Consider the following 57671-nt stretch of genomic DNA (forward strand, 5'->3'; position numbering starts at 1 on the left):
AGCGCGTGGCGCGCGGCGGTCGCTCTCGTGCCACCGGGGTCGGAAAGCGGCCTCGCTGCGGCTCTCGGCGTCGAACTGGGTCGCGGCGACCACGACCTGCAACTGAGCCTCGGTCGCGCTCTCGCGGCGCTCGACGAGGCCGCGGTGCCGGTCCTGCGCGCGGCGACGAGCAGTCCCGATCCGCGCGTCCGCGCCCACGCGGAGGCCACCGAACGGATCCGCGTCGACCCCGACAGCGCGTTCGTCCTCTCGGTGGAGTCGGCGAAACGCGTCGCCGCACTCGGCGCGGACGCGGTCCGGGAGTGAGCCGGTGCTGATCGGTGAGGTCTCGCGGCGGTCCGGTGTCAGCACCCGCATGCTGCGGCACTACGACCGCCTGGGGCTGGTGACGCCGACGGGCCGCACCTCGGGCGGCTACCGCGAGTACACCGAGGACGACCTCCGGAGACTCTTTCACGTGGAGAGTCTCCGGAGTCTCGGCCTGTCGCTGAACGAGGTCGGACGAGCGCTGGGGGAACCGGATTTCGCGCCGGCGGAGCTGGTGCAGGAGCTGATCGCGCACACGCGCGAACGGATCGCCGCCGAGACCGAGCTCCTCGCCCGCCTGGAGGGCGTCGACTCGGCCTCCCCCACGGGTTGGGACGACGTCCTGCGCCTCGTCGCCTTGCTGCGCGCGTTCGAATCCGATTCCGGCTCGCGGCGCCAGCAGGCGATCCTGTCCCAGGACGAGGACACGACGCTGCCGGTCGCAGCGCTGGTCCGGGCGGCACTGTCGGAGGAGGATCCGTTCGTCGCCGGCGCTCTGCGTTGGTCGCTCGCCCGATCGGTGGGTGCGGTCGACGCTGCGCTGCCGGCACTTGCGGAGGGCCTGCGTTCCGACGAGGTGCCGGTGCGGCGACGGGTGATCGCGACGCTCGCGGAACTCCGTGTGCCCGAATCGACGACGCTCCTGGAGGAGGCTCTCGGCGACGCCGATGCCAAGGCGCGCGCCACGGCGGCTCTGACGCTCGGGGCGCGCGGGGTGGACGCCGCGGTACCCGTGCTCGTGGAGATGATCGTGGAGGGCCGGTCGGACGTCGAGGCCGCCGAGGTTCTGGGCGTGCTCGCGGACCGGGCGCTGTCGTCCGTCGAGATCGTGCGGTCGCTGCAGCTCGCACTCGGCGGCGCGGGCGATGCCGGTGTCCGGCTGCGTCTCACGCAGGCACTCGCGGAGATCCCCGGACCGGCCGCCGACGACGCTCTCGCGGCGCTGAGCGACGACCCGGATCGCACGGTCGCGGCGACCGCGAGGGTCGTCCTCACCACCCGCCGGGCTCCCTGAAGAACGAAACCCCGAGAACGACACCCCGAGAACGACACGGGCGCCGCACCCGAAGGTGCGGCGCCCGTGTGCGTCGAGAGTGTCGGCTCAGTGCTTCTCGGGTCCTATGTGGTACTCGAACACGAGACCGGCGGCTGCAGCCAGGATGAGTGCGACCGCGAGGACGATCATCCAGGGCTGGTAGAAGGCCAGCGCGATGGCGGCGAAAGCTGCCGCACCGGCGAGCAGGATCGGCCAGTAGCTACCCGCACTGAAGAAACCGAGGTCGCCCGCACCGTCGCTGATCTCCGCGTCCTCGTAGTCCTCGGGACGGGTGTCGAGGCGACGAGCAACGAAGCGGAAGTACGTTCCGACGATCAGGGTCAGACCGGCGGAGAGGACGATGGCCGTGAGGCCGGCCCATTCGATGCCCTTGTCCGACAGCCCGGTGAACACGCCGTACACGATGGCGACGAGCACGAAGAACACCGTCACGACCTCGAAGAGCTTGGCTTCGATCTTCATATCAGCACTTGTCCTTGTCGGGTGGGGTGGCCGTCACTCGCCTGCGGCGACGGTCGCCGACCGGTCCGTGCGGTCGGTCTTGAACGGAGTCGTCGAGGTCGCGATCGGGCTCTGGCCGATGGCTTCGAGCGCACGAGCGTTCGACAGGCCTTCGCCGCCGTCCTCGACCGGCTTGCGAAGCTCGATGTAGCGGGCGAAGTCCTCCGGGCTGACGGCGCGGACCTCGAAGTTCATCATCGCGTGGTAGGTGCCGCACATCTCGGCGCAGCGGCCGACGAACGCGCCCTCACGCTCGATCTCGGAGATCTGGAAGACCGGATCGGAGTTGTTCTCGATCGGGTTCGGGTTCACGTCACGCTTGAACAGGAACTCCGGCACCCAGAAGGAATGGATGACGTCGGAGGACGCCAGCTGGAACTCGATGCGCTTGCCGGTGGGAAGAACGAGCACCGGAATCTCTTCGCTGGTGCCGATCGTCTCGATCTTGTCGTAGTGGAGGTAGGACAGGTCCTCCGTGGGCTTACCGTGGATGGGGCCCGGAGCCTCACCATGTCCGCCCTCGTCGTTCGAGTGCTCGCCGTCGGTGCCCGGCTCGTACGGCTGCAGTACGACCGCGTCCTGGGCGACCTCGTCGGTGCCGTCGTACCGCGCGGTGCCGTCCTGCAGATCGATGGTCCGGTAACCGAACTTCCAGTTCCACTGGAATGCCGTCACGTCGACGACGACGTTCGGGTTGTCCTCCTTCTCCAGGACGTAGTTCTGCACCACGACCGTGAAGTAGAAGAGAACACAGACGGCGACGAACGGCGCCGCGGTGTAAGCCAGCTCGAGCGGCACGTTGTACGCCGTCTGACGCGGGAACTCCGGATCGTCCTTCCGACGCCGGTAGGCGATGATCACCCAGAAGGTGAGTCCCCACACGAGAATTCCCATGACGAGGGCGGCGACAACCGACCACGTCCACAGTTCACGCATACGCTCGGCCTGAGGAGTGATGCCCTCCGGCCAGCCGAAACGAAGGATTTCTTCGCTCGAGCACCCGGTCAGCACCAAGGCTGCAATGCCGAGTGATGCTGCGAGCCCGAACCGCCGAAGGATCCGACCTTGCGCCACGTTCACGCCTTCCTGATCGCCGCAATTCCACTAGGGCACACCCGGAGGGCCGGCCCAATTACTACGCAGCGTAGACCAAACCCGGGCGCTATCCATCGCCGGGGCACGAAGAAAGTGTCGGACTGGGCGTTTCGACCGGAAGACCCGGCTCGTGACGTCGGTTTTCTCCTGTCGGACGAGTGATCATCGGTGGCGCCCGGGCGCGGCTGCCCGGTGTCGACCGTCTGCGGCATACTTCGGTAGAACGAACGCCGGACCCCGAGTGGTAGTTCCCGGTGTCATGCGCGGTGCGGTGTCCCGCGCTGGGCACCCACCGGGGTTCTTCGCGACACCCCCGACCGGAATGAGGTAACCCACGCGTGTGCGGATTGCTCGGGTTTCTGACCACTGACGGCACCAGCGACGACGCCGTCGCGAAGGTGGACTCCGCGATGCACTGCCTGCGCCATCGCGGCCCCGACGAGCACGGCACCTGGCACGACGCCGACCTCGTCTTCGGATTCAACCGGTTGTCGATCATCGACATCGCGCACTCGCATCAGCCGCTGCGCTGGGGCCCGCCGGAGCAGCCCGACCGCTACGCGCTGACCTTCAACGGTGAGATCTACAACTATCTCGAACTGCGCAAGGAACTCACCGAGACCTTCGGCACCTCCTTCGCGACCGAGGGCGACAGCGAGGCGATCGTCGCGGCCTACCACCACTGGGGCGTGCGCGCCGTCCAGCGCCTGCGGGGCATGTTCGCCTTCGCGATCTGGGACACGCACACCCGCGAGCTGTTCGTCGCCCGCGACCAGTTCGGCATCAAGCCGCTGTTCCTCGCGACCGGTACCGGCGGTACGGCCTTCGGCAGCGAGAAGAAGAGCCTGCTCGAGCTCGCCGACGTGATCGGCATCGACACCGAGCTCGATCCCCGTGCGATCGAGCACTACACGGTGCTGCAGTACGTTCCCGAGCCCGAGACGCTGCACCGGCGGATCCGCCGCCTCGAATCGGGCTGCTACGCGCGCATCACGCCCGGCGCCGAGCCCGAGATCACGCGCTACTTCCACCCCACCTTCCCGGTCCGGCCGTTCGCGGCCGGCCGCGAGCAGGATCGCTATCGCGAGATCGCCGAGGCCCTCGAGGACTCGGTGGCCAAGCACATGCGAGCCGACGTGACCGTCGGGTCGTTCCTCTCCGGTGGCATCGACTCCACGGCCATCGCCGCGCTGGCGATGCGCCACAACCCGAAGCTCATCACCTTCACCGCCGGTTTCGAGCGGGAGGGCTACTCCGAGGTCGACGTCGCCGCGGAGTCGGCCGCCGCGATCGGTGCCCGGCACGTGGTGCGGGTGGTCTCCCCCAGCGAGTTCGCCGCGGCCATCCCGGAGATCATCTGGTATCTCGACGATCCGGTGGCCGATCCGGCGCTCGTGCCGCTGTGGTTCATCGCCCGCGAGGCGCGCAAGCACGTCAAGGTCGTGCTGTCCGGTGAGGGTGCCGACGAGCTGTTCGGCGGTTACACGATCTACCGCGAGCCACTGTCGCTGCGTCCGTTCGAGTTCCTGCCGCCGGCGCTGCGGCGGGCCGCCGGAAAGCTGTCGGAGCGGATCCCGGAGGGCACGCGCGGCAAGAGCCTGCTGCACCGTGGCTCGATGACGCTCGAGGAGCGCTACTACGGCAACGCCCGCAGCTTCAACGACGCGCAGCTGCGCTCGGTGCTGCGCGACTTCCGTCCGGAGTGGACGCATCAGGACGTCACCGCGCCGATCTACGCGCAGTCGGCGGGCTGGGATCCGGTGGCGCGGATGCAACATCTCGACCTGTTCACGTGGCTGCGCGGCGACATCCTCGTCAAGGCCGACAAGATGACGATGGCGAACTCGCTCGAGCTGCGCGTGCCGTTCCTGGACTCCGAGGTGTTCCGGGTGGCGTCGCAGGTTCCGCTGGAGCAGAAGATCACCAAACAGACGACCAAGTACGCGCTGCGGCAGGCGTTGGAGGGCATCGTCCCGCCGCACGTGCTGCACCGCGCGAAGCTGGGCTTCCCGGTGCCGTTGCGGCACTGGCTGGCCGGCACGGAGCTGTTCGACTGGGCGCACGAGGTGATCGCCGAGTCGCAGACCGACCACCTGCTCGACAAGGCCGCGGTGGCGAAGATGCTCGACGAGCACCGCACCGGCCCGATCGATCACAGCCGCCGCTTGTGGACGGTGCTGTGCTTCATGATCTGGCACGGCATCTTCGTGGAGAAGCGCATCGTGCCGCAGATCCAGGAGCCGGCCTACCCGGTCGAGATCTGACGGTCACGACGAGACACGGCCGCGAGCTCCCCTACCGGGTGCTCGCGGCCGTTCGTCGTTCCGGGGCCGGCGATCAGGCGCCGAGGACCGCGCCGATCTCGTCGGCTGCCGCGGTGCCGTAGGCGTCGGCGAGACGCTTGAGGGCATCGGTGCGGTCGAAGGTCCATTCCTGGGTGCCGGTGGTCTCGAGGACGTGCACCGCGACCAGCGAGCCCAGCTGCGCGGCCCGTTCGATGCTCAGACCGGAGCGGTGGCCGAGCAGGAAGCCGGCGCGGAAGGCGTCGCCCACACCGGTGGGGTCGACCTTGGCGCGCTCGGGAACCACACCGACCTGCACCTGGTTGCCGTCGCGGTCGACGATCTTCGCGCCGTCGCCGCCGAGGGTGGTGATGCGCATGCCGACCTTCGCCTGCACCTCGTCCTCGCTGAGACCGGTCTTCTGCAGCAGCAGACCCCACTCGTACTCGTTGGTGAACAGGTATTCGGCGCCGTCGATGAGCTGCTCGGTCTGCTGTCCGTCCAGGCGGGCGAGCTGCTGGGACGGATCGGCGACGAACGGGACGCCGAGCCGGCGGCACTCCTCGGTGTGCCGGATCATCGCGTCGGGGTCGTTGGCGCCCACGAGCACGAGGTCGACGCCGTGCTTGTTCACCACGTCGCCGATGGAGATCTCGCGGGCCTCGGACATCGCACCGGGGTAGAACGAGGCGATCTGCGCCATGTCCAGGTCGGTGGTGCACACGAAGCGGGCGGTGTGGGCGGTCTGGGAGATCCGCACCGACGAGCAGTCGACGCCGTGGTCCTCGAGCCACGTGCGGTACTCGGTGAAGTCGGCACCGACGGCGCCGACGAGTACCGGCGTTCCGCCCAGGACACCCATCGCGAAGGCGATGTTGCCGCCCACTCCGCCGCGCCGGACGACGAGGTCGTCGACGAGGAAGCTCAAGGAGATGTGCGCGAGCTGGTCGGCGAGCAGCTGCTCGGCGAACCGGCCGGGGAAGCGCATGAGGTGGTCGGTGGCGATGGAGCCGGTCACGGCGATGGTCACGTGGCTGAGCCTTTCCGCGGATGTCGATGGTGTGGCTGCTCACACGGAGAGCCGTAGCGGTCCCACGGTACTACCGCGGAAACGACGGAACCCCGGCGCCGTGAAGCGCCGGGGTTCCGAAGTGCGTCCTCAGCTCAGTTGAACGAGTCGCCGCAGGCGCACGACCCCGTGGCATTCGGGTTGTCGATGGTGAAGCCCTGCTTCTCGATGGTGTCGACGAAGTCGATCGACGCACCCTCGACGTACGGCGCGCTCATCCGGTCGACGGCGAGCGTCACACCGGCGAATTCCTTCGTGAGGTCTCCGTCCAGCGTGCGGTCGTCGAAGAACAGCTGGTACCGCAGACCGGCACAGCCTCCGGGCTGCACGGCGATACGCAGTGCGAGGTCGTCACGGCCCTCCTGATCGAGCAGTGCCTTCGCCTTCGCAGCGGCGGCCTCGGTCAGGATGACGCCGTGAGTATCGGTCTCTTGCTGCACAGTCATGGGCGCTCCCTGTCGTTCGTGTCGAAACCCGATGGTTCAACGGTACCGCGCCGGAATCTATTCCTCGTGGACGAGTTGCGCCGAGCGTGGTATGGCGTGCGGAATTTCCCGCTTCTCTCCACTATCCCATAGCCTGGTGGTGTGAAGTTGCTACGCCGCGGTGGTTCCGACGACTCCGCCGATCACCAGGTTCCTGCGACCGAGGACTCCCCGGCCGCGACTCCCGACGATTCCGCGTCCGCGAAGACGACGACCGGTAAGGGGCGTCCGACGCCGAAGCGGCGCGACGCCGAGAACCGTCGTCGCGGTCCCGTCGCTCCTGCTCCCCTGACTGCGAAGGAAGCACGCGAGCGCCGCAAGGCCGCGCGCAAGTCGCAGAGCAAGGAGGAACGCAAGGCGGCCGCCGCGCAGCGTCGCGCCGACGCGTCCGAGCGCCGCAACCGGATGCTCGCGGGTGAGGAGAAGTACCTGCTCCCCCGCGACCGCGGCCCGGTGCGCGCCTATGTGCGCGACATCGTCGACAGCCGGCGCAATCTCGTCGGTCTGTTCATGCCGCTCGCGCTCGTGCTCATCATGTCGATGTTCCTCGGACCGGTGGTGCAGCAGTACGTCACGCTCGCGATGTTCGTGATGATGTTCCTGATGATCATCGAGGGCATCTACCTCGGGCGCATGGTCAACAAGAAGGCGCGTGAGCGCTTCCCGGATTCGACGGACGGCGGCTTCGGGCTCGGCTGGTACGCCTTCGTGCGCGCCTCCCAGATCAAGAAGCTGCGTGCCCCGCTCCCCCGGGTCGGCCCGGGCGACGCCGTCTGACCTTCCAGCGACCTCAGTTGTGAGGCGCACCGCACACGACCGGCGGTAGCCGCCGGATCTCGGCCGCGGCCTGCATGTCCTGCGACATGCGGTGCCGCGGCCGAGTCGTCCGTGCGGGGCGTTCCCAGTGGAACCGCCAGGGTGCGCGCCGGACCCAGGCCGGCGCGGGAGCGGTCCGCCGGCGGAGCACCTCGAGACCGACGACCAGGGTGGACAGAACCACGACGGTGACTGTGAGTTCGATCATGCTTCGATCCTCCGACCGAACTCGTTCGCCCGACAGTGGCAGCAATGACGCACAACGTCGGATTTCTGCCAGACCGGGCGATTGATAGCGTTCTCGCGTGAAGATCCGTCCGAGAGGTGACCTGTGACCAGCGGTTCCGATTCCCCCGCCGACGTCGAGTTCCCGCGCGTCGACCTACCCGATCTCGAAGCACGCGTCGCCGCCGAGGAACGCCAGCGAGATCTGACGAAACCCGCCGGCTCACTCGGACGGCTCGAGGAACTCGGGTGCTGGGTCGCCGCCTGCCAGGGCGAGGTCCCGCCCCATCCCTTCCGCCGACCGCGGGTCGTGGTCTTCGCAGGTGACCACGGCGTCGCACGCAACGGGGTCTCGGCCTATCCGCCGGAGGTCACCGCGCAGATGGTCGCGAACCTGTCCGCAGGGGGCGCCGCCGTGAACGTGCTCGCCGCCGCCGCAGGCGCAGGAGTGCGGGTCGTCGACATGGCAGTCGAGAGCGACACCTCCCCCGAGGTGTCCGAGTTCAAGATCCGTCGCTCGAGCGGCAGCATCGACCGCGAGGACGCACTGACACACGACGAGACGGTCCGCGCGATCGAGGCCGGCCGTGCGTTCGCCGACCGCGAGGTCGACGAAGGTGCCGATCTGCTCGTCGCGGGCGATATGGGAATCGGGAACACCACTCCTGCAACCGTTCTCATCGCCACCCTTACCGCCACCGAACCCGTGGCCGCGGTCGGCCGCGGCACCGGCGTCGACGACGCGGGGTGGATGCGCAAGGTCACCGCGATCCGCGACGCCATGTGGCGGGCGCGGCCCCACGTACGCAATCCCGTCGCCCTGCTGCGCACCGCCGGTGGCGCGGACTTCGCCGCGATGGCGGGATTCCTCGCGCAGGCCGCGGTCCGCCGGACGCCGGTGATCCTCGACGGAGTCGTCGTCACCGCCGCCGCGATGGTCGCCGAGGAACTCGCACCCGGCGCGGCACGCTGGTGGGTGTCCGGTCACCGGTCGGCCGAACCCGCCCACGCCATCGCGCTGCGTCATCTCCGACTCGAACCGATCGTCGACCTCGGCATGCGCCTCGGCGAAGGATCGGGAGCCGTGACGGCGCTGCCGGTACTGCAGGGTGCGGTCGCGATCCTCGCGCAGATGGCCACCTTCTCCGAGGCGGGCGTGAGCACCCGCGACGAGAGCGCTCCGGCGACCGCGGACTGATGATCCGCGCCTGGATCGGCGGGGTCGCGCTGGCCCTGTCGTGGTTGACGGTCCTGCCCGCGCGAGGCCCGTCGGAGATCGACCGGACGGTCGCCGGACGTGCGATCTCCGCGGCGCCGATCGCCGGTGCCGTACTCGCCGCCGCGACCACGGCCGTCTGCCTGGTCGGTTCCGCCGTCGGGACGCCACCACTGGTGACGGGCCTGGTGTGTGTCGGGGTGCTGGCGGTCGGCACCCGGGGAATGCACGTCGACGGGCTGAGCGACACCGCCGACGGTCTCGGTTGCTACGGCCCGCCCGAGCGGGCGCGCGAGGTGATGCACAGCGGCGGCGCGGGTCCCTTCGGTGTCGCGGCGCTCGTCGTCGTCCTCGGTCTGCAGGCCGCCTCGTTCGGCGCGCTCGCCGACACCGACGCGTGGTGGGCGGTCGCGTTCGCAGTCTTCTCGGGACGTGTGGCCGTGGTCCTCGCGTGCCGGCGCGGTGTCCCGGCCGCGCCCGGCAGCGGCTTCGGCTCGCTCGTGGCAGGCACACAGGGCGTCGTGCCGATCGCGGTGTGGACGGTGGCCGCGGTGGCACTGTCGCTCGTGTGCCTGCCCGGTCCGCTCTGGGCGGGACCGCTCGTCGTCACGGTGGTACTGGTCGTCGCGGTGCTCTTCGCCCGGCACTGCGTCGCGCGCTTCGGCGGCATGAACGGCGACGTGCTCGGCGCAGTCACCGAGGGCACGGTCGCCGCCGTCGCGGTGGCAGCGTCGGGGCTCCTCTAGATCGCACTGCGTCCGGAAACGACGAAGGGGTGCTGCCGGAATCGGCAGCACCCCTTCGTCGTCGTTCGTGGCTACGTCACTTGCGCAGCGTCGTCATCCACCCGTGGGTGTCGGCGAAGGTACCGCGCTGGATGCCGGTCAGGGTGTCGCGCAGGGCCATCGTGATGGGGCCGGGCTCGCCGTCGGCGATGGTGAACTCGCCGTCCTTGTCCTTGACGCTGCCGACCGGCGTGATGACCGCGGCGGTACCGCACGCGAACACCTCGGTGATCTCACCGCTGCCGGCCTTCTCACGCCACTCGTCGGTGCTGATGCGCCGCTCCTCGACCGAGAGACCGGAGTCCTTGGCGAGGGTGAGCAGCGAGTCGCGGGTGATGCCGGGCAGCAGCGAGCCGGACAGCTCCGGGGTGACCAGACGCGCGTCGGCACCCGACCCGTACACGAAGTACAGGTTCATGCCGCCCATCTCCTCGACGTACTTGCGCTCGATGGCGTCGAGCCAGACCACCTGGTCGCAGCCTTGCTCGGCGGCATGCGCCTGCGCGACGAGCGAAGCCGCGTAGTTGCCGGCGAACTTCGCGGCACCGGTGCCGCCCGGGGAGGCGCGCACGTACTCGCGGGAGAGCCACACGTTGACGGGCTTCACGCCGCGCGGGAAGTAGGCACCCGCCGGGGACGCGATGACGAGGAACTTGTACTCCTTCGCGGGCCGCACGCCGAGAGCCGGCTCGGTCGCGAACGCGAACGGACGCAGGTAGAGAGAATCCTCACCGCCGGCGGCGGGAACCCACTCGTTGTCGACCTCGACCAACTCGGTGATCGCCTTCACGAACAGCTCCGGCGGCAGGTACGGCATCGCGAGCCGCTCCGCGGACCGGTTCATGCGCGCGGCATTGGCGTTCACGCGGAACGACGCGATGCTGCCGTCGGCCTGGCGGTAGGCCTTGAGACCCTCGAAGATCGCCTGCCCGTAGTGCAGGACCATCGCGGCCGGGTCGAGCGGGATCGGCGCGTACGGCTCGACTTTCGCGTCGTGCCAGCCGATTCCGTCGGTGTAGGTGATCGACACCATGTGATCGGTGAAGTGCTGCCCGAATCCGGGATTCGACAGAATCTCCTGTCGCCGCTCCGCAGAGCTCGGTGAAGGATGCTGGACGCGGGCGAATTCGAGGACACCTGTCATGGAGGACAATGGTACAACCGCCCGCAAAACCATTATCTGGTGTGGTCCTCGACGAACGGCGGAGCCACCACTTCGGCACGCAGCGATCGTCCGCGCACATCCACGGTCACTTCGTCGCCCGGTTCGAGTCCGGCGGAGGTGTCGAGCAGCGCGAGGGCGATACCGATCTTGAGGGTCGGAGAGAAGGTGCCCGAGGTGGTCCGCCCGACCTCGTCGCCGTCGCGACGCACGGTCAGATCCTGACGCAGGACGCCGCGGTCGAGTGCCCGCAGGCCCCACAGTTTCCGCGCCGGGCCCGTCTCCTTCTCGCGGAGCAGGGCGTCGCGACCCCAGAACTGCGGCTTCTTCCAGCCCACGGCCCAGCCGACCCGCGCCTCGAGCGGGGAGATGTCGACCGAGAGCTCGTGCCCGTGCAGCGCGTAGCCCATCTCGGTGCGCAGGGTGTCGCGGGCGCCGAGACCGGCGGCCTGACCACCCTGGGCGCGGACGGCGTCGAGCAGGGCACGGAAGACGCGTTCGGCGTCGTCCCAGCGCGGCAGCACCTCGTAGCCGCGTTCACCGGTGTACCCGCTACGGCACACGCGCACCGGAGCACCCTCGTACTCGGCGTCGGCGAAGCCCATGTAGGCGATGTCGGTGGGCAGGCCGAGCGCCTCGAGGACCTCGACGGACTTCGGCCCCTGGACGGCGAACACCGCGTGGTCGCGATGCTGGTTCGTCACTGTGACGTCCGCCGGCGCCGCGGCGGACAGCGCCTCGACGACCGCCGCGGTGTTGGCCGCGTTCGGAACGAGGAAGAGTTCGTCGTCGGAGACGTGGTAGACGATCAGGTCGTCGACGACACCGCCGTTCTCGGTGCAGCACAGCGTGTACTGCGCCTTGCCGGGACCGATGCGGGTGAGGTCGTTGCTGAGCGTGGTGTCGAGGAACTCGGCCGCACCCGGTCCGGCGACGAGCGCCTTGCCCAGGTGGCTGACGTCGAACAGTCCCACGTTCTCGCGCACGGCCGTGTGCTCGGCGACCGTCCCGGCGTAGGAGACCGGCATCTCCCAGCCGCCGAACGGAGCGAAGGTCGCACCGAGTTCGACGTGCACGGTGTGGATGGGGCCCTGCTTCAGTTCCTCGTCGCTCATGGCGTACGACGCTATCCCACCGCCACCGTGTCCGACAGCGACGCCGGGCGTCGTTGTCATTAGGGTCGATGGCATCGAGGCGATTCCCCTCGCACCGAACGACGCCGCAAGAGAACGACTCGCTCGTTCCCGACCAAGCTCCAAGGAGATGCCCTGTGAGTGCACCCACTCCCGATCTTCCCGAACTCGTTCTCGCCGGTTCGGTTTCCAAACGAGCCGATGTCCTGGTGATCGGCGTGACCTCGTCCGACGGCACCCCGGAGATCCTCGCGGGCGACGCCCCGATCGACGAGGCGGTACTCGGCGAACTGCTCGACTCCCTGGTCGCCGTGGGCGCGAAGGGCCGCGGCGAGGAACTCACCCGCGTGCCGGCCCCTGCCTCCCTGCCCGTGGCGAGCGTGCTCGCCGTCGGTCTCGGCGACGCCGACAAGATCGACGCCGAGCAGGTCCGCCGCTCCGCCGGGACCGCGGCACGCGCACTGACGGGTGTGGAGACGGTCGCGACCACACTGTCCGCCGTCGACCTCGGGGCCGCGGCGGAGGGCTTCGCGCTCGGCGCCTACACCTACACCGAGTTCCGGTCGGAGAAGTCCGCCCCCAAGGAGGACGCACGGCCGGTCGCGCGGGTGGAGCTGCTCGTGCCGTCGACCCGCGACCGCGCGGCGAAAGCGGCGCTCACCCGCTCCGTCGCGATCGCCGAGGCCGTCGCGACGGCCCGCGAGTTCGTGAACACCCCGCCGAGCCACCTGTTCCCGGCCGAGTTCGCCGAGCGCGCGAAGGCACTCGGTGAGGCCGCCGGCCTGAAGGTCGAGATCCTCGACGAGAAGGCGCTCGAGAAGAAGGGCTTCGGCGGCATCGTCGGCGTCGGCAAGGGCTCGTCGCGTCCCCCGCGCCTCGTCCGTCTGTCCTACTCGTCGAAGAAGCGCAAGGCCCCGAAGGTCGCGCTCGTGGGCAAGGGCATCACCTTCGACACCGGCGGCATCTCCATCAAGCCCGCCGCCGGCATGGAGGCGATGACCTCCGACATGGCCGGCGCCGCCGCGGTCGTCGCGACCGTCGTGCTCGCCGCGAAGCTCGGTGTCGCCGCCGACGTCACCGCGACCGTGCCGATGGCCGAGAACATGCCGTCGTCGACCGCGCAGCGTCCGGGCGACGTGCTGACCCAGTACGGCGGCACCACCGTCGAGGTCATCAACACCGACGCCGAGGGTCGCCTGATCCTCGCCGACGCCATCGTGCGTGCGTGCGAGGACGATCCCGACTACCTCATCGACACCGCGACCCTCACCGGCGCGCAGATGGTCGCCCTCGGCACCCGGACGCCGGGCGTCATGGGTCACGACGAGTTCCGCGACCGCGTGGCCGCGCTGTCCCAGGAGGTCGGCGAGAACGGCTGGGCGATGCCCTTCCCGAAGGAACTGCGCGGTGATCTCGAGTCCCGCGTCGCCGACCTCGCGAACGTCTCCCCGCACCGGTGGGGCGGCATGCTCACGGCCGGCATCTTCCTGAAGGAGTTCGTCGCCGAGGGTGTGCAGTGGGCGCACATCGACGTCGCCGGCCCGGCCTTCAACACCGGCGGACCGTTCGGTTACGTCGGCAAGGGCGGCACCGGCGTGCCCGTGCGCACGATGCTCGCCGTGATCGAGGACGTCGCCGCCAACGGATGATCTCCCGCACCGGTCCTCTCGCCTACGGGCCCGCCCGGGCAAGGGAGAGGACCGGTGTGATCGGCAACAGCGGAACCCACGGTGTGAGGTGATCCGCCCCTCCCCGAACATCACCGAAAGATAGGTGCAAGGATGGGAGGGGCCATGCCCCGCCGGTATCGGCCCGACCGAACACGTGAACCAGCAGGCACGGGGTTCCCGCCCCGCGCACAATGGTCAACGACCACACAATGGTCGGCGACCACGAGTCGGTACAACTCAACACACACGAACACAACCGTCGAGGAGTCAACAGACATGGCCTTCTCCGTCCAGATGCCAGCGCTTGGTGAGAGCGTCACCGAGGGAACTGTCACGCGATGGCTCAAGCAGGAAGGAGACACGGTCGAAGTCGACGAGCCCCTGCTCGAAGTCTCCACGGACAAGGTCGACACCGAGATCCCGTCGCCTGCAGCCGGCGTGCTGGTCAAGATCGTCGCCCAGGAGGACGACACGGTCGAGATCGGTGGCGAACTGGCCGTGATCGGTGACGCCGGTGAGGAAGCCGGCGGAGATTCCGCACCCGCCGCCGAAGAGGCGCCGGCCGAGGAGGCTCCCGCGGAGGAGCCCGCAGCGGAGTCCGCTCCCGCGCAGCCCGCATCCTCGGGTGGCAGCGGCGAAGGCACCCCGGTCACCATGCCGGCACTGGGCGAGTCGGTCACCGAAGGCACCGTCACCCGGTGGCTCAAGGCCGTCGGCGACGAGGTCGCCGTGGACGAGCCGCTCCTCGAGGTCTCCACCGACAAGGTCGACACCGAGATCCCCTCCCCGGTCGCCGGCATCCTCACCGAGATCTCCGCGCAGGAGGACGAGACCGTCGAGGTCGGCGGACAGCTCGCCGTCATCGGCGGTGGCGCCCCCGCCGAGCAGTCCGCGCCCGCCGAAGAGGCGCCGGCAACCGAGCCCACCACCGAGCCGTCCGAGGAGGCCGCTCCGGCGCCGTCCGAGCCCGCACAGCCCGCATCCTCGGGTGGTGGCGGCGAGGGCACCCCGGTCACCATGCCGGCACTGGGCGAGTCGGTCACCGAAGGCACCGTCACCCGGTGGCTCAAGGCCGTCGGTGACGAGGTCGCCGTGGACGAGCCGCTCCTCGAGGTCTCCACCGACAAGGTCGACACCGAGATCCCGTCCCCCGTCGCCGGCATCCTCACCGAGATCTCCGCGCAGGAGGACGAGACCGTCGAGGTCGGCGGACAGCTCGCCGTCATCGGCAGCGAGGCCCCGGCCCAGCAGTCCGCTCCGGCCGAGGAGACGCCCGCGCCGAAGCAGGAGGCTCCGAAGCAGGAAGCTCCCAAGCAGGAGGCTCCGGCGCAGAAGCCCGCCGCCCAGCAGCAGGCCCCGAAGGTGGAGCAGGCCACCCCGGCTCCCGCACCGAAGCCGGTCGGGACCGCGGCGACGACGCCGAAGCCCGCGCCTCAGGAGGAGTCCACCCCGAGCGGTGCGACCCCGTACGTCACCCCGCTCGTGCGCAAGCTCGCCTCGCAGCACGGCGTCGACCTGTCGACGGTCAAGGGCACCGGTGTCGGTGGCCGCATCCGCAAGCAGGACGTCCTCGCCGCCGCCGAGGGCGGCAAGGCCGCCGGTGGCGAGCAGCAGAAGCCTGCCGCTGCGGCCGGTCCGGCTCCGGGTGTCCGTCCCGAGCTCGCCAAGCTGCGCGGAACGACCCAGAAGGTCAACCGCATCCGCCAGATCACGGCGAAGAAGACCCTCGAGTCGCTGCAGACCACCGCGCAGCTCACCCAGACCTTCGAGGTCGACGTCACCAAGATCGCCCAGTTGCGGGCCCAGGCGAAGAAGACGTTCTCCGAGCGCGAGGGCGTCAACCTCACCTTCCTGCCGTTCTTCGCCAAGGCCGTCGTCGAGGCGCTGCGCGCGCACCCGAACGTCAACGCCTCCTTCGACGACGGCAAGAAGGAGATCACCTACCACGCGGCCGAGCACCTCGGCATCGCGGTGGACACCGAGCAGGGGCTGCTCTCCCCGGTGATCCACAACGCCGGCGACCTGTCGCTGGCCGAGCTCGCCCGCGCGATCGCCGACATCGCCGAGCGTGCCCGCAAGGGTGGTCTCAAGCCCGATGAGCTGGCCGGTGGCACCTTCACCATCACCAATATCGGTAGCCAGGGCGCATTGTTCGACACCCCGATCCTCGTGCCGCCGCAGGCCGCGATGCTCGGAACCGGCGCGATCGTCAAGCGTCCGGTCGTGGTGATCGACGAGACCGGCAACGAGTCCATCGGCGTCCGCTCGATGTGCTACCTGCCGCTGACCTACGATCACCGCCTGATCGACGGTGCCGACGCGGGCCGCTTCCTCAAGACGATCAAGCATCGTCTCGAGGAGGGCGCGTTCGAGGCCGATCTGGGACTGTAGGTTCCGGATCCGGACTGTCCGTCCGGACGACCTCCGACGGGGGCATCACCGCTGCGGTGATGCCCCCGTCGGCGTCCGCGCCACAGCGGGTGCCCTCCCCCTGCGGTGCGGCGTAGAGTTCAGGAACATGAGTGATCCCTCGTCTTCCGCCCGTTCCGATTCGGCTCCCGTCGCCGTCGCACGTCTCGGAACCATCGGTTATCTCGAGGCCTGGGAGAGGCAGCGCGAACTCGCGAACGAGCGCGCCGACGGCATCGGCGCCGACACCCTGCTGTTGCTCGAACACCCGCCCGTCTACACGGCCGGGCGCCGCACCGAGGACGGCGACCGCCCCACCGACGGCACGCCCGTCATCGATGTCGACCGCGGCGGCAAGATCACCTGGCACGGCCCCGGACAGCTCGTCGGCTACCCCATCGTCAAGCTCGCCGAGCCGATCGACGTGGTCGGCTACGTGCGTCGCATCGAGCAGGGTCTGATCCGCGTCTGTACCGACATGGGCCTGACCTGCGGCCGCGTCGAGGGACGCTCCGGCGTCTGGCTCCCCGCCGAGTTGCGCGACGGGCACTGGCTCCCCGAACGCAAGATCGCCGCGATCGGCATCCGGGTGCAGCGTGGTGTCGCCATGCACGGCTTCGCACTCAACTGCAATTCGGCTCTCGACGCGTTCGACTCGATCGTCCCGTGCGGCATCCGCGACGCCGGAGTCGCGTCGCTCACCGGCGAACTCGGCCGGGAGGTCACCGTCGACGACGTGATCCCCGCCGTCACCGAGGCCGTCATCGCTGCTCTCGACGGCCGAATCCCCGTGACCGAGTGCGACATCGAGCGCGTGACCTTCGAGCAGGCGGTCGGGACGTCCGGAATTCCCACCACCACCCCGGAATTCACGACGCACCGGTTCTGAGGGGCGGTCGCACCCGCCGGGTCCGGGCGGGACCGGCGGCGTACGATCGAGTGCGTGACTGTGGCCCCAGAAGGACGCAAGCTGCTGCGGATCGAGACCCGAAACGCGCAGACGCCGATCGAACGCAAACCCAACTGGATCAAGACCCGGGCGAAGATGGGCCCGGAGTACACCGACCTCAAGGGCCTGGTGCGACGCGAAGGTCTGCACACGGTCTGTGAGGAAGCCGGTTGTCCCAACATCTACGAGTGCTGGGAAGACCGCGAGGCGACATTCCTCATCGGTGGCGAGCAGTGCACCCGTCGCTGCGACTTCTGCCAGATCGACACCGGTAAGCCCGCCGCGCTCGACCGCGACGAGCCGCGCCGTGTCGCCGAGTCGGTCCGCTCGATGGGACTGCGCTACTCCACGATCACCGGCGTCGCCCGCGACGATCTGCCCGACGGCGGCGCATGGCTGTACGCCGAGACAGTGAAGCAGATCCACGCGCTCAATCCGGGCACCGGCGTCGAGAACCTCATCCCCGACTTCAACGGCAAGCCCGACCTGCTGCAGGAAGTCTTCGAGTCGCGTCCCGAGGTGCTCGCCCACAACGTCGAGACCGTGCCGCGGATCTTCAAGCGCATCCGTCCGGCCTTCCGCTACGAGCGGTCGCTCGACGTCATCCGGCAGGCCCGCGATTTCGGACTGGTCACCAAGTCCAACCTCATCCTCGGCATGGGCGAGACCCCCGAGGAGGTCACCGAAGCGCTGCACGACCTGCACGACGCCGGCTGCGACATCATCACGATCACCCAGTACCTGCGGCCCTCCCCGCTCCACCATCCGGTCGAGCGCTGGGTCAAGCCGCAGGAGTTCGTCGATCACTCCGAGACCGCCCGCGAGATCGGGTTCGCCGGTGTGATGGCCGGGCCGCTGGTGCGTTCGTCGTACCGCGCCGGTCGCCTGTACGCGCAGGCGATGGCCCACCACGGACGCGAACTTCCCGCCGACCAGGCGCATCTCGCCGAGGAGGGCACGGCGTCCCAGGAAGCCGGCGCCGTTCTCGCGCGCTTCGGCAACTGACCTCGCGCCGCGCGTCGCGGCAGGTCCTCGGGCGGCCCCGGTGGTGGTAAACGTGCCATCACCGGGGCCGTATCCTTGAGTACATGGCGAAGGGCAGCAAGACCGACAAGGAAGCGAAGGCCGCGGCGAAGGCCGCACGCAAGCAGGCGTCGAAGGAGCGTCGAACCCAGCTGTGGCAGGCGTTCCAGATCCAGCGCAAGGAGGACAAGGCACTCCTGCCGTGGATGATCGGTGCCCTCGTCGGTTCGATCGTGGTGTTCTTCCTCGTCGGCCTGATCTTCGACATCCAGTGGTTCCTGCTGCCGGTCGGCATCCTCGTCGGCGTCCTGTTGGCCTTCATCATCTTCGGGCGCCGCGTGCAGAAGAGCGTGTACTCGAAGGCCGACGGCCAGGCCGGTGCGGCCGCGTGGGCGCTCGACAACCTGCAGGGCGCATGGCGCGTGAGCCAGGCGGTCGCGGGCACCACCCAGCTCGACGCCGTGCACCGCGTCATCGGACGCCCCGGCATCATCCTCGTCGGTGAGGGCAACCCCGGTCGCGTGAAGGGCCTGATGGCCCAGGAGAAGAAGCGGGTCGCGCGTCTCGTCGGCGACACCCCGATCTACGAGTTCGTCGTCGGCAACGAGGAGGGCCAGATCCAGCTCTCCCAGCTGCAGAAGCGTCTGAACAAGCTGCCCCGCAACATCGACACCAAGCGGATGGACACCATCGAGGGTCGTCTGTCGGCGCTGAGCACGAAGAAGTCCGGGCCGGCCATGCCCAAGGGCCCGCTTCCCGCCGGCGCGAAGATGCGCAGCGTGCAGCGCACCATGCGTCGCCGCTGATCTGCCGAACTACACCGAAGGCCGCCTCTCGTCCCGGGGACGAAGGCGGCCTTCGGTGTGTGCGGAGAGTTTCCGGAGGTCAGCGCGAACGCACGACCGCGGTGCCCGTGGCGCGATCCTGGAGACCGCGACCGTCGATGTCGGTGACGAGCGCCGGCGCGATGAACACCAGCAGCACCTGACGTGCGAGCGCGCGCACGATGCCGACCCGCACGGGGGCGTCCACCCGCACGACCTGCAGCCCGGCGACGAACTGGCCGGGGGTGAACGAGAACAGGCTCACGCATCCCACGCCTACCACGAACCAGATGATGAGGGTGTACGACGACAGCAACGGACTCTCGAGCGGGTTGCCGCCGACGAGGCCGGCGGCGATCGCCATGGACATGAACCAGTCGACCGCGAGGGCGAGGACCCGGCGGACGGTGGGCACCATGGAGCCGGGGCCGTGTTCGGGGAGGCCGAGCAGCTGCCCGGGATAGTCCTGCTCCTGCTGGAGACCTTTGGGAAGCGCCGCAGCAGGCCCGGAAAGCCAACTGCCCGTCATGCGTGCCATGGCACCAGGATAAGCTCTCATGGGCGGACCGGCGTCGACCCGTGTTGGCAGTGGTGACTTATACCACCTTTTCGACCTCACAGCAGGACGAAAGCATGTGTAACACCCGCGAAACATAGGCTTGATGGACGGGCAACACCAGATCCATAACGTCTGATCCGACGCAGGCGCCCAGCACCCATGGCGCGCACCGACTGAAGGAGCACAAGCGTGGCGTTCACCACGGCCGAAGAGGTCATCAAGTACATCGCGGAAGAGAACGTCGAGTACGTCGATATCCGCTTCACGGACCTGCCCGGCATCGAACAGCACTTCTCGATCCCGGCGAAGGCGTTCAACGAGGACGTCTTCGAGGACGGCCTGGCATTCGACGGATCCTCCGTGCGGGGTTTCCAGTCCATCCACGAGTCGGACATGCTCCTGCTCCCCGATGTGACGACCGCCCGCATCGACCCCTTCCGTGCCGCCAAGACCCTGAACGTCAGCTTCTTCGTCCACGATCCGTTCACCCGCGAGTCCTACAGCCGCGACCCCCGCAACGTCGCGCGTAAGGCCGAGGAGTACCTGGTCAGCACCGGCATCGCCGACACCGCCTTCTTCGGTGCCGAGGCCGAGTTCTACATCTTCGACTCCGTCTCCTACGACTCGAAGATGAACGGCGCGTTCTACGAGCTCGACTCGATCTCCGGCTCGTGGAACACCGGCGCCGAGTACAACGCCGACGGCACCCCGAACCGTGGTTACAAGGTCCGCCCGAAGGGTGGCTACTTCCCCGTCGCTCCGTACGACCACTACGTCGACCTGCGCGACGAGATCTCCACCAACCTGCAGCTCGCCGGCTTCGAGCTCGAGCGCGGCCACCACGAGGTGGGCACCGGCGGCCAGGCCGAGATCAACTACAAGTTCAACACGCTGCTCTCCGCAGCCGACGACCTGCAGCTGTTCAAGTACATCGTCAAGAACACGGCGTGGAAGGCCGGCAAGACCGCCACCTTCATGCCGAAGCCGCTCTTCGGCGACAACGGCTCGGGCATGCACGTGCACCAGTCGCTGTGGAAGGACGGCAAGCCGCTGTTCCACGACGAGTCCGGCTACGCGGGTCTGTCCGACCTCGCCCGCTGGTACATCGGCGGCATCCTGCACCACGCGCCGTCGCTGCTCGCCTTCACGAACCCGACGATCAACTCGTACCACCGCCTGGTGCCGGGTTACGAGGCTCCGATCAACCTCGTGTACAGCCAGCGCAACCGTTCGGCCGCCGTGCGTATCCCGATCACGGGCAACAACCCGAAGGCCAAGCGCCTCGAGTTCCGCGCTCCCGACTCCTCGGGTAACCCCTACCTGAACTTCGCGGCGCAGATGATGGCCGGCCTCGACGGCATCAAGAACAAGATCGAGCCGCTCGCTCCGGTCGACAAGGACCTCTACGAGCTCCCGCCGGAGGAGGCCAAGAACATCCCGCAGGCTCCCACCAGCCTGTCGGCCGTGATCGACAACCTCGAGCGCGACCACGAGTACCTCACCGAGGGCGGCGTCTTCACCACCGACCTCATCGAGACCTGGATCTCGCTCAAGCGCGAGCAGGAGATCGCTCCGGTCAACCTGCGCCCGCACCCCTACGAGTTCCAGCTGTACTTCGACTGCTGAGTCGAGTCCGGTAAGCACTCTTCGAGAGGCCGTTCGTCCCTTCCGGGACGGGCGGCCTCTCGCCTTGTCTGCGCCCCTTCCGCTCCGGCATCCTCGCGCGCCGAAACGGGGTTCGCCCCTGCTGCAGCAGCAGCAAGCCCCGGTTCGGCGCGCGAGAATCGTTTGTTCGTCATCGAATCCGGCGAAATCGCGACCGATTCCAGAAAAGTGGTCCATAGTGGGCACGTGCCCTCGACGCGGGATTTCTCCGAGCGGTTACGCGCAGCCGGTCTTCGCGTGACCCGACAGCGTCTGGCGGTGCTCGATGCGGCGCACGAGCACCCGCACGCCGATGCCGATCGCATCTTCGAAGCGGTCGGCGCCGTCGTTCCCGGCATCGGCCGGCACACCGTGTACGACATCCTCCACGCTCTCTCGGCACACGGTCTGCTCCGACGAATCCAGCCCGCAGGTTTCCACGCGCGGTACGAGGTGCGTGTCGGCGACAGCCATCACCACCTCGTCTGCCGGTCCTGCGCCGCGATCTCGGATGTCGACCACACCATCGGCGACTCGCGTTGCCTGTCTCCGGTGGACGACGCAGGTTTCGACGTCGACGAGGCGGACGTCGTCTTCTGGGGCCTGTGCCGCGACTGTTCGACAGACGATCCACGACAACAGCCCTGAATCGGTCCGATCGACCCTGATCCGGAAGGAAACCGCAGTGTCCGAAAGCGAAAACCCGGCAGTCCCCTCCCCCGAGCCGTCACCGCACCGGCCGAGGACCAATCAGGACTGGTGGCCGGACCAGCTGGATCTGACGGTCCTGCACCAGCATTCACCGCTGTCCAATCCGTTGGAACCCGACTTCGACTACTCGAAGGAAGTCGAATCCCTCGACGTCGAGGCGCTCCGTCAGGATCTGATCGACCTGATGACGGATTCCCAGGACTGGTGGCCGGCCGACTTCGGCCACTACGGGGGTCTGTTCATCCGCATGAGCTGGCATTCGGCCGGCACCTACCGCATCGCCGACGGTCGCGGCGGCGGCGGCAAGGGTGCGCAGCGGTTCGCGCCGCTCAACAGCTGGCCCGACAACGTCAGCCTCGACAAGGCACGTCGCCTCCTGTGGCCGATCAAGAAGAAGTACGGCCGCAAGCTCTCGTGGGCCGACCTGCTGGTCTTCGCCGGCAACTGCGCCTACGAGTCGATGGGTTTCAAGACCTTCGGCTTCGCGTTCGGCCGCGAGGACATCTGGGAGCCCGACGAGGTCTTCTGGGGTCCGGAGGACACCTGGCTCGGCGACGAGCGCTACGCCGGTGAGCGTGAACTCCAGGGCCCGCTGGGCGCCGTCCAGATGGGTCTGATCTACGTCAATCCCGAAGGCCCGAACGGTAACCCGGAGATCCTCGCGTCCGGACGCGACATCCGGGAGACGTTCGGCCGGATGGCGATGAACGACGTCGAGACGGCCGCGCTCATCGTCGGCGGTCACACCGTCGGCAAGACGCACGGCGCCGCCCCGGCCGACAATCTCGGTCCCGAACCCGAGGGTGCCCCGCTCGAACAGCAGGGTCTCGGCTGGAAGAACTCGCACGGCACCGGTGCCGGTGGCGACACGATCACCAGCGGTCTCGAGGTCACCTGGACGCCGACTCCGACGAAGTGGGACAACAGCTTCCTCGAGACGCTGTACGCCTACGAATGGGAGAAGACCAAGAGCCCCGCCGGTGCGTGGCAGTGGACGCCGAAGGGTGGCGCCGGCGCGGACACTGTGCCCGACGCCCACGACCCGACGAAGAAGCACGCGCCGGGCATGCTCACCAGCGACCTCGCGCTGCGGTACGACCCCATCTACGGGGAGATCACCCGCCGCTGGCTCGATCATCCCGAGGAACTCGAGCAGGAGTTCGCCAAGGCGTGGTTCAAGCTGCTGCACCGCGACATGGGCCCGATCTCGCGGTACCGCGGACCGTGGATCCCGGAACCGCAGATCTGGCAGGACCCGGTGCCGGACGTCGACCACGAGCTGATCGACGACAGCGACATCGCGTCGCTCAAGGCGAAGGTCCTCGACTCGGCAGCGACGATCCCGCAGCTCGTCGCCACCGCGTGGGCGTCGGCCGCGAGCTTCCGCGGCACCGACAAGCGCGGCGGCGCGAACGGTGCACGGGTGCGGCTCGAACCGCAGAAGGACTGGGAGGCCAACGAACCCGAGCAGCTCGCACAGGTGCTGCAGATCCTCGAGGGCATCCAGCAGGACTTCAACGGCTCCGCCGGCGGCGGCAAGAAGGTCTCCCTGGCGGATCTGATCGTGCTCGCCGGTAACGCCGCGGTGGAGAAGGCCGCCGAGGATGCGGGACACGACATCACGGTTCCATTCTTCCCGGGCCGCACCGATGCGAGCCAGGAGTGGACCGACGTCGAGTCGTTCGAGGTGCTCGAGCCGAAGCACGACGGTTTCCGCAACTACCTGCGCGGTGAAGAGAAGCTTCCGCCCGAGAAGCTGTTCCTCGAGCGCGCCAACCTGCTGACGCTGACCGCTCCCGAGACGACGGTGCTCGTCGGCGGTCTGCGTGCGCTCGGCGCGAATCACGGCGGCAGCAAGCACGGGGTCTTCACCGACCGCCCGCAGACCCTGACGAACGACTTCTTCGTCAATCTGCTCGACATGGGGACCGAGTGGAAGGTCTCGCAGAACAGCGAGGGCGTCTACGAAGGACGCGCTCGGGGATCGGACCAGGTCAAATACACCGCGACCGCCGTCGACCTGGTCTTCGGGCACAACTCGCAGCTGCGGGCGCTCGCCGAGGTCTACGCGACCGACGATGCCGGCCCGAAGTTCGTCCGCGATTTCGTCGCGGCCTGGACGAAGGTGATGAACCTGGATCGTTTCGATCTGAAGAAGTGACCGCGCCGGCGGTCCACGACCGCGCCTGACGCACCGTCCCGGAGCCACCCGTCGTGTTCGGCGGGTGGCTCCGTCGTGTGCAGGGGGTCGTGCGCAGGTCCGCCGAGCCGAAACCGACTGGACAGCCGTACTGCACACGGGTGTACCGTGAGGACACAGCTTTGGTGATGTTCGTCACACCCGCTCGCGGGGGAGTGGATGCGACGTGGTCCGTATCCGAACGACACGTCTCCTCGGGAGGCCACCATGCGTAGATCCCTCGTTTCGGCAGCATGCGCCGCTGTCATGCTGTCCCCCGTCCCTCTGTCCGTCGCACTCGCAGGCACCGCAGCGGCCCAGACCGACATCTCCGTCGTCGGCATGTCGCAGGAGCAGGCACAGCAGGTGCTCTCCGACGCGGGAGTCCCCTACATCATCCTCAACCGGTCCGGCAGCACCATGCAGAACTGCAGGGTGACCGAGCAACGCGACCGCGGCTACGACGTCGAGGTCGAGTACGACTGGGACCACGAGAACAAGGAGTGGGACAAGACCGAGGTCGAGGTCTGGCGAGGACTCGCACTCGTCGTCTTCTGCGACTGATGGTCCGTCAGTCCCAGAACACCCGCTCGACGACCGCCCGCGCCCGACGCGTGACGCGTAGGTAGTGGTCGAGGAACTCCGACGCGTCCTCACCACGCCACCCCGTCACGCGGGCAACGGCTTCGAGCAGCCGTCCCGGCCCCGGGAGCTGGTCGGTCGGTTTGCCGCGGACGAGCACGAGACAGTTCCGCGCATCCGTCGCGGTGATCCATGCCGTGCGCAGGAGTTCGACGTCGGTCGCGCTGAGCAGTTCCGCCGCGCCGATGCCGTCGAGCGCCTCGAGCGTCGAGGTCGTGCGGAGCGCCGGGAGCCGGTAGGCGTGCTGGAGTTGCAGCAGCTGCACGGTCCATTCGATGTCGGCGAGGCCGCCCCGTCCGAGTTTGGTGTGGGTGGCCGGGTCGGCCCCGCGCGGCAGCCGCTCGGAGTCCACGCGTGCCTTGATGCGCCGGATCTCGCGGACGGCCTCCTGCGAGACCCCGCCCTCCGGATAGCGCACCTCGTCGATCATGTGCAGGAAGCGGGTGCCGAGTTCGCGGTCGCCCGCGACGGCGTGTGCACGCAGCAGCGCCTGCACCTCCCACACCTCGGCCCACTGCGTGTAGTACGCCCGGTAGGACGCGAACGTCCGGACGATCGGGCCGCTGCGACCTTCCGGACGCAGATCCAGATCGACCTCGAGCGGTGGGTCGGTGCTCGGTGCGCCGAGCAGTCGCCGTACCTGCTCGGCGATGCTCGTGGCCCACTTGACCGCCTCGGTCTCGTCGGCGTCCGGCAGCGGGTCGCACACGAACAGCACGTCCGCGTCGGATCCGTAGCCGAGTTCGCCGCCTCCCAGCCGGCCCATCCCGATCACTGCGATACGCGCCGGCGCCGGTCTGCGGGACTGTTCCGAGCCCCGGATCACCGCGTCGAGCGCGGCTTCGAGGACACCCGCCCATACCGTGGACAGCGCCCGGCACACCTGCGGCACGTCGAGCATGCCGAGGATGTCGGCGCTCGCGACGCGCGCGAGTTCGGCGCGGCGCAGCGAACGCGCGGCGGCGATGGCGCGAGCGGGGTCGGAGTAGCGCGAGGACGATGCGACGAGGGCGCGCGCCACCTCGGGTGGGTTCGCCTCGAGCAGTCGCGGCCCGGTCGACGCGTCGGCGTACAGGCGGATGACCTCGGGAGACTTCACCAGCAGGTCGGCGACGTAGGCCGACGAGCCGAGCACCGTCATGAGACGTTCGGCGACGGCCGGCTCGTCGCGCAGCACCCGCAGGAACCAGACGGTGTCGTAGAGCGCGTCGGACAGTCGCCGGTAGGCCAGCAGACCGGCGTCGGGATCGGTTGTCTCACCGAGATATTCGAGCAACTGCGGGAGCAGCAGCGCCTGGATGCGCGCTTTGCGGGAGGCTCCCCCGGACAACGCCGCCAGATGTTCCATCGCGTGCTGCGGGCCGTTGTAGCCCAGCGCGGCGAGCTGGCGGACGGCCGCGTCGGGCGACAGCCGCAATGCTTCCTTGTCGAGCTTGCTCACCGAGTCCAGCAGCGGCCGGTAGAACAGGCGCGCGTGCAGTTTCCGGATCCGGGACGAGTTGCGCTTGATCTCCGATTCGAGGACGCCGAGCGCGTCCTTGCGTCCGTCCGGCCGCATGTGCGCGGCGCGCGCGAGCCACCGCAACGCCTCGCGGTCCTCCGGCGGCGGCAGGGTGTGGGTCCGCTTGAGCCGCTGAAGCTGCAGCCGGTGTTCGAGCAGGCGGAGGAACTCGTAGGACGCCCGCATGTTCGCGGCGTCGTCGCGCCCGACATACCCGCCGTCGGCGAGCGCACACAGCGCTTCGACGGTGTTGGGCACGCGCAGCGCTTCGTCGACGCGACCGTGCACGAGTTGCAGCAACTGCACGGCGAACTCGACGTCGCGGAGGCTGCCGCGTCCGAGCTTGAGTTCGCGTTCGCGCAACTCGGGGGGCACCATCTCCTCGACCCGGCGGCGCATCGCCTGCACGTCGGGCACGAAGTCCTCGCGTTCGGAGGCGGTCCACACCATCGGACTCAGGGCGTCGATGTACCGGCGGCCGAGGTCGAGGTTCCCGGTCATCGGCCGCGCCTTGAGCAGCGCCTGGAACTCCCAGGTCTTCGCCCACCGGTTGTAGTAGGCGACGTGGGATTCGAGGGTGCGGACGAGCTCACCGCGCTTGCCCTCCGGCCGCAGCGCGGCATCGACCTCGAAGAAGGCCGACGTCCCGATACGCATCATCTCCCCGGCGATCCGGCTCGCACGGGCATCGGCGGGTTCGGCGACGAAGACGACGTCGACGTCGCTGACGTAGTTCAGCTCGCGCGCACCGCACTTGCCCATCGCGATGACGGCGAGGTCGATCGGGCACGGACCCTCCGGGATCACCGTGGACACGGCCACCGCGAGGGCAGCGGTGAGCGCCGCGTCGGCGAGGTCGGCGAGCAGCGCCCCCACCTCGAGATAGGGCAGCACCGGTTCGTTCTCGACGACCGCCGCGAGGTCTGCGGCGGCGATCAACATGAGCTGGTCGCGGTAGGTGGTGCGCAACGCCGCGACGGCGTGCGGACCGACGAGCCCGGCCCGGTGGATCAGCCGGCCGGGACGCCCGTCGGGTTCGGGTTCGGCGTCGACGCTGTCGAGCATCCGCGCCGTGAAGGTGTGCTTGTCGGGCAGTGCCGTACCGCCCGCGAGCATCTTCCAGCGATCGGGATTGGCGACGACGTGGTCGCCGAGCGCCGACGACGCCCCGAACAACCCGAACAACCGGCCGCGCAGACGCGTGTCGGAGCGCAGCGCCGAGTCGAGCTCGGCCCAGTCGTCACCGAGCGCGTCGGCCAGGCGCGTGAGGGTGCGCAGGGCCAGGTCGGCGTTGGGGGCACGGGACAGCGCCCACAGCAGTTCGACGCTGTCGGCGTCGTTCCATCCGAGTCGAGCGAGCTCGGCGGGGGCGGTCGGCTCGACGAGGCCGAGCCGACCGGGGCCGGGAACTACCGAACGCGCGCTGGGCGGTCTCACCACGCTTCCATCGTCGCTTACAACCCCAGGTACTGCTCGAGTTCGAAGGGAGTGACCTGGCTGCGGTAGTTCTCCCACTCCCGCCACTTGTTGCGCAGGAAGTAGTCGAAGACGTGCTCACCGAGGGTTTCGGCGACCAGCTCGGACTTCTCCATCTCGCGCAGCGCGATGTCGAGATCGGTGGGCAGTTCGCGGTAGCCCATGGCGCGACGCTCGGCGGAGGTCAGCGACCACACGTCGTCCTCGGCCTCGGGAGCGAGCTCGTAGCCCTTCTCGATGCCGCGCAGACCGGCCGCGAGAAGCACCGCGAAGGTCAGGTAGGGGTTGCACGCCGAGTCCGGGGTACGGATCTCCACACGACGCGACGACGCCTTGTTCGGCGTGTACATCGGGACGCGGACGAGCGCGGACCGGTTCGACGGGCCCCAGCACGCGGCCGTGGGGGCTTCTCCCCCGTGCACGAGACGCTTGTACGAGTTGACCCACTGGTTGGTGACGGCACTGATCTCGTTGGAGTGCTCGAGGACACCGGCGATGAACGCCTTGCCGGTCGCCGAGAGCTGCAGCGGGTCGTCGGGGTCGTGGAAGGCGTTGGTCTCGCCCTCGAACAGCGACATGTGGGTGTGCATCGCGGAACCGGCGTGGTCGCGGAAGGGCTTGGGCATGAACGTCGCCCGCACGCCCTCCTGCATCGCGATCTCCTTGACCACGTAGCGGAAGGTCATGACGTTGTCGGCCATGGACAGCGCGTCGGCGTAGCGCAGGTCGATCTCCTGCTGGCCGGGTGCGGTCTCGTGGTGGCTGAACTCCACCGAGATGCCCATGGACTCGAGAGCGTCGATCGCGTGGCGCCGGAAGTGCGGGGCCGAGCGGTGCACGGACTGGTCGAAGTAGCCGCCGATGTCGGCCGGGACGGGGGCGCCGCCCTCGGGGCCGTCCTCGACGAGGAAGAACTCGATCTCGGGGTGCACGTAGCAGCTGAAGCCGAGATCGGAGGCCTTGTTGAGCTGGCGGCGCAGCACGTGGCGGGGGTCGGCCCAGCTGGGGGTGCCGCCGGGCATGGTGATGTCGCAGAACATCCGGGCCGAGTACTGGTGACCCCGGTCGTCGACCCAGGGCAGCACCTGGAAGGTGGTGGCGTCGGGACGCGCGACCATGTCGGCTTCGGAGATCCGGGAGAAGCCTTCGATGGCCGAGCCGTCGAATCCGATGCCCTCCTCGAAGGCGCCTTCGAGTTCGGCCGGCGCGATCGCCACCGACTTGAGGGTGCCGACGACGTCGGTGAACCACAGGCGCACGAACCGAATGTCGCGCTCTTCGAGGGTGCGGAGCACGAACTCCTTCTGGCGATCCATACTCGCGAGACTAGGCACAATCCGTTAATTCCGTGTTACATCAGGTGACACTTGCGGATGGCGTGTCGCTCACGCCCGTCGACGCTCAGCAGTGAGGATCACTTTCCGGCACCGTCGAATCCACAAGATAGCTGGTCACGGCGGTGTCGACGCACGCGTTGCCGTCCAGGGCGACGGTGTGCTGAGTTCCCTCGAAGGTCACCAGGACACCGCCGAGCCTGGCGGCGAGTTCGACTCCTGCGCCGTAGGGCGTCGCCGGATCGCCGGTTGTCGAGACCACGAGCACGGGCGGCAGATCGCGGACGTCGGGGGTGTGCGGCTCCCCCGTCGCCGGAACGGGCCAGAAGGCACACACGTCCAGGGCCGCGGATCCGGTGCCGCGGCCGTCGTCGAGGAAGGGGGCAGCCGCGCGGAACCGCATGTCGAGTTCGCCGGCCAGGGCCCGGTCGGTCACCGGCGGGTCGTCGACGCACCGGACGGCGTTGAAGGCGTCGGTGATGTTGCTGTAGGTGCCGTCCTCGGCGCGGCCCTCGTAGAGGTCGGCGAGTCGCAGCAGGGTGTCGCCCGTGCCGGTGGTCGCGAGCGACTCCAGCCCGCCGCGCAGCGAACCCCACAGGGTCGGCGAGTACAGGCCCTGCTGCACACCGGTGATGGCGTCGCGGTGGCTCAGTCCGCGCGGGTCGGTGGTGGGTGCCGGAGCGTCGAGCAGCGGGTCGACGAGGCTGCGAAACCGCTCGGCGGCCCGGGCCGGATCGGTGCCGAGCGGGCACCCGGCGTACTGCGCGCAGTACGCCGCGAATTCGTCGAAGGCCTTCTGGAAGCCCTCGGCCTGCAACACGATCTCCTCGACCGGGTCCTGTTCCGGATCGATCGCGCCGTCGAGCACCATCGCCCGCACCCGGCCCGGGAATGCCTCGGCGTAGAGGGTGCCGAGGCGGGTTCCGTAGGAGTAGCCGAGATAGGTCAGCGCGTCGTCCCCGAGGACGCCCCGGAGGACGTCCATGTCCTGCACGACCTCCCGGGTGCCCAGGTGCGCGAGCAGATCGGTGCCGTTGCGTTCGGCGCACAACTCCGCGTACTCGCGATTGCGCTTCTCCGTCGCGGCGATGCCCTCGGGGCTCGTGTCCCCGTCGTCCACAGCGCGGTCGGCGTCGAACTCGGCGTCGGTGAGACAGCGGACCGCCGGTTCGGACGAGCCGACACCGCGGGGGTCGAAGCCGACCACGTCGAAGCGGTCGGCGAGGACGGTGCCGTCGGCCGCGAGCGCGGTGGACAGTCCCGAGGCGCCCGGGCCGCCGGGGTTGACGAGCAGGGAACCGATCCGGTCGCCACCGGCGGGCAGTCGCGACACCGCGAGGGTGATCACCTCACCGTTCGGGTCCTCGTAGTCGAGGGGAACCTCGATGCGTGCGCACTCGACACCCTGACGCACCATCATCGGCCCGTCGGCGCCGTACGAGCTGCACGACTCCCAGTCGACGTCCTGCTCGTAGAACCGCTCGAGTCCCGGAACCACTCCGACCGCCGACGGTTGCCGCTCCTCCTGCGCGGTGTCACCGCACGCGGTCGCCGCGGCAGCGGCCACGAACGCCAGGACGGACAGACGACGGATGCGCGCGCGAGCAGGGTGGGGCACGATCCGATCGTGCCACGCTCCGGCCTGCCTGCAGCGGCACGACCTGCACTCCCTCCCGAACGGTCGTGCGGTGTGACGAATCGCACCGCTGCGCGGTCTTCGTGCGCCCGGACCCGAGTGGCAGACTGAGACAGTCATCACCCGACCCGGGGACCCCGAGGGCCTCGAGGAAGAAAGGGACAGTGATGTCCGACAACGTGACGTCCGTATACGGTGGCGCGACCTCCGCCGCAGCCCCTGCCGACACCCCCAAGCGCAAGACGCGAGTCCATCACCTGCAGGCGATGAAGGCCGAAGGCCGCCGCTGGGCAGAGTTGACGGCCTACGACTACTCCTCCGCCCGCATCTTCGAGGAGGCCGGTATCCCCGTCCTGCTCGTGGGCGATTCCGCAGCCAACGTCGTCTACGGCTACGACACCACGGTGCCCGTGACCGTCGACGAACTCCTCCCCCTCGTCCGCGGTGTCGTGCGCGGTGCCCCGCACGCGCTCGTCGTCGCCGACCTGCCGTTCGGCTCGTACGAGGCCTCGCCCGAACAGGCCCTCGCCACGGCTGTGCGGTTCATGAAGGAGGGCGGCGCCCACGCGGTGAAGCTCGAGGGCGGCGAGCGGATGGCTCCGCAGATCGCCGCGATCACCGCCGCCGGCATCCCCGTGCAGGCACACATCGGCTTCACCCCGCAGTCCGTGAACACGCTCGGCGGCTTCCGGGTGCAGGGCCGCGGCGACGGCGCCGAGCAGCTCGTCGCCGACGCGATCGCCGTCCAGGAGGCGGGTGCGTTCTCCGTCGTGATGGAGATGGTGCCGGCCGAGCTGGCCGGGCAGGTCACCCGCAAGCTGAGCATCCCCACGGTCGGCATCGGCGCGGGCAACGAGTGCGACGCGCAGGTGCTCGTCTGGCAGGACATGGCCGGCTACACCAGCGGCAAGACCGCGAAGTTCGTCAAGAAGTTCGGGCAGGTCGGCGACGAACTGCGCCGCGCCGCAACACAGTACGCAGCAGAGGTCGGGCAGGGCACCTTCCCGGGGTCCGAGCACTCCTTCTGACGATCGCTCGTTTGCCGAGGGGCACCACCGACCGCGGTGGTGCCCCTCGTGCGTCCGGGATCACCGCCGTCCCGGGGTGCCCGCGGAAGCGACACTGAGTAAAATTTCGGTAATGAGCCACCCCTGGCACGCACTCGATTCCGGTGACACGCTCGCCCGGCTCGAGACCACCGAAGCGGGACTGACCACGGCCGAGGCGACCCGCCGGCGGGAGCTGTACGGACCCAATGCGCTGCCCGCTCCCCGCTCGGATCGCTGGTGGTGGCGACTGCTGCGACAGTTCCACAACGTCCTGCTGTACGTGATGATGGCGGCCGCTGTCGTCACCGCGTTCCTGGGCCACTGGATAGACACGGCAGTCCTGATGGGTGCCGTGATCGTGAACGCGCTCATCGGTTTCGTCCAGGAGGGTCGCGCCGCGTCCGCGCTCGACTCGATCCGTGCCATGCTCGCGCCCCGGACGCGGGTCCACCGCGACGGCCGGATCGTCGACATCCCCGCGGCAGATCTCGTGCCGGGCGACGTGGTGCGCCTCGCCTCCGGCGACCGCGTCCCCGCCGACCTGCGGATCCTGAGCTCGCGTGAGCTGCGCATCGACGAGGCGGCCCTGACCGGTGAATCCGTGCCCGTCGCCAAGACACCGGACCCGGTCGACGCCGACACCGAACTCGGCGACCGCAGATCGACGTGCTTCACCGGCACCGTCGCGGTTTTCGGCCAGGGTGACGGCGTGGTGATCGCGACCGGCTCCGACACCGAACTCGGCCGCATCAATGCCCTGTTGTCGGGTGTCGACCGCGCGGCCACACCGTTGCTCGAGCAGATCGGCCGCTTCGGCCGTTGGCTGGCGGCGGTCATCCTCCTCGCGTCCGCCGTGACCTTCGCGCTCGGTGTCGTGTGGCGCGGCGAGAGCCCGGCGGAGATGTTCACCCTCGTGGTCGCGTTGGCCGCCTCCGCGATCCCCGAGGGACTCCCGGCCGTGATGACCGTGGCCCTGTCCCTCGGCGTGCAACGCATGGCCCGGCGCAACGCCGTCATCCGGCGCCTTCCTGCCGTCGAGACCCTCGGCTCGGTGACGGTGATCTGCTCCGACAAGACGGGCACGTTGACCCGCAACGAGATGACCGTGCAGAAGGTCGTGTGTGCGCACCGCACCGTCGAGGTGGGCGGTGTCGGTTACGCGCCGATCGGTTCGATCATCGCCGCCGAGAGTGGCGATCCGGTCGATCCGCACACCGACCCGGCACTCGATCTGGCCGTCCGCGCCGGTGTCCTGTGCAACGACACCGAGGTGGTCGAGGAGGACGGCGTGTGGGAGGTGCACGGCAACCCCACCGAGGCAGCGCTCGTCGTCCTCGGCCGCAAGGCCGGCCTGCCCACCGCGGCGGCCCACGAGCGGTGGCCGCGCCTCGATGTCGTCCCGTTCGAATCCGAACACAAGTTCATGGCGACCCTGCACCCGCACGACGACGGTCGCCGCGAACGCATCCTGCTCAAGGGCGCCCCGGAGCGGGTCCTCGTCGCCTGCACCGGCCAGCTCGGCGCCGACGGCGTGGTACGCCCCGTCGACGAGGCCTACTGGACCCGCCGCGCCGACGAGATCGCGGCCCAGGGCCTGCGCGTGCTGGCCCTCGCGTTCCGCGACCGCGAACCGGAGGACGGCGTGCTCGCCTTCGAAGACGCCCGGCACGACTTCACGATGCTCGCTCTGGTCGGCATCATCGACCCGCCGCGCGAGGAGGCGATCACGGCGGTGCGCGAATGCCACCGCGCCGGGATCACGGTGAAGATGATCACCGGTGACCACGCCGCCACCGCCGCCGAGATCGGGGCGCAGATGGGTCTCGGCACGGGTTCGCGGGCGATGACCGGCGCCGAGATCGAGACCCTCGACGATGCGGAACTGCGCCGGGTCGTCGCGGAGACGGACATCTTCGCGCGCACCAGTCCCGAGCACAAACTCCGTCTGGTGCGCGCCCTGCAGGCCGGCGGTCACGTCGTGGCGATGACCGGCGACGGTGTGAACGACGCGCCGGCGCTTGCGCGGGCCGACGTCGGGGTCGCGATGGGCATGACCGGAACCGAGGCCGCCAAGGAAGCGGCCGACGTCGTTCTCGCCGACGACAATTTCGCGAGCATCGCCGCCGCAGTCCGCGAGGGCCGCGGCGTCTACGACAACCTGAAGAAGTTCGTCCTCTTCATGCTGCCCACCAACGGCGGTGAGGCGCTGGTGGTCGTCGCCGCCATCCTCTTCCAGCTCACCCTGCCGCTCACACCCGCGCAGGTGCTGTGGATCAACCTCGCCACCGTCAGCACCCTCGGTCTGGCGCTCGCGTTCGAACCGACGGAGAAGTCGGTCATGCTCCGCAGGCCGCGACCGCCCGGGGAATCACTGCTGTCCCGCTTCTTCGTCTGGCGCGTGGTGATGGTGTCGGTGCTGATGATGGTCGGCTCGCTCGGCCTGTTCCTGTGGGAACTCGACCGCGGTGCACCGGTGGAGGTCGCGCGCACGCTCGCGGTGGACGCGATCGTCGTGGCCGAGATGTTCTACCTGCTCAACAGCCGCCGCATCCGCGACACGGTCCTCACCCGCGACGGGCTGTTCGGGAACCGGTACGTGCTTGCTGCGATCGCGGCGTGCGCCGCGTTGCAACTGTTGTTCACCTACGCCCCGTTCATGCAGGCGATCTTCGGGTCCGCCGCGATCTCGTGGGCGGACTGGGGCAAGGTGCTCGCGGCGGGCCTGCTGGTGTTCGTCGTCGCCGAGTTCGAGAAGTGGGTGGTCCGGCGCCTGCGACCGGCACCCGTGTCCTGACCGCCGACGGCCCCGTCCCCGGCCGGTGGCAGACTCGACGACGATCCGACCGTACGACCCGTGAGGTGTCCATGCAGATCCGCTCCAGTCTCGTTCCCGCCGTCGCCGTCGCGCTGGCAGGTGTTCTCGCGGCGTGCGCGCCGGCCCAGGACCCGGCACCGACCGGCACGTCCACCGAGTCCCCGGTGACGACGGAGACGACATCGGCTGCGGGGTCGAGCCCCGCGGAGGCCGGAGCGGGTGGCTTCACCGAGGCGCAGGCCGCAGATCTGTGTGCACGCCTCGAGGGCCAGCTGTCGAACTGGCGCACCTACACCCCCTCGGTGGGGCGCGGTGGCCTCAACATCCTCGTCGGCGAATGGGGTGCGGCGAACGGTGTCGACCTCGTCGCGCTCGCGGGCGACCGGGGCCGCATCGATGCGGCGACCTCCGCGCAGTGCCCGGAGGTGCGCGAGGAGGCCGTGCAGGCACTCGAGATCCCCGATCTCGCGTCGGGCCTCGTCGGGTTCTGATCCGTGGAGCGACGCGAACTGTATCCGCCGGTCGAGCCGCACGAGACGGGCATGCTCGACGTCGGTGACGGCCAGCAGCTGTACTGGGAGGTCAGCGGTAATCCGCAGGGCAAGCCCGTGGTCTTCCTCCACGGCGGTCCGGGCGGCGGCACCGCGCCGCAGCACCGGCGCTTCTTCGACCCCGCCGCCTACCGGATCGTGTTGTTCGACCAGCGTGGCTGCGGCCGGTCGCAACCCCACGTGGCCGACGGCGCCGACCTGTCGGTCAACACCACCGACCATCTGGTCGCCGACATCGAGCGGCTGCGCACCTTCCTCGGCGTGGACCGGTGGATGGTCTTCGGCGGGTCGTGGGGCTCGACGCTCGCCCTCGCCTACGCCCAGCGGCACCCGGAGCGCGTCACCGAACTCGTCCTGCGCGGGATCTTCCTGCTGCGCCGCAGCGAGATCGACTGGTACTACAACGGCGGCGCCGGGCAGCTGTTCCCCGAGGCGTGGGAAGGCTTCTGTGCCCCGCTCGCGGCCGCAGAGCCGGGCGAGCATCCCGTGGACGTCTACCACCGCCTGCTGCACTCGAACGATCCGGACGTCGCCCTGGACGCGGCGATCGCGTGGTCCACCTGGGAGGGCGCCACGAGCTCACTGCTTCCGAACCCGGATCGCGTCGCGGAGACGGCCGAACCCCGGTTCGCGCTGGCCTTCGCGCGCATCGAGAACCACTACTTCCACCACCGCGGCTTCTTCGACGAGGGCGCACTCCTGCGCGACGCGCATCTGCTGCGCGACATCCCGGGCGTGATCGTGCAGGGCCGCTACGACGTGGTGTGCCCGGCGCGCAGCGCGCACGACCTGCACGAGGCATGGCCGTCCTCCCGTCTGCACATCGTCGACGATGCGGGACACGCGGCGACCGAACCGGGGATCGTGCACCGGCTCGTCGAGGCCACCGACGGCTTCCGCTGACCCGGATCGGTCGGGCATCCGCCGGCGCGGATCAGGCGGGCAGCCGCCGGGGCGGATCAGTCCGGCAGCCGCCCGAAGCCGACCACGGCGTCGTCCCCGGTCACGTCGAGTTCGTGGACGCGGATGCGGCCCATCTCGTTGCCGCCGACGGTGATCGCGGAATCACCGTCGACGGCGACGACGATGTTCGTGTGCTCGCGCTGACCGACGCCGATCCCGTTGTGGTACAGCACCACATCGCCGACCTCCGGCCGGTGGCCCGTGCCCGCCGGTTCGTAGCGGCCGGCCTGTTCGTAGAACTCCTGGAGCGTGAACACACCGGGGATCCGCCAGTGCCCCGAATGCGGATTGGACAGTGGCACACCGGCTTCCCGCATGATCCAGCTGACGAAGTCGGCACACCACGGTTCGCGGACACCCTCCGAGTAGAACGTGCCGGGATGTTGCGCCTCGTGTTGTTCCTCGAGCAGTTCGACGATCCGCACCTGCGTCGGCGACAACGCCGAGGTGTCGATCTCCGGGAATGCCGCACTGTCCCACGGGAACAGCCGGTTCGGCAGGATCCACCACACGAGCAGCGCGAGCACCGCACACAGTGCGAGCACAACGGCGAGGACGGCAGCGACCGGCCGTCGCCGCCGCGTCGTCTCACCGGTCATGGTCGAAGCGGATCTTGCGTGCCTGCGGGTCGGCGAGGGTGAGCCGCACCCGCACCGTGCCGCCCTCCTCCGGCGCACCGCCGCACGGGCCGATGACGGTCTCGGAGGCGACGAACACCTCCGCGTCGCGCCGCTCGGTGGCCTCCTTCAGGACCGTCGCCTCGAAGGTCTCCCCCACCCGCGGCGCGAGCACGACCGCCTCGGTCAGGTCGATGCATGCCCGGTTCACCTTCCCGGCGAGCGAATCGGTCGACGACATGATCTTCGGCATCGCGGACAGTTCGGCGCGGACCGCCTCCGGGACGTCCCGGCCCGACGACACCGCGAGACACACCTCGGTGGCGTAGCGGTCGGACAACCGGCGCAGCGGCGCGGTGACGTGCGCGTAGGGCGCACCGATCGCGCCGTGCAGGATCGTCTCGGGCAGTTCACCGTCGAACGCCGCATACGACGCCCCGCGCAGCAGCGTCGGCGCTTCGCTCATCAGCACGAGCGTCTTCGGGTCGTTGGCGTCGAGCGAGGCGAGGAAGGCACCGACACCGAGCCCCGACGGCCACGGCACGTCCAGCGACCGCGCGGTGCGGCGCAGAGTATCGACCGCGGCGGGATCGGCGGGCGGGAGCGTGCGCAGCAGGCCGACCCGCGCGTCGATCATCATCTGCGCGGCGCACATCCCGGTGAGCAGCGAGATCTCCGAGTTCCACTCGTCGGCCTCGGTGCGCGGCTCGATCTGCAGCGTCCAGCCGTCGCCGTGCTGCACGACGTCCTGCGCGGGCAGGCGCAGTTCGATCGCTCCACGAGCGAGCGCCGCGGCCGCCCGCAACCGCCCGAAGTCGGGCAACGCCTCGACGGACGGATGCAGCCGGCCCGCGTCGGCGTCGCGCTGCACTCCGGCGTAGTCCATGCGTGCGACCGACCGGACGAGGGCGCGCCGCACACTCACCGCGACGGGCTCGGCGCGGTGGTCGGTCTCGATCCGCCACAGCGCCGCCGGACGGCCGGCGTCCGGCAGCAGGCTCGCGGTGCCCTCGGACAGCTCGCGCGGATGCAGCGGCACGGAGCCGTCGGGCAGGTAGAAGGTCTGCCCACGGCGGTGTGTCTCGGCGTCCAGCGCGCCACCCGGTTCGACGAGTGCGTACACGTCGGCGATCGCGTAGTGCAGTACGAAGCCGTCGTCGGTGCGTTCGAGGTGCAGTGCCTGGTCGAGGTCCATCGATCCGGGTGGGTCGATGGTCACGAGAGGAAGATCGGTGCGGTCCTCACGGACGTCCGCGTAGCGGTCGGTCGCGTGTCGCGCCTCGGCGAGTGCGTCCGGCGAGAACTCGTCGACAAGGTCGAATTCGGCGCGCACGTCGGCGAAGTCGATCGCAGGCGCGACGACGATGGGAGTGGTCACCACGATGCTCGTGAACTCCTGGTGGTCCGGATGCTCGTCGTCGAACTCAGCCGTTCTTCCAGTCGTCGTCGGCGGCGTCGGCCGCCTTGTTCCGTTCTGCCGCGATCTCCAGCGCCCGCTGAGCGGTCTCCCTGTCCGGGTAGGGACCCATGCGGTTGAGGGCGTGCGGATCCTTGCCCTGGGAGACCTTCCCGGTGCGCACGTCGTAGTACCAGCCGTCGTCGCTCATGGTCTCAGTGTGCCCGAATCGCGCCTGTCTGTACGGACAACCCGTCGGCAGGCGTGGCGCGGTACTGTCGGGCCGCACACCCGTGCTCGATGTCCGAACGAAGGAGCAAGCAATGTCCTACATCCTCTACGACGCGTTGCTGCCCTGGCTGGGTCCGGATGCGGCCTCGTACTGGGCGCACCTGCTGGTCATCGATCCGATCTGACCCGACCGGCAGCAACGCGGTGGGATCGGGAGACGCCGGGCGAACGAGCCGGCCTGTAAGCCGGATCCTGTCCCCCGCCGAAACGGGGTGGCGACCATCCATCTGGGCACACCGTCGCCGGGTACCTCGAGCGGTTCACCCGCAGGCTCGGGCGAGCAGCCCTCGAACACCTGCGCAGCCGCACCGCACGCGGTGCGACCTTCAACCTTGCTCCGGGCGGGGTTTACCTAGCCGCCCCGGTCACCCGGGGCGCTGGTGCGCTCTTACCGCACCCTTTCACCCTTACCTGCCGTACGGCAGGCGGTTTGCTTTCTGTGGCACTGTCCCGCGAGTCACCTCGGGTTGCCGTTAGCAACCGCCCTGCTCTGTGGAGTCCGGACTTTCCTCGATTCAGGGCCTGGCACCATGCGGTACCGGTTCCCTGCTCCGCGGCCGCCCGGCCGACTCGTTCGCTCGACCAGACTAGCCCGCGGTGTGTCGGCGCCGCCAACTACGGTGCACTCATGACGCGACTCGTGGCCCTGCTGCGCGGAATCAACGTCGGCGGCATCCGAATCCGGATGGCCGATCTGAAGGAGGTCTTCGTCGGCCTCGGCTTCGAGAACGTCCGCACCGTCCTCGCCTCCGGCAACGTGCTCTTCGACGCCGCGGACGACCCCGCCACCGCGAAGGCCGCGATCGAGGCCGCGCTCACCGAGCGGTTCGGTTACGAGGCCTACACCTTCGTCGTCGAGCAGTCGTATCTCGCGCGGGTCGTCGAGGCGTATCCCTTCGACGCCGCACGCACCGACCGGCATTCGTACGTCGTGTTCGCCTCCGATCCCGCCGCGCTCGAACCGCTGGCCGCCCTCGCGGACGATCTCGATCCGGACCTCGAATGCATCGAAGCGGGCGAGGGTGTCCTCTACTGGCAGGTCGTGAAGGGGGCGACGCTCGACAGTGCCGTGGGGAAGCAGTCGGGTTCGGCCCGGAACAAGGCGACGACGACCGTCCGGAATCTCAACACGCTGCGGCGACTCGTCTGACCGAGCAGGTCACCGGCCTGCCGCTTCATCGGGAGGATCCATTGCACCTGCGTACAGACTGCAGGTAGCGTCCCTCCTCGACGTTCGTTCCGTTCGGAAGGTCCAGGATGCGCAGGCGCACCGGAGTATTCGCCTCGATCGCCGCGGCCGCGCTCCTCGCGACCACACCGACAGTGGCGAACGCGGAGTCGGACACCGACTTCTACACGCCCCCTCCGGCCTTCGAGACGGCGCCGCTCGGCGACGTCCTGCGCACCGCACCGTCGGTCGCCGCCGTCGTCCCGAACACCCCGGCCGTCCTCGACGCGGCCGTCACCCGCGTGATGTACCGCAGCACGAACGCCACCGGGGGTCCGGTCGCCACCGTCGGCACCGTGCTCGTCCCGTCGCAACCGTGGTCCGGCCCCGGACCCCGGCCCACCGTCGTGCTCGGTCCCGGCACGCAGGGCATGGGCGACCAGTGCGCACCGTCGAAGCTCATGACCTTCGGCCAGGAGTACGAGTACATCCACATCGGTCCGATGCTCGCGGCCGGTTACGCCGTCGCGGTCACCGACTACGAAGGACTCGGCACACCCGGCGTGCACCCCTATCTCAACCGCGAGTCGCAGGGACGGGCGATGCTCGACCTCGCGCGCGCCACCCGGTCGCTCGGCGATCTCGGTCTCGACCCCGACGGCCCGATCGCGTTCTGGGGATATTCGCAGGGCGGCATGGCATCCGCATCGGCTGCCGAACTCGCCTCGACGTACGCCCCCGAACTGTCGGTGGTCGGCGCCGTGGCGGGCTCACCGCCCGCCGACCTGGGCGATCTCGCCGTGGCCGGCGACGGATCCCTGCTCTCCGGCGGGATCGGCTGGGTCGTCGACGGTTTCATCTCGGCCTACCCCGAGCACGCCCCGTCGCTGCTGGCGGCGTTCAATCCTGCCGGACTCGACGTCCTGCGTCGCGCCGAGACGTCCTGCGTCTTCGACGCGTTCACCCTGAATCCGTTCGGGCAGACCTCGTCGTACACGGTCGACGGACGGCCCATCGCCCAGCACCTCGGTGACGAGCCGTGGGCGTCGCTGGTCGCCGAGCAACAACTCGGCAACCGCGCCCCGTCGATGCCGGTCTTCGTGGCGCAGAGCACCGGCGACGACTTCGTGCTCGTGCAGGGTGTCGACACGATGGTCGACAAGTGGTGCTCGGCCGGCGCCGACGTCACCTACCGCCGCTACGACGTCGGACCCGTCCTGACGAAGACCGGGACGGGCCACCTGATCGGCATGTTCCCGGCCGTCGTCGAAGGCCTCGACTGGCTCGCTCAGCGATTCGCCGGCCAGGAATCCCGGTCCGGTTGCACCACCTGACATCCCCGCCGGGAAAAATTTTCCCGGCAACCGTGTAACACGGTCGGGCGGCCGACAGATAAGCCTGATGAGTGGCCGCGCAGGCAACCCCCCGACATGTCTGCGCGGCCACTTTTCGTTTCGCGACCGCTACCCGTTCACAGGTGCGAGGTGTCGTTGACGAGCCGCACCGACGAGCCACCGTCCGCGTAGAACTCGGTGATGCTGAGCGACGCGAGATCCAGGTGCAGGCGGTACAGCAGCGACGGCCCCGATTCGAGCGCCATCTGCAGGAACGTCTTGATGGGCGTGACGTGCGAGACGACGAGCACGGTCGTGCCGGCGTAGTCGGTCAACAGGTCGTCGCGCACCGACGCGATCCGCTTGGCCACCTCGTCGAAGCTCTCGCCGTTCGGGGGTCGCACGGAGGTGTCGCCGAGCCAGCGCCGGTGCAGTTCGGGGTCGCGACGAGCGGCCTCGGCGAAGGTGAGACCCTCCCAGTCGCCGAAATCCGTCTCGATGAGTCCGTCGTGCACCGTCACCGGGAGATCGAGGGCGTCCGCGGCCGCAGCGGCGGTCTCCCGCGCGCGCCCCAGTGGAGACGACAGCACCGCGGTGATCCCCCCACGGGCACCGAGCCGCCGGGCCGCGGCGACCGCCTGGTCGCGACCGAGTTCGGTGAGCTCCGGGTTGCCCCGCCCCGAGTAGCGACGCTCGACCGACAGCGAGGTCTGCCCGTGACGCAGCAGCAGCAGACGGGTCGGTGTCCCGACCGCACCGGTCCAGCCGGGCGAGGCGGGAACGGCCGGATCCGGCACCGGCACGACCGGCGGGGTCGTGACGTTCTCGGTCCGCGCGCCCACCTGCACCGGGCGCGCCACGGTGTCGGACGCGACGTCCAGCATCGCTTCGGCCGCCGCGTCCATCGCGGCGTTGGCCAACCGGTCGGCGTGGGCGTTCTCAGCACGCGGGATCCACGTGTAGTCGACACTGCGGAACCGGCCGGCCAGCTCACGTGCCCGCGCGGCCAGCGGGATCATGTCGGCATGCTTGACCTGCCACCGGCCGCTCATCTGTTCGACGACGAGCTTGGAATCCATGCGGACGTGCACTTCGTCGGCGCCCAGTTCGGCGGCGGCGGTGAGACCGGCGATCAGGCCCTTGTACTCGGCGACGTTGTTCGTCGCGCGCCCGATGCTCGCTTGACGTTCGGCGAGGACGGTGCGATGGTCGGCATCGAAGACCACGGCACCGTAGCCGGCCGGTCCGGGATTCCCGCGGGAACCGCCGTCCGCTTCGACGACGACCGTCGTCACAGCCCGGATTCCTTGGTGCGGACCAGGATCGCGTCGCACTCCGGGCACCGGACCAGCAGGTCGGCGGGTGCGGCGGCGATCCGGGCGATCACACCGCGGTCGAGCTCGATACGGCACGCGCCGCAACGACGGGCCTGCAACAGTGCGGCGCCGATGCCGGACTTCTCGCGCTGCTTCTCGTAGAGGGTCACCAGTTCCGCGGGGAAGACGGCGAGCAGTGCCTCGCGGTCGCTGCGGCACCGCTGCTCGGCCACCTCGATGTCGGCGAGCGCCTCGTCGCGGGCGCGGACGGCGTCGCCGAGCTGGTCGTCGACCTGCGAAACCTGCGCGCCGGCGTGGTCGTGGTCGGCCTTCGACGCCTCGCGTCGCTCCATGACCTCGAGCAGGTCGTCCTCGAGTGCCGCCTGACGACGCTCGAGGCTGGTGAGCTCGTGCTGCAGTTCGGTGAGCTGCTTCGATCCCACCGAGCCGCTCTGGAGCATCGACCGGTCGCGGTCGGCGCGCATGCGCACGGCCTCGATCTCGCCCTCGAGCTTCCGGATGTCCCGGTCGAGGTCGTCGAGGATGATCTCGACGGCCACCGCGGCGTCCTTGCGCGCGTTGCGCTCGGTCTGCAGGCGGTCCACCTCCTGCTGTTCGGGCAGTGTCCGACGGCGATGCGCGAGGCGGTTCAGCTCTGCGTCCACGGCGGCGAGGGACAGCAGCTTGGCCTGCACGGTGGGTTCGACGTTCACTCGGGTGGTTCCTGCTTTCGATGGTGGGCCGGGAGTCGGCGGGCACGCGGGACGTGTCGTAGCTGATTACCGTACCGCGCCCGCCGCGGTCGTCCAGGGATCGGTGCGCAACTCGCTGACCCGCGCCTGCCAGCCGTCCCGATCGGCGAACGCCCCGTCGAGGACGTCGCGGGCCTGCGCGCACCACGGGTACTCGCTCGCCCAGTGCGCGACATCCACCAGCGCGGGACCTCCGGCGCGCAGATGCTCGTCGGCGGGATGGTGCCTCAGATCGGCGGTGACGTAGACGTCGGCACCCTGCGCGGTGGCGAGTCCGAGGAAGGAATCACCGGATCCGCCGCACACCGCCACGGTCCGCACCGGCCGCTCGGGGTCGCCCGCACCGCGCACACCCCATTCGGTGGCCGGCAGTGCGGCGGCGACGTCGGCAGTGAACTCGCGCAACGTGCGGGTGTGCGGCAGCTCCCCCACCCGGCCCAGACCGCGATCGCTCGGCAGGTCGGCGAGTTCGATGATGTCGAAGGCCGGTTCCTCATAGGGGTGCGCATCGCGCAGGGCCGCGAGCACCGCCGCGCGCGACCGGCGCGGCGCGATGACCTCGATCCGGTCCTCGGGGACGCGTTCGAGGTCACCGACCGAGCCGATGGCCGGATCCGCGCCGTCGACCGGGCGGAACTGGCCGGTGCCCGTGGTGGACCAGCAGCATTCGCGGTAGTTGCCGAGGGCACCCGCGCCCGCCTCGAACAGTCCCGCGCGCACCGCGTCGGCGGCGTCGGACGGCACCATGACGACCCACTTGTCGGTCGCCGGTTCGGGCTTGGCCTCGAGCGGTCGCAGCCCGGTCAGGCCCAGCGCCCCGGCGAGCGCGTCCGAGACGCCGGGGTTCGCGCGGTCGGCGTTGGTGTGCGCGGTGAACAGGGCGCAGCCGCCGCGGATGAGGCGGTGGATCAGCGCGCCCTTGGGGGTGTGCGCGCCCACGGTGTCGACTCCGCGCAGCAGCAGCGGGTGGTGCACGAGCAGCAGTTGCGCGCCCCATTCGAGTGCCTCGTCGACGACGGCCGCGGTCGCGTCGACGGCGAGCAGCACCTTGCGCACCGGCTCGTCGGGGTCGCCGGCGACGAGTCCCACCGAGTCCCAGCTCTCCGCCAGCGACGGCGGGTAGGCCGTCTCCAGAACGTCGATCACCTCACGCAGCGTCGCCGCCGTCACGTCCACCTCCAGCTGGTCCGCTCTCTCCTACGCGCACGACCCTACGCGGCGGAAGACCGGACGAACGGGGAGAATGGCCCGGTGACCGTTCTCGCTGCCACCCAGCCGCTCGTGCTCCCCGCTCCCGTCGTCCTGTTCGATCTGGACGGCACGCTCACCGATTCCGCGACCGGGGTGATCAACGGGTTCCTCCACGCCGCCGAGACGACCGGTTTCGAGGCACCCGACGGCGACCTGCAGTGGCTGCTCGGACCGCCCATGCGCGACACCCTGCAGAATCTCGGACTCGACGAGGAGCAGGTCGCTGCGGGACTCGCCGCCTACCGGGACTACTACTCCGCGACCGGCTGGGCGGAGAACGCCGTCTTCGACGGCATCGACGCGGTGCTCGAGGCCGTGCGCGGGGCCGGGAGCCGCCTGGCGGTGGCGACGTCGAAGTCCCAGACGTTCGCCGAGCGGATCCTCGACCACTTCGGTCTGACCGGATACTTCGAGTTCATCGGGGGTGCGAGCGACGACGGCGCCCGGCGGCACAAGTGGGAGGTCGTCGCGCACAGCCTCACCGCTCTCGGGATCGAGCCGCAGGATGCCGAGGCCGGTGGCACGACCGGTGTGGTGATGGTGGGCGACCGCGAGCACGACATCCACGGTGCGGGCCGGTTCGGCATCCCCACGGTCTTCGTCGAGTGGGGCTACGGCACCGAGACCGAAGGTCGTGCGGCGGCGCGGACGACCGCCTCGGTCCAGGAACTGCGGGAGGTGCTCACGGGTGGACGCTGACGACCGCTTCCACGTGACCTTCGTGTGCACCGGCAACATCTGCCGGTCGCCGATGGCCGAGAAGATCTTCGCGGAGCACCTGCGGCGGGAGGGACTCGACGACCGGGTCCGGGTGAGCAGCGCCGGCACGCACGGCTGGCACGTCGGGTCGGAGGCGGATCCGCGCACCGACGCGGTGCTGCAGCGGCACGGCTATCCGACCGGTCACCGCGCCGCGAAGCTCGGTGCCGAGCACCTGTCGGCCGACCTCGTCGTCGCCATGACCACCACCCACGAGCGGGCACTGGCGCAGCTCGGTGTCCCGTCCGATCGCCGTGTGCTGCTGCGTTCGTTCGATCCCGACGCCGACGACGATTCGGTGCCCGATCCGTACTACGGCTCCCTCGACGAGTTCGAGCAGGTCCGCGAGCAGATCGAAGCCGCTGTTCCGGGCCTGCTCGAGCGGGTGCGGCAGCAGTGAGACGCACCTCACCGGCTACCGTGGATCTGTGCGCCGATTGACATTTCTCCTACGCCCCGGCTGGTTGGTCCTGGCACTGGTGGTCGTCGGCTTCGCCTACGCGTGCTTCACGGTCCTCGCGCCGTGGCAGCTCGGTAAGAACACGAGCACCGAGGACCGCAACAGCCGCATCTCTGCGTCGATGGCACAGGACCCGGTTCCCGTCGGCGAACTGCTGGGCGGCGACGGTCCGACGATCGAGGACGAGTGGCGCCGCGTGCTCGCGCAGGGCTCTTATCTGCCCGAGTCGGACGTGCTCGTGCGGTTGCGCAACGTCGAGTCGCGGCCGGCCTACGAGGTGCTGACCCCGTTCGTCCTCGATTCCGGTGGCACGATCCTGGTCAACCGCGGGTACGTGCGTCCCGTGCGCGGCACCGAGATCCCGGAGATCCCGGTCGCGCCGTCCGGCACCGTCACCCTCGACGCCCGCATCCGGATGTCCGAGGGAACGGTCGAGGACAAGGCCCCCTTCGTGGACGCCGGCTACCAGCAGGTGTACTTCATCGACGCCCCGCAGGTCGCGTCCATCACGGGTCTCGACCTCGAGGACGTCTACCTGCAGCTCGACGCCGATCAGCCCGGTGGTCTCGGCGTGATCCCGCTCCCCCAGCTCGACTCCGGCCCGTATTTGTCGTACGGCCTGCAGTGGCTGGCGTTCGGGATCATGGCTCCGCTGGGTCTGGGCTACTTCGTGTGGGCCGAGCTGCGGGAGCGCAGGAAGACCAAGGGTCAGCAAGACGGTGGTGACGCAGCCGGGGCCCCGGCGGAAGCGGCACCGCGCACCGCGAGCGAGAAGCTCGCCGATCGATACGGCCGGCCGCGGTGACCGAGCCGACCACCCTGCCCCGATTCGAGGAGCTCCCGATGTACGCGACCGTCGACGACTACCTGGCCGACAAGGATCCGGCCGCCGTCGATGTGTTCCGGCACGTGCGCGCCATGATCCTCGACCTCGGCGACGACGTCACCGAGCACGTCCACGCGTCGGAGATCTCCTGGTCGCGGGGTCGCCCGTTCGCGGCGGCGTTCGTCTACGCCTCGCGTCTCGAGGTGGCCCTGGACCTGCCGCGGCGCATCCACCACGCGACGCTGCGTGAGGCGTTCCCGAAGAAGGGGACGGTCACGACGCACCGCCTGAGCGTCTCGTCGGTCGACGAACTCGACGACCACTTCGTGGAGTTGCTCGACGTCGCCTACCGCACCGCGGCGGAACCGCGCGACTGACGCCCCACGGCTCCCTTCCGCACGAAGGAGACGAGATGGACGAGGTCAGCGGAGCGATCCGGTTCCTGTCGGCGTTCACGGCCATCGAGAACCACTTCAAGTGGCAGTTGCAGACGGACGAGGAGCACATGAGCTTCGTCCGGATGGCCAAGGAGTACGCCCGGCGTCACCGCACCCAGGTCGATCTGCCCGCCCTCCGGGCCTTCGCGGACCTGCGCAACGCGCTCGTGCACCAGGACTACTACGGGGGCAAGCCGGTCGCCGATCCGGTCCCGGAGGTCGTCGAGGCGATCGAGAGACTGCGCGACAGGATCATCGATCCGCCGAAGGTGCTGCAGGTCCTGCCGAGACGGGCACCCGCCGTGTTCGAGACGGGCACACCGCTGAATGAGGTGCTCGACGAGATCCGGCGCCACGACTACTCGCAGTTCCCGATCTACGAGGACGACACCTATCTCGGGTTGCTGACGACGAACTGCATCGCCCGGTGGCTCGCGCATCGTCTCGCGACGGACGAGATCGTCGAGGGCGAGACCGTCGGAGCGGCCCTGGAGTTCGCCGAACCACACGAGCGGGCCGCGCACCTGCCCCGCACCATCACCGTGCCGCAGGCGATCAAGAAGCTATCGCCGCCCGCGGGCGGGCAACTGCCGCCGACGGCGTTGATCGTCACGCACAGTGGCAGCGCGAAGGAACGGCCGCTCATGATCGTCGTCGCCGACGACCTGCCGACGCTCGTCGCGGCGGTGAATGCGGGACATTAGATCTGGGTGGATCCGACCCCGCTGAGCGGGGCTCGATCCACCGGAATCGCACAGAGGATTGTGGGCGCGGAGGGTTTCGAACCCCCGACCGCTGGTGTGTAAAACCAGAGCTCTACCACTGAGCTACACGCCCGAAAGACGGCGGCAGGTGCCGCCGACTTCGCATCAGGACTTTAGCGCGGCGAGCGCTCTGGCCCAAGCTCCCTGGTCACGGGCCTCTCCGGGCTGGTTCTCCTCCGCGAACTGCACGATGCCGTCCTTGTCGATGACGAACGTGCCGCGGTTGGCGAAACCGAACTTCTCGTTGAACACACCGTAGGCCTGCGCGACCTCGCCGTGCGGCCAGAAGTCGGACAGCAGCGGGAAGGTGTAGCCCTGCTCGGCCGCCCAGATCTTGTGGCTCGGCGACGGGCCGACCGACACCGCGAGAATCGCAGTGTCGTCGTTCTCGAAGGTGGGTAGGTCGTCGCGGACGGCGCACAGCTCGCCCTGGCAGACGCCGGTGAAGGCGAGCGGGTAGAAGACCAGGAGCACGTTCTTGCTGCCCCGGAAGCTCGACAGCGTCACTTCCTGGTTGTTCTGGTCCTTGAGGGTGAAATCGGGGGCTTCGGTGCCCACGGCGATCGGCATGCGTGTGGATCCTTACGTTCTGGGAGCCGGTTCAGCGGCGGGGACGGCCGGCCTTGGGCTGGACGAGGCGGCTGCCGATCCAGTCACCGAGGTTGGTGGCCGTGGTCTGGGTGAGGCCGGCCGTGGTGGCCGACTCGGCGATCTCGCTGGGCTCGACGTGATCGGGGCGACCGGTCTTGGGGGTGAGAACCCACACGACGCCCTCGTCGGCGAGGGGACCGATCGCGTCCATGAGGGTGTCCACCAGGTCGCCGTCGCTGTCGCGCCACCACAGCAGCACGACGTCGACGACCTCGTCGGAGTCCTCGTCGAGCAGCTCGGTACCGGTGACCTCTTCGATCGCAGCTCTCAACTCGTCGTCGGTGTCCTCGTCCCAACCGAGTTCCTGCACCACGTGGTCGTGAGTGATACCGAGCTTGGAGACATAGTTCTTGGCATCCGCCGCGGCGACCACGGTGGCTCCTCCTAAGGGTTGTGGTGCGCGAATCGGATCCGCGTACCGGCGTGACGATCAATTGGTCAAAGCGAACATCGTCGGAAGCCTCAACGCAACCCGAATCGCTGGGAAAAGCGGGAGAATCTTTGGAGAGGGACCCATTGCACCACCCCGCACCGTGTCCGATCCGTCCTGTTGGCCGGGCCACGGCGTGATCCTTCGTCGCGGATGGGGGAAGATGAGGGGTGCATCATGTTCAGATGTCGATTGCGTCGGCTCCCACAAGAGCCGGCCGACGGAGAGGGCGCTCCACCTACGCGCCCACCACGATGAGGAGCAGACGTTGACAGACCTGATCCACGGATCCGACTCCCGACAAGGCGCCGCACCGGGCGCGTCGGGACCGGGTTCCTCGGCCAAGCCGGCATCGACCAAGGACAATCGTGTCCGGGTGATCCGCGAGGGCGTGGCCTCCTACCTGCCGGATATCGATCCGGCGGAGACCGACGAGTGGCTCGAGTCGTTCGACGGGATGCTCGAGGCCGCGGGTCCCACCCGCGCGCGCTACCTGCTGCTGCGCATGCTCGAGCGTGCCAACGAGCGCAAGGTCTCCCTTCCCGCCCTGACCTCCACCGACTACGTCAACACCATCCCCACCGAGAGCGAACCGTGGTTCCCCGGTGACGAGGAGGTCGAGCGTCGCTTCCGCGCGTACATCCGGTGGAACGCGGCGATCATGGTCACCCGCGCGCAGCGTCCGGGTGTCGGCGTCGGTGGTCACATCTCCACCTACGCGTCGTCCGCCGCCCTGTACGAGGTCGGCTTCAACCACTTCTTCCGCGGCAAGGACCATCCCGGCGGCGGCGACCAGGTCTTCATCCAGGGCCACGCCTCCCCCGGTATCTATGCCCGCGCCTTCCTCGAGGGCCGTATCGGCACCGAGCAGCTCGACGGCTTCCGTCAGGAGCACAGCCACGCCTCGCTCGGCGGCGGCCTGCCGTCGTACCCGCACCCGCGCCTGCTCCCGAACTTCTGGGAGTTCCCGACGGTGTCCATGGGCCTGGGCCCGATGAACGCGATCTACCAGGCACGGTTCAACCACTACCTGCACGACCGCGGCATCAAGGACACCTCCGACCAGCACGTCTGGGCCTTCCTCGGTGACGGTGAGATGGACGAGCCGGAGTCGCGCGGCCTGGCGCACGTCGCGGCCACCGAGGGTCTCGACAACCTGACCTTCGTCGTCAACTGCAACCTGCAGCGTCTCGACGGCCCGGTGCGCGGCAACGGCAAGATCATCCAGGAGCTGGAGTCGTTCTTCCGCGGCGCCGGCTGGAACGTCATCAAGGTCGTGTGGGGCCGCGAGTGGGACGCCCTGCTGCACGCCGACAAGGACGGCGCGCTGGTCAATCTCATGAACGTCACGCCCGACGGCGACTACCAGACGTACAAGGCCAACGACGGCGCGTTCGTGCGCGAGCACTTCTTCGGCCGCGACCCGCGGACGAAGGAACTGGTCAAGGATCTGTCCGACCAGGACATCTGGAATCTCAAGCGCGGCGGCCACGACTACCGCAAGATCTACGCGGCGTACAAGGCCGCGATGGAGCACAAGGGTCAGCCGACGGTGATCCTCGCGCACACCATCAAGGGCTACACGCTCGGTAAGCACTTCGAGGGCCGTAACGCGACCCACCAGATGAAGAAGCTCACCCTCGAGGACCTGAAGTACTTCCGCGACCTCCAGCGGATCCCGATCTCGGACGAAGAGCTCGAGAAGGATCCGAAGATGCCGCCGTACTACCACCCCGGCTTCGAGTCGCCCGAGATCCAGTACATGCTCGAGCGTCGCCGGGCCCTCGGCGGCTTCCTTCCGGAGCGCCGCACCACCGCGAAGCCGTTGGCGCTGCCCGCGGAGAAGACCTACGACGTCGTCCGCAAGGGTTCGGGCAAGCAGGAGGTCGCCACCACCATGGCGACGGTCCGTGTGCTCAAGGAACTGTTGCGCGACAAGGAGATCGGCAAGCGTATCGTGCCGATCATCCCGGACGAGGCCCGTACCTTCGGTATGGACTCGTGGTTCCCGTCGCTGAAGATCTACAACCGCAACGGTCAGCTGTACACCTCGGTGGACGCCGATCTGATGCTCGCCTACAAGGAGAGCGAGGTCGGGCAGATCCTGCACGAGGGCATCAACGAGGCCGGTTCGACGGCGTCGTTCACGGCGGTCGGTACGTCCTACTCGACGCACGGCGAGCCGATGATCCCCGTGTACATCTTCTACTCGATGTTCGGTTTCCAGCGCACGGGCGACGGCCTGTGGGCGGCGGCCGACCAGATGGCACGCGGGTTCGTCCTCGGCGCGACCGCCGGTCGCACCACGCTGACCGGTGAGGGCCTGCAGCACGCCGACGGGCATTCACTGCTGCTCGCGTCGACCAACCCGGCCGCGGTCACCTACGACCCGGCCTTCTCCTACGAGATCGCCCACATCTTCCGCGACGGTCTGCGGCGGATGTACGGCGGCACGGACGGTGTCGACGGCTTCGGTGGCGAGGACGTCTTCTACTACATCACCGTCTACAACGAGCCGTACTCGCAGCCGGCCGAGCCGGAGGACCTCGACGTCGAGGGTCTGCTCAAGGGCATCTACCTGTACAAGCGGGGCCAGGAGTCGGGTCCGAAGGCGCAGATCCTGGTCTCGGGCGTGATGATGCCCGAGGCGCTGCGTGCGCAGGAGATCCTCGCCGACGAGTGGGGTGTGTCCGCGGACGTCTGGTCCGTCACCTCGTGGGGCGAGCTGCGTCGCGACGGTGTCGAGTGCGACCGGCAGGCGCTGCTGAACCCAGGTGAGGAAGCTCCGGTGCCCTATGTCGCGTCGGTGCTCAACGACGCTGCGGGTCCGTTCGTCGCGGTGTCCGACTGGATGCGCGCGGTGCCCGATCAGATCCGCAAGTGGGTTCCGGGCGACTACACGGTGCTCGGCGCCGACGGCTTCGGCTTCTCCGACACCCGTGGCGCCGCTCGCCGCGTGTTCAACATCGACGCCGAGTCCACGGTCGTCGCGGTGCTCTCGGCGCTGGGCCGCGAAGGCGCGATCGATCGTGAGAAGGCCGTCGAGGCGGCCCGCACCTACAAGATCGACGACGTGACGGCCGCTCCGGTCTCGATGGCGGACCCGGGCGTCGCCTGATCCGTCCGCCGGTCACGTCCGAGTGGCGTGACCGGCCGGCTCGCGGCCGCCGGGTACTTTCGTCCCATGGTCGACGAGCCGCAGCCCCGCCGGACCGGGCAGGTACCGGGCGTTCACAGGGAACGCCCGGTACCGCCGTCCCGTCCTCAGCGGGCACCGCTGCCCGACGCGCTGCTCCGTCGGGTCAAACAGTTCTCGGGGCGACTGTCCACCGAAGCAGTGCACGTCATGCAGGAGCAGTTGCCCTTCTTCGCCGATCTCGACGCATCGCAACGGTCGACCGTGCAGCTGGTCATCCAGACGTCGGTGGTCGACTTCCTCGAGTGGGTGCGCAATCCCGACAGTCCCGACAGCGACCTGCGGTTCAGCCTCGACGCCTTCCAGATGATCCCGCAGGATCTCGCCCGGCGCCTGACACTGCGTCAGACGGTGGACATGGTCCGCGCGGCGATGGAGTTCTTCGAGCAGTGGCTGCCGGCCCTCGCCCGCAACGAGGAACAACTCGTGGCACTCACCGAGGCGATCCTGCGGTACGGGCGCGAGCTCGGGTTCGCCGCCGCGGCGGTGTACGCGGGGGCGGCCGAGTCGCGGGGCGCATGGGACACGCGCCTCGAAGCCCTCGTCGTCGACGCCGTGGTACGCGGGGACACCGGGCCCGACATGCAGTCGCGGGCCGCGACCCTCAACTGGGACGCGACCGCCCCGGCGACGGTGATCGTCGGCACTCCCCCACCCGACCAGGGCGTCTCGGTGATCACCACCGTGCACACCGTCGCCCAGGAGCACGGTCGCGCCGCCCTCGCGGTGGTGCAGGGCGAACGCCTGGTGATGGTGGTCAGCGGGGAACTGCACGGGACGGTCGACGCAGCGAACTTCCGCACCGAGTTGATGCGCGCGTTCTCCGACGATCCCGTCGTGATCGGTCCGACGACACCGACGCTGGCGACCGCACACGTCTCCGCGGTCGAAGCGCTCGCCGGCATGGAGGCGGTCGTCGGATGGCCGGGAGCTCCCAGGCCGGTGCACGCCGCGGAGCTGCTGCCCGAGCGTGCGTTGCTCGGTGATCCCGGCGCGATCGCCGCGCTCGAGGACTTCGTCGTCGGTCCGCTGGCGGCTGCCGGGCCGTCCCTCGCGGACACGCTCGACGCATACCTCGACAGTGGGGGCGCTGTCGAGACTTGCGCCCGAAAGCTGTTTGTTCATCCAAATACCGTGCGGTATCGATTGAAGCGGATCACAGAAATAACGGGTCGGGATCCCACAAATCCCCGCGATGCGTACGTGCTCCGAATCGCTGCCACGGTAGGTCGCCTGGCACGAAGCCATAACGAATTGAGATCGCCTGCACCACCTGCCACTCGATTCACAATTCGCGAATCGGACACGTAACGTCTCCGACCTTTCGTCCGATAGCGAGCATCGACGTGCAGATTTGTGGGAACCCTACAAATCGAGGGGCAACCTTTCATCGCTACCGACATCTCGCAGGCACCCGCTCGCGGTGTTCCCTGGTGATCGTGATTTCGCTGCTTGCCCCCGGTCAGGGGTCTCAAACACCCGGAATGCTCGCCCCGTGGCTCGAGCAGTCCGGAGCGCGCGACCGCATCGACCAGTGGTCGCAGACGGCGGGACTCGATCTCGCGCGTCTGGGCACCACTGCCACCGCCGAGGAGATCACCGACACCGCGGTGACCCAGCCGCTCGTGGTGGCCTCCGCCCTGCTCGCCTTCGAGGATCTCGACCGTCGCGGCCTCGTGCCCGCCGACACGATCGTGGCCGGCCACTCCGTCGGTGAACTCGCCGCGGCCGCCATCGCGGGTGTCATCAGCGCCGACGATGCCGTCGCCCTCGCCGCCATCCGCGGAGCCGAGATGGCCCGCGCCTGCGCGCTCGAACCCACCGGAATGTCCGCCGTGCTCGGCGGTGCCGAGGACGAGGTGCTTGCGCGCCTCGCCGAGTTGGATCTGACCCCCGCGAACATGAACGCGGCCGGTCAGATCGTCGCAGCCGGGCGCCTGAGCGCGCTCGAGGAGCTCGCTGCGAACCCGCCCGAGAAGGCCCGCGTCCGCGCTCTGCCGGTCGCCGGTGCCTTCCACACCCGATTCATGGCACCCGCCCAGGACGCCGTGGCTGCCGCCGCGGCGAAGATCACACCTTCGGATCCGACGCACACGTTGCTGTCGAACTACGACGGCAAGCCCGTCACCTCCGGAGCCGACGCCCTCGAACGTCTCGCAGCCCAGGTCACCCGGCCCGTCCGGTGGGACCTGTGCACCGCCTCCCTGCGTGAAGCGCAGGTGAGCCGGATCGTCGAGCTTCCCCCCGCCGGCACGCTGGTGGGCATCGCCAAGCGCGAGATGCGCGGCACGCCCACCGTCGCCCTCAAGACCCCCGCGGAGATCTCCGCTCTGGCCGAAAGTCTTCAACTCGGTTAGGTTGCTGCGCGCGCCGTCGCACAGCACGGGCACCTCACCGGGACCTCCCCGGACCCCCGACCGGAAACATCCGGCCGGTTTCGAACGACATAGTCGACAGATCGAGAAGGGAGCCACATCGTGGCCGCCACCCAGGAAGAAATCATCGCCGGTCTCGCGGAGATCATCGAAGAGGTCACCGGCATCGAGCCCTCCGAGGTGACCGTCGAGAAGTCCTTCGTCGACGACCTCGACATCGACTCGCTGTCCATGGTCGAGATCGCCGTCCAGACCGAGGACAAGTACGGCGTGAAGATCCCCGACGAGGATCTCGCCGGCCTGCGCACCGTCGGTGACGCCGTGAACTACATCCAGAAGCTCGAGGCCGCAGGCGTTCAGGCCACGAACGACAACGAATGAGTTCTGCTGTGACCTCCCCTTCTCCTCGGGCGCTCCGCAACGTCGTCGTCACCAGCCTCGCGGCTACGACGTCGATCGCCGGCGACGTGGACGCCACCTGGAAAGCACTGCTGGCCGGTGAGAGCGGGATCGGCACCATCGACGGCGGATTCGTCGACGAGTTCGACCTCCCGGTGCGCATCGGCGGAACCCTGAAGGTCAGCCCCGACGAGGGACTGTCCCGCGTGGAACTCCGTCGCATGAGCTTCGTCGAGCGCCTCGCGCTCACCCTCGGACGCACCGTCTGGCAGAACGCCGGCAGCCCCGAGGTCGACCAGGACCGTCTCGGTGTGGTCATCGGTACGGGCCTCGGTGGCGGCGAATCGCTCATCGACGCCGTCGACAAGCTCCGTGACGGCGGCTACCGCAAGGTCTCGCCGTTCGCGGTGCAGATGATCATGCCGAACGGACCGTCGGCCACCGTCGGACTCGAACTCGGTGCCCGCGCCGGGGTCATCACCCCGGTCTCGGCGTGCTCGTCCGGATCCGAGGCGATCGCCAACGCGTACCGGATGATCGCCTTCGGCGACGCCGACATCGTCGTCACCGGTGGTGTCGAGGGTCAGCTGGACGCGGTCGCCACCGCGGGCTTCGCGATGATGCGGGCGCTGAGCACCCGCAACGACGACCCGAAGGGCGCCTCACGTCCGTTCGACAAGGACCGCGACGGTTTCGTCTTCGGCGAGGCCGGCGCACTGATGGTCCTCGAGAGCGAGGAGCATGCCAAGGCACGCGGAGCGACCATCCACGGTCGCATCCTCGGCGCCGGTATCACCTCCGACGGTTACCACATCGTCGCCCCCGATCCGGAAGGTACGGGAGCGGCACGGGCCATGCGGCGGGCGATCGAGACCGCCGGGCTCACCAAGGCCGACATCGGGCACGTCAACGCGCACGCGACGGCCACCCCGATCGGCGACGTGGCCGAAGCCAAGGCCATCAACGCGGCCGTGGGCAACCACGCCGCGATCTACGCCCCCAAGTCCGCGCTCGGTCATTCGATCGGTGCGGTGGGTGCACTCGAAGCAGTACTCACGGTCCTGTCTCTGCGTGACGGGGTCATCCCGCCCACGCTGAATCTCGAGAATCAGGATCCAGAGATCGATCTCGACGTGGTCAAGGGCGAACCGCGTTCCGGCCGGATCGATTTCGCGCTGAACAACTCGTTCGGTTTCGGTGGGCACAACGTGGCGCTCGCATTCGGTCGCGCCTGACCGTCGACGCCAGTCCGCCCCATGCGGTGGAGGCTCCGCCCGGAGCCTCCACCGCAGCCCACCACCACCGCGTCTGCCCGAGGAGTACCCGATGACCATCCTGGATCCAGCCACCCCGCGTGAGACGACGGTGGACCCGAGAGATCCGTTGGCCCGTCTCGAGAAACTGTTCGACCCGGGCAGCCTGGAACTGCTGCACACCCGCGACAAGTCGGGCGTCCTCGCCGCCGTCGGCGACGTCGACGGCATCCGCACCGTCGCATACTGCTCCGACGCCACCGTCATGGGCGGAGCCATGGGCGTCGAGGGATGCAAGCACATCGTCTCCGCCATCGACCACGCCATCGACCACGAGATCCCCGTGGTCGGCATCTTCCACTCCGGTGGTGCGCGTCTGGCCGAGGGCGTCGAGGCCCTCCACGCCGTCGGCCTGGTCTTCGAGGCCATGGTCCGCGCGTCCGGTCTGATCCCCCAGATCTCCGTCGTTCTCGGCTTCGCGGCCGGTGGTGCCGCCTACGGCCCGGCCCTGACCGACATCGTCATCATGGCTCCCGAGGGCCGCGTCTTCGTCACCGGACCGGACGTGGTCCGCAGCGTCACCGGTGAGCAGGTCGACATGGAGTCGCTCGGCGGCCCCGAGACGCACACCAAGAAGTCCGGTGTCGCCCACATCGCCGCGCACGACGAGGCCGACGCTCTGCACCGGGCGCGCCGCCTGGTGTCGATGCTGGCCGAGCAGGGCGAATTCGACGTCGCCGCAGCGGCGCTCGGCGACACCGACCTGCGGGCGCTGATGCCCGCCTCGCCGCGACGCGCATACGACGTCCGGCCGATCGTCCACCAGCTGCTCGACAACGTCGACGGCGAATCCGCCTTCGAAGAACTGCAGGCCGGCTGGGCCCGCAGCATCGTCACCGGCTTCGGCCGTCTCGGCGGCCGCACCGTCGGTGTCATCGCCAACAACCCGCTCCGCCTCGGCGGCTGCCTCAATTCCGAGAGCGCCGAGAAGGCAGCGCGTTTCGTGCGGATGTGCAATGCCTTCGGTGTTCCGCTCGTCGTCATCGTCGACGTCCCCGGTTACCTTCCCGGTGTGAGCCAGGAGTGGGAGGGTGTCGTGCGACGCGGCGCCAAGTTGCTCCACGCGTTCGCCGAGGCGAAGGTTCCCCGCGTCACGCTGGTGACGCGCAAGATCTACGGCGGCGCGTACATCGCGATGAACTCCCGGGCGCTCGGGGCCACCGCCGTCTACGCGTGGCCGGAGTCCGAGGTGGCCGTGATGGGCGCGAAGGCCGCTGTGGGCATCCTCCACAAGAAGGCCCTCGCTGCGGCTCCCGAGGAGGAGCGTGAGGCGCTGCACGACCGTCTCGCCGCCGAACACGAGGCGATCGCCGGTGGCGTCGGGCGCGCGATGGCGATCGGTGTGGTCGACGAGATGATCGATCCCGCCACCACGCGCAGCACGCTGGCCGCCGCGCTCGCTGCCGCACCCGCGGTTCGCGGTGGGCACAAGAACATTCCGCTCTGATCCGGACACAGCACGAGAACACCGGCATCGCTCCTCGGAGCGGTGCCGGTGTTCTCGTATCAGGAAGATGTGGGGTGCGTTCCGGTCGCGTCACCGGGGCGGCGGACCGCGGTCAGCCGACGTCCCGGCGGAGCCATGTCACCTGCGCGCCTTCGTCGCCGCTGCGGTACGGCTCGAGCTCTTCGTCCCATGCCGTTCCGAGGGCGCGGTGCAGTTCGCTCGTGACATCGGCGGAGGACAGCATGGCGCGTAGACGCATCTCTCCGACGACGATGTCGCCGTTGGCGCTGGTGCACCCGCGCCACAGACCCAGTCGGGGGACGTAGCTGAAGCGTTCGCCGTCGACGCCCTCGCTGGGGTTCTCGGTGATCTCGAAGCGGAGCATCGGCCACGACCGCAGCACGTCCGCGAGTCGCGCGGCC

General features: G+C 69.1%; 52 protein-coding genes, 1 tRNA gene and 1 other RNA gene (2 of these 54 cut by a window edge). 32 read left to right on the forward strand and 22 right to left on the reverse strand.

Annotated features, from left to right (window positions below):
- On the forward strand, positions 1–306 hold the end of the coding sequence (locus tag AC0LPE_RS14515) for a HEAT repeat domain-containing protein (RefSeq protein ID WP_490604727.1). The gene continues 354 nt to the left of window position 1, outside the view; the window shows 306 of its 660 coding nt (coding positions 355–660); its start codon lies beyond the left edge, outside the window; its stop codon occupies positions 304–306.
- Between the two features lie 4 nt (positions 307–310).
- Positions 311–1321, forward strand: coding sequence for a MerR family transcriptional regulator (locus AC0LPE_RS14520; RefSeq protein WP_490604728.1), 1011 nt, complete (start codon positions 311–313; stop codon positions 1319–1321).
- Between the two features lie 87 nt (positions 1322–1408).
- Here AC0LPE_RS14520 and AC0LPE_RS14525 read toward each other — a convergent pair whose 3' ends face one another.
- Positions 1409–1825, reverse strand: a complete 417-nt coding sequence (locus AC0LPE_RS14525) for a cytochrome c oxidase subunit 4 (protein WP_430715700.1) — start codon at positions 1823–1825, stop codon at positions 1409–1411.
- A gap of 33 nt (positions 1826–1858) precedes the next feature.
- Positions 1859–2944: an aa3-type cytochrome oxidase subunit II gene (gene ctaC, locus AC0LPE_RS14530; RefSeq protein WP_490604729.1), complete on the reverse strand. Its 1086-nt coding sequence runs from the start codon at positions 2942–2944 to the stop codon at positions 1859–1861.
- A gap of 353 nt (positions 2945–3297) precedes the next feature.
- Here ctaC and asnB point away from each other — a divergent pair, with 353 nt between their 5' ends.
- Positions 3298–5223: an asparagine synthase (glutamine-hydrolyzing) gene (gene asnB / locus AC0LPE_RS14535; protein ID WP_106199390.1), complete on the forward strand. Its 1926-nt coding sequence runs from the start codon at positions 3298–3300 to the stop codon at positions 5221–5223.
- A gap of 73 nt (positions 5224–5296) precedes the next feature.
- Here the strand turns inward: asnB and AC0LPE_RS14540 are convergent, their stop codons facing one another.
- Positions 5297–6271 carry a carbohydrate kinase family protein gene (locus tag AC0LPE_RS14540; protein ID WP_088897267.1) on the reverse strand — a complete coding sequence of 325 codons (975 nt, stop codon included), beginning with the start codon at positions 6269–6271 and terminating at the stop codon, positions 5297–5299.
- Between the two features lie 134 nt (positions 6272–6405).
- Positions 6406–6756 (reverse strand): HesB/IscA family protein, encoded by a 351-nt coding sequence (locus tag AC0LPE_RS14545; RefSeq protein WP_006554400.1) that lies wholly within the window; start codon positions 6754–6756, stop codon positions 6406–6408.
- Between the two features lie 141 nt (positions 6757–6897).
- Here AC0LPE_RS14545 and AC0LPE_RS14550 point away from each other — a divergent pair, with 141 nt between their 5' ends.
- On the forward strand, positions 6898–7572 hold the full coding sequence (locus AC0LPE_RS14550; protein WP_088897266.1) for a DUF3043 domain-containing protein: 675 nt from the start codon (positions 6898–6900) through the stop codon (positions 7570–7572).
- Between the two features lie 13 nt (positions 7573–7585).
- Here the strand turns inward: AC0LPE_RS14550 and AC0LPE_RS14555 are convergent, their stop codons facing one another.
- Positions 7586–7819 carry a hypothetical protein gene (locus tag AC0LPE_RS14555; protein WP_016693857.1) on the reverse strand — a complete coding sequence of 78 codons (234 nt, stop codon included), beginning with the start codon at positions 7817–7819 and terminating at the stop codon, positions 7586–7588.
- 123 nt (positions 7820–7942) lie between these two features.
- On the opposite strand from AC0LPE_RS14555, the gene cobT reads away from it, so the two are divergent.
- Positions 7943–9034, forward strand: coding sequence for a nicotinate-nucleotide--dimethylbenzimidazole phosphoribosyltransferase (cobT, locus tag AC0LPE_RS14560; protein ID WP_490604730.1), 1092 nt, complete (start codon positions 7943–7945; stop codon positions 9032–9034).
- Complete coding sequence (locus tag AC0LPE_RS14565; RefSeq protein ID WP_490604731.1) at positions 9034–9798, forward strand: adenosylcobinamide-GDP ribazoletransferase; 765 nt, start codon at positions 9034–9036, stop codon at positions 9796–9798. The genes cobT and AC0LPE_RS14565 overlap by 1 nt, the downstream gene beginning before the upstream one ends.
- Positions 9799–9874: 76 nt before the next feature.
- On the opposite strand, the gene AC0LPE_RS14570 is transcribed toward AC0LPE_RS14565, so the two are convergent.
- On the reverse strand, positions 9875–10981 hold the full coding sequence (locus tag AC0LPE_RS14570) for a branched-chain amino acid aminotransferase (protein WP_490604732.1): 1107 nt from the start codon (positions 10979–10981) through the stop codon (positions 9875–9877).
- 32 nt (positions 10982–11013) lie between these two features.
- A complete protein-coding gene (gene gcvT, locus AC0LPE_RS14575; RefSeq protein ID WP_088897262.1) occupies positions 11014–12114 on the reverse strand; it encodes a glycine cleavage system aminomethyltransferase GcvT in 1101 nt (366 codons plus the stop codon).
- Positions 12115–12269: 155 nt separating this feature from the next.
- On the opposite strand from gcvT, the gene AC0LPE_RS14580 reads away from it, so the two are divergent.
- The 5 genes from AC0LPE_RS14580 to AC0LPE_RS14600 all read left to right on the forward strand — a co-directional run bounded on the left by AC0LPE_RS14580 (position 12270) and on the right by AC0LPE_RS14600 (position 18989).
- Positions 12270–13781 (forward strand): leucyl aminopeptidase, encoded by a 1512-nt coding sequence (locus AC0LPE_RS14580; protein WP_160875714.1) that lies wholly within the window; start codon positions 12270–12272, stop codon positions 13779–13781.
- Between the two features lie 297 nt (positions 13782–14078).
- Positions 14079–16193, forward strand: coding sequence for a 2-oxoglutarate dehydrogenase, E2 component, dihydrolipoamide succinyltransferase (gene sucB / locus AC0LPE_RS14585; RefSeq protein ID WP_490604733.1), 2115 nt, complete (start codon positions 14079–14081; stop codon positions 16191–16193).
- Positions 16194–16320: 127 nt separating this feature from the next.
- Entirely contained in the window at positions 16321–17100 is a 780-nt protein-coding gene (gene lipB, locus AC0LPE_RS14590; RefSeq protein ID WP_016694975.1) for a lipoyl(octanoyl) transferase LipB, read from the forward strand.
- A gap of 54 nt (positions 17101–17154) precedes the next feature.
- Positions 17155–18165, forward strand: coding sequence for a lipoyl synthase (lipA, locus tag AC0LPE_RS14595; RefSeq protein WP_024101310.1), 1011 nt, complete (start codon positions 17155–17157; stop codon positions 18163–18165).
- Between the two features lie 83 nt (positions 18166–18248).
- Positions 18249–18989, forward strand: a complete 741-nt coding sequence (locus tag AC0LPE_RS14600; protein ID WP_490604734.1) for a DUF4191 domain-containing protein — start codon at positions 18249–18251, stop codon at positions 18987–18989.
- 79 nt (positions 18990–19068) lie between these two features.
- On the opposite strand, the gene AC0LPE_RS14605 is transcribed toward AC0LPE_RS14600, so the two are convergent.
- On the reverse strand, positions 19069–19545 hold the full coding sequence (locus AC0LPE_RS14605) for an RDD family protein (RefSeq protein ID WP_016694972.1): 477 nt from the start codon (positions 19543–19545) through the stop codon (positions 19069–19071).
- A gap of 210 nt (positions 19546–19755) precedes the next feature.
- Between AC0LPE_RS14605 and glnA the strand changes: the two genes are divergently transcribed.
- The 4 genes from glnA (at position 19756) to AC0LPE_RS14625 (ending at position 24664) form a co-directional block, all read left to right on the forward strand.
- A complete protein-coding gene (gene glnA / locus AC0LPE_RS14610) occupies positions 19756–21192 on the forward strand; it encodes a type I glutamate--ammonia ligase (RefSeq protein ID WP_016694971.1) in 1437 nt (478 codons plus the stop codon).
- A gap of 276 nt (positions 21193–21468) precedes the next feature.
- A complete protein-coding gene (locus AC0LPE_RS14615) occupies positions 21469–21858 on the forward strand; it encodes a Fur family transcriptional regulator (protein WP_016694970.1) in 390 nt (129 codons plus the stop codon).
- 37 nt (positions 21859–21895) lie between these two features.
- Positions 21896–24082 (forward strand): catalase/peroxidase HPI, encoded by a 2187-nt coding sequence (gene katG, locus AC0LPE_RS14620; protein WP_490604735.1) that lies wholly within the window; start codon positions 21896–21898, stop codon positions 24080–24082.
- A 246-nt stretch (positions 24083–24328) separates the two neighbouring features.
- Entirely contained in the window at positions 24329–24664 is a 336-nt protein-coding gene (locus tag AC0LPE_RS14625; RefSeq protein ID WP_039958655.1) for a hypothetical protein, read from the forward strand.
- 7 nt (positions 24665–24671) lie between these two features.
- Here AC0LPE_RS14625 and AC0LPE_RS14630 read toward each other — a convergent pair whose 3' ends face one another.
- The 3 genes from AC0LPE_RS14630 to AC0LPE_RS14640 form a co-directional block, all read right to left on the reverse strand.
- On the reverse strand, positions 24672–27683 hold the full coding sequence (locus AC0LPE_RS14630; protein ID WP_490604736.1) for a bifunctional [glutamine synthetase] adenylyltransferase/[glutamine synthetase]-adenylyl-L-tyrosine phosphorylase: 3012 nt from the start codon (positions 27681–27683) through the stop codon (positions 24672–24674).
- A gap of 14 nt (positions 27684–27697) precedes the next feature.
- Complete coding sequence (locus AC0LPE_RS14635) at positions 27698–29035, reverse strand: glutamine synthetase family protein (RefSeq protein WP_016690827.1); 1338 nt, start codon at positions 29033–29035, stop codon at positions 27698–27700.
- 85 nt (positions 29036–29120) lie between these two features.
- A complete protein-coding gene (locus AC0LPE_RS14640) occupies positions 29121–30671 on the reverse strand; it encodes an alpha/beta hydrolase (protein ID WP_088897258.1) in 1551 nt (516 codons plus the stop codon).
- A gap of 185 nt (positions 30672–30856) precedes the next feature.
- Here AC0LPE_RS14640 and panB point away from each other — a divergent pair, with 185 nt between their 5' ends.
- The 4 genes from panB to pip all read left to right on the forward strand — a co-directional run bounded on the left by panB (position 30857) and on the right by pip (position 36007).
- Positions 30857–31717: a 3-methyl-2-oxobutanoate hydroxymethyltransferase gene (gene panB, locus AC0LPE_RS14645; protein ID WP_490604737.1), complete on the forward strand. Its 861-nt coding sequence runs from the start codon at positions 30857–30859 to the stop codon at positions 31715–31717.
- A 112-nt stretch (positions 31718–31829) separates the two neighbouring features.
- A complete protein-coding gene (locus tag AC0LPE_RS14650) occupies positions 31830–34532 on the forward strand; it encodes a cation-transporting P-type ATPase (protein WP_006554419.1) in 2703 nt (900 codons plus the stop codon).
- 71 nt (positions 34533–34603) lie between these two features.
- Positions 34604–35044, forward strand: coding sequence for a hypothetical protein (locus tag AC0LPE_RS14655; protein WP_033097808.1), 441 nt, complete (start codon positions 34604–34606; stop codon positions 35042–35044).
- Positions 35045–35095: 51 nt separating this feature from the next.
- The gene (pip, locus tag AC0LPE_RS14660; protein WP_420714497.1) at positions 35096–36007 is read left to right on the forward strand and encodes a prolyl aminopeptidase; all 912 of its coding nucleotides are present in this window, start codon (positions 35096–35098) and stop codon (positions 36005–36007) included.
- Positions 36008–36063: 56 nt separating this feature from the next.
- On the opposite strand, the gene AC0LPE_RS14665 is transcribed toward pip, so the two are convergent.
- From AC0LPE_RS14665 to rnpB, 4 genes are all read right to left on the reverse strand, one after another.
- Positions 36064–36666, reverse strand: a complete 603-nt coding sequence (locus AC0LPE_RS14665; protein WP_160875578.1) for a CHAP domain-containing protein — start codon at positions 36664–36666, stop codon at positions 36064–36066.
- On the reverse strand, positions 36656–38065 hold the full coding sequence (locus AC0LPE_RS14670) for an RNB domain-containing ribonuclease (RefSeq protein WP_490604738.1): 1410 nt from the start codon (positions 38063–38065) through the stop codon (positions 36656–36658). Before AC0LPE_RS14670 ends, AC0LPE_RS14665 begins: the two co-directional genes overlap by 11 nt.
- 43 nt (positions 38066–38108) lie before the next feature.
- A complete protein-coding gene (locus tag AC0LPE_RS14675; protein WP_006554424.1) occupies positions 38109–38291 on the reverse strand; it encodes a hypothetical protein in 183 nt (60 codons plus the stop codon).
- 245 nt (positions 38292–38536) lie between these two features.
- Positions 38537–38944, reverse strand: an RNA gene (gene rnpB / locus AC0LPE_RS14680) — RNase P RNA component class A.
- A 55-nt stretch (positions 38945–38999) separates the two neighbouring features.
- Here rnpB and AC0LPE_RS14685 point away from each other — a divergent pair.
- Positions 39000–39521: a DUF1697 domain-containing protein gene (locus tag AC0LPE_RS14685; protein ID WP_088897252.1), complete on the forward strand. Its 522-nt coding sequence runs from the start codon at positions 39000–39002 to the stop codon at positions 39519–39521.
- A 107-nt stretch (positions 39522–39628) separates the two neighbouring features.
- Positions 39629–40873 carry a lipase family protein gene (locus tag AC0LPE_RS14690; RefSeq protein ID WP_088897251.1) on the forward strand — a complete coding sequence of 415 codons (1245 nt, stop codon included), beginning with the start codon at positions 39629–39631 and terminating at the stop codon, positions 40871–40873.
- Between the two features lie 137 nt (positions 40874–41010).
- Here AC0LPE_RS14690 and AC0LPE_RS14695 read toward each other — a convergent pair whose 3' ends face one another.
- The 3 genes from AC0LPE_RS14695 to AC0LPE_RS14705 form a co-directional block, all read right to left on the reverse strand.
- The gene (locus AC0LPE_RS14695; protein ID WP_160875584.1) at positions 41011–42168 is read right to left on the reverse strand and encodes a bifunctional RNase H/acid phosphatase; all 1158 of its coding nucleotides are present in this window, start codon (positions 42166–42168) and stop codon (positions 41011–41013) included.
- Positions 42165–42902: a zinc ribbon domain-containing protein gene (locus AC0LPE_RS14700; RefSeq protein ID WP_016690838.1), complete on the reverse strand. Its 738-nt coding sequence runs from the start codon at positions 42900–42902 to the stop codon at positions 42165–42167. Before AC0LPE_RS14700 ends, AC0LPE_RS14695 begins: the two co-directional genes overlap by 4 nt.
- A 66-nt stretch (positions 42903–42968) precedes the next feature.
- Positions 42969–44117: a Nif3-like dinuclear metal center hexameric protein gene (locus AC0LPE_RS14705; protein ID WP_490604739.1), complete on the reverse strand. Its 1149-nt coding sequence runs from the start codon at positions 44115–44117 to the stop codon at positions 42969–42971.
- Between the two features lie 75 nt (positions 44118–44192).
- Between AC0LPE_RS14705 and AC0LPE_RS14710 the strand changes: the two genes are divergently transcribed.
- The 5 genes from AC0LPE_RS14710 to AC0LPE_RS14730 are packed head-to-tail and all read left to right on the forward strand — an operon-like array spanning position 44193 to position 47378.
- Complete coding sequence (locus AC0LPE_RS14710) at positions 44193–44891, forward strand: HAD hydrolase-like protein (RefSeq protein ID WP_088897248.1); 699 nt, start codon at positions 44193–44195, stop codon at positions 44889–44891.
- Complete coding sequence (locus tag AC0LPE_RS14715) at positions 44881–45351, forward strand: low molecular weight protein-tyrosine-phosphatase (protein ID WP_016690841.1); 471 nt, start codon at positions 44881–44883, stop codon at positions 45349–45351. The genes AC0LPE_RS14710 and AC0LPE_RS14715 overlap by 11 nt, the downstream gene beginning before the upstream one ends.
- A 28-nt stretch (positions 45352–45379) precedes the next feature.
- Positions 45380–46216, forward strand: coding sequence for an SURF1 family cytochrome oxidase biogenesis protein (locus tag AC0LPE_RS14720; RefSeq protein WP_490604740.1), 837 nt, complete (start codon positions 45380–45382; stop codon positions 46214–46216).
- On the forward strand, positions 46213–46614 hold the full coding sequence (locus AC0LPE_RS14725; protein WP_016690843.1) for a DUF5655 domain-containing protein: 402 nt from the start codon (positions 46213–46215) through the stop codon (positions 46612–46614). The genes AC0LPE_RS14720 and AC0LPE_RS14725 overlap by 4 nt, the downstream gene beginning before the upstream one ends.
- A 35-nt stretch (positions 46615–46649) precedes the next feature.
- On the forward strand, positions 46650–47378 hold the full coding sequence (locus AC0LPE_RS14730; RefSeq protein ID WP_088897246.1) for a CBS domain-containing protein: 729 nt from the start codon (positions 46650–46652) through the stop codon (positions 47376–47378).
- Between the two features lie 61 nt (positions 47379–47439).
- On the opposite strand, the gene AC0LPE_RS14735 is transcribed toward AC0LPE_RS14730, so the two are convergent.
- The 3 genes from AC0LPE_RS14735 to AC0LPE_RS14745 all read right to left on the reverse strand — a co-directional run bounded on the left by AC0LPE_RS14735 (position 47440) and on the right by AC0LPE_RS14745 (position 48462).
- Positions 47440–47511, reverse strand: a tRNA-Val gene (locus AC0LPE_RS14735).
- A gap of 32 nt (positions 47512–47543) precedes the next feature.
- Positions 47544–48008 carry a peroxiredoxin gene (locus AC0LPE_RS14740; RefSeq protein ID WP_016693279.1) on the reverse strand — a complete coding sequence of 155 codons (465 nt, stop codon included), beginning with the start codon at positions 48006–48008 and terminating at the stop codon, positions 47544–47546.
- A 31-nt stretch (positions 48009–48039) separates the two neighbouring features.
- Complete coding sequence (locus AC0LPE_RS14745) at positions 48040–48462, reverse strand: DUF3052 domain-containing protein (protein WP_016933310.1); 423 nt, start codon at positions 48460–48462, stop codon at positions 48040–48042.
- 325 nt (positions 48463–48787) lie between these two features.
- Here AC0LPE_RS14745 and aceE point away from each other — a divergent pair, with 325 nt between their 5' ends.
- The 6 genes from aceE (at position 48788) to AC0LPE_RS14775 (ending at position 57249) form a co-directional block, all read left to right on the forward strand.
- A complete protein-coding gene (aceE, locus tag AC0LPE_RS14750; protein WP_088897245.1) occupies positions 48788–51637 on the forward strand; it encodes a pyruvate dehydrogenase (acetyl-transferring), homodimeric type in 2850 nt (949 codons plus the stop codon).
- A gap of 66 nt (positions 51638–51703) precedes the next feature.
- Positions 51704–53026, forward strand: coding sequence for a PucR family transcriptional regulator (locus tag AC0LPE_RS14755; protein WP_490604741.1), 1323 nt, complete (start codon positions 51704–51706; stop codon positions 53024–53026).
- A 128-nt stretch (positions 53027–53154) separates the two neighbouring features.
- Complete coding sequence (locus AC0LPE_RS14760) at positions 53155–54072, forward strand: ACP S-malonyltransferase (RefSeq protein ID WP_088897295.1); 918 nt, start codon at positions 53155–53157, stop codon at positions 54070–54072.
- A 120-nt stretch (positions 54073–54192) separates the two neighbouring features.
- Complete coding sequence (acpM, locus tag AC0LPE_RS14765; protein ID WP_016691373.1) at positions 54193–54471, forward strand: meromycolate extension acyl carrier protein AcpM; 279 nt, start codon at positions 54193–54195, stop codon at positions 54469–54471.
- A complete protein-coding gene (locus AC0LPE_RS14770; RefSeq protein WP_186455110.1) occupies positions 54468–55724 on the forward strand; it encodes a KasA/KasB family beta-ketoacyl-ACP synthase in 1257 nt (418 codons plus the stop codon). The genes acpM and AC0LPE_RS14770 overlap by 4 nt, the downstream gene beginning before the upstream one ends.
- Positions 55725–55815: 91 nt before the next feature.
- Positions 55816–57249 carry an acyl-CoA carboxylase subunit beta gene (locus tag AC0LPE_RS14775; protein ID WP_016691371.1) on the forward strand — a complete coding sequence of 478 codons (1434 nt, stop codon included), beginning with the start codon at positions 55816–55818 and terminating at the stop codon, positions 57247–57249.
- Positions 57250–57361: 112 nt separating this feature from the next.
- On the opposite strand, the gene AC0LPE_RS14780 is transcribed toward AC0LPE_RS14775, so the two are convergent.
- A protein-coding gene (locus AC0LPE_RS14780; protein WP_088897242.1) for a DUF3145 domain-containing protein crosses the window boundary here: on the reverse strand, positions 57362–57671 show its 3' portion. It continues 197 nt past the right edge of the window; the window shows 310 of its 507 coding nt (coding positions 198–507); the start codon falls outside the window, past its right edge — the gene reads right to left on this strand; its stop codon occupies positions 57362–57364.

The organism is Rhodococcus sp. S3, from assembly GCF_058211795.1.

Excerpts from the sequence above, each read along its gene's own strand:
- AC0LPE_RS14525 (WP_430715700.1), bottom strand. The coding sequence starts at position 1,825 with ATGAAGATCGAAGCCAAGCTCTTCGAGGTCGTGACGGTGTTCTTCGTG.
- AC0LPE_RS14545 (WP_006554400.1), bottom strand. The coding sequence starts at position 6,756 with ATGACTGTGCAGCAAGAGACCGATACTCACGGCGTCATCCTGACCGAG.
- AC0LPE_RS14555 (WP_016693857.1), bottom strand. The coding sequence starts at position 7,819 with ATGATCGAACTCACAGTCACCGTCGTGGTTCTGTCCACCCTGGTCGTC.
- AC0LPE_RS14565 (WP_490604731.1), top strand. The coding sequence starts at position 9,034 with ATGATCCGCGCCTGGATCGGCGGGGTCGCGCTGGCCCTGTCGTGGTTG.
- AC0LPE_RS14570 (WP_490604732.1), bottom strand. The coding sequence starts at position 10,981 with ATGACAGGTGTCCTCGAATTCGCCCGCGTCCAGCATCCTTCACCGAGC.
- gcvT (WP_088897262.1), bottom strand. The coding sequence starts at position 12,114 with ATGAGCGACGAGGAACTGAAGCAGGGCCCCATCCACACCGTGCACGTC.
- sucB (WP_490604733.1), top strand. The coding sequence starts at position 14,079 with ATGGCCTTCTCCGTCCAGATGCCAGCGCTTGGTGAGAGCGTCACCGAG.
- lipB (WP_016694975.1), top strand. The coding sequence starts at position 16,321 with ATGAGTGATCCCTCGTCTTCCGCCCGTTCCGATTCGGCTCCCGTCGCC.
- AC0LPE_RS14600 (WP_490604734.1), top strand. The coding sequence starts at position 18,249 with ATGGCGAAGGGCAGCAAGACCGACAAGGAAGCGAAGGCCGCGGCGAAG.
- AC0LPE_RS14605 (WP_016694972.1), bottom strand. The coding sequence starts at position 19,545 with ATGGCACGCATGACGGGCAGTTGGCTTTCCGGGCCTGCTGCGGCGCTT.
- AC0LPE_RS14625 (WP_039958655.1), top strand. The coding sequence starts at position 24,329 with ATGCGTAGATCCCTCGTTTCGGCAGCATGCGCCGCTGTCATGCTGTCC.
- AC0LPE_RS14635 (WP_016690827.1), bottom strand. The coding sequence starts at position 29,035 with ATGGATCGCCAGAAGGAGTTCGTGCTCCGCACCCTCGAAGAGCGCGAC.
- panB (WP_490604737.1), top strand. The coding sequence starts at position 30,857 with ATGTCCGACAACGTGACGTCCGTATACGGTGGCGCGACCTCCGCCGCA.
- AC0LPE_RS14650 (WP_006554419.1), top strand. The coding sequence starts at position 31,830 with ATGAGCCACCCCTGGCACGCACTCGATTCCGGTGACACGCTCGCCCGG.
- AC0LPE_RS14655 (WP_033097808.1), top strand. The coding sequence starts at position 34,604 with ATGCAGATCCGCTCCAGTCTCGTTCCCGCCGTCGCCGTCGCGCTGGCA.
- pip (WP_420714497.1), top strand. The coding sequence starts at position 35,096 with ATGCTCGACGTCGGTGACGGCCAGCAGCTGTACTGGGAGGTCAGCGGT.
- AC0LPE_RS14665 (WP_160875578.1), bottom strand. The coding sequence starts at position 36,666 with ATGACCGGTGAGACGACGCGGCGGCGACGGCCGGTCGCTGCCGTCCTC.
- AC0LPE_RS14675 (WP_006554424.1), bottom strand. The coding sequence starts at position 38,291 with ATGAGCGACGACGGCTGGTACTACGACGTGCGCACCGGGAAGGTCTCC.
- AC0LPE_RS14685 (WP_088897252.1), top strand. The coding sequence starts at position 39,000 with ATGACGCGACTCGTGGCCCTGCTGCGCGGAATCAACGTCGGCGGCATC.
- AC0LPE_RS14690 (WP_088897251.1), top strand. The coding sequence starts at position 39,629 with ATGCGCAGGCGCACCGGAGTATTCGCCTCGATCGCCGCGGCCGCGCTC.
- AC0LPE_RS14730 (WP_088897246.1), top strand. The coding sequence starts at position 46,650 with ATGGACGAGGTCAGCGGAGCGATCCGGTTCCTGTCGGCGTTCACGGCC.
- AC0LPE_RS14740 (WP_016693279.1), bottom strand. The coding sequence starts at position 48,008 with ATGCCGATCGCCGTGGGCACCGAAGCCCCCGATTTCACCCTCAAGGAC.
- AC0LPE_RS14755 (WP_490604741.1), top strand. The coding sequence starts at position 51,704 with ATGGTCGACGAGCCGCAGCCCCGCCGGACCGGGCAGGTACCGGGCGTT.
- AC0LPE_RS14770 (WP_186455110.1), top strand. The coding sequence starts at position 54,468 with ATGAGTTCTGCTGTGACCTCCCCTTCTCCTCGGGCGCTCCGCAACGTC.
- AC0LPE_RS14775 (WP_016691371.1), top strand. The coding sequence starts at position 55,816 with ATGACCATCCTGGATCCAGCCACCCCGCGTGAGACGACGGTGGACCCG.